A 57,671-nucleotide genomic window follows, 5' to 3' on the forward strand; every position below is an offset into this window, starting at 1 on the left:
CTCATGCATATCAAGCTGTAAATATAGTCTGGTAAACGTTTCGTCAACATCCACATCCGAAGCGGTGCGCACGCCGAACTCAAGCGCCGCATGAAGTTTGCCCGTGCTTTGCGCAAGAGGAACGGAGACCCCAAGCGAAAGCGCTGTCTCAATCACATCGCCGACCGCTCCTTCAGAATAGACCTGCCACGGCTGCAAGCGGTAAGCGGCACCCGCACGATAATCCCAGCGGTCGAATCCTTCATCAGTTATACGTGTACCGCCCTGTTTCTCAACACCAAACATGACAGCAAAACCGCTGCGCTCCTCGAGTCCCTTTTCTTCAAAAACGGGCCCGTAATGCTTTTCCTTCCACGATTGGGATCTCAGGTCGGCGTATGCAGACCAATCACGCCTCCATTTGTGTCCGATGCCAAATCCGAACTCTCCCGGTCGCGATCCATTTTCTTCAGAAAACCGGTATTCTCCGCCATGATTCACTCGCTGCTCAAACTCCCATGTCCCGTCCGCTTCTGATTTCCAGTATCCACCCAAAGTCCAAGCGGGGGAAAGTTTAGCGAGTGCCGACACGCCACCCCAGAAACCGTGAAATCGTTGAACATCGTGGTAGTGCACATCGCGTGCTCCTCCAGAATTTCCAGAAGTCGGAAAGTCCAATATGGAATTCACTTCAAGGTAGGTAGTCGTAAACGCTGCCGTCAGCCCGATGCTGAATTTGTCGGAAAGACCAAATGCGTGGTCCCAACGAATGTCCGTAGCGCTGCCTAGCCAAACATTTCGGCGCTCAAATCGCTCGACAACTGCGCCGGTGTCTGATTCATAGGTTAAACTGTCGTTGGCGAATGTCCGTAGGTCAGTCCGGGAAACAGGGTCTAATCCAAACGCCATTTTGTAACGCGGATGAATATTTAACATTAAACGAAAACTCTGCCAACCAAACTCACTGTCAAGATCTGATTTGTTTTGGTCAGAAGTGCCGTAAATGCTGCCATAGAGACCGGCGCGAAGCACCGACCCTGTCAACTGGGTCATTGCGGCAGCGTTTTCTCCATGGATACCAATGCTGTCAGTTGCCGCCAGACCCGCGCCGCTCAGCCCCATTGATCGCACGCCGCCATTCGGCAGAGGATCTCCCGTTGGCTGTGTGCCGAATATTGAACCTCCAGCCCATGCAGTCGCTGCAAGTATCAAGAGTGTCAAGATGTTTATCATGGCTCTACCCACCAGATCTCAAGTTGCGGCCGAAGTGAATCCACTTCGCTGTTATGGCCATGGAAATACTGCCGGGAGAGGATATCACTCTCAAGTGAAGCTTGAATTGAAAAGCCTCCGTTCGTGGATGGATTTCCGACCATTCCGACAAGACTGTTCGTCACTTCAAATGATATTTTTCTATTGTCAGATTGAAAGGCCGTGGAGTTTAGAGCAATGAAATTCTGCGTGGCACTGTCAGGTACCGCAAACCATGCGGTGTCTATCAAGGAAGCATCTTTGTACAGAAAGTTTGAACCTTGGTACACAAGGCTGTTCGGAGCATTCAGGTCGGCGTAAAAGTGCACCCAGGCCCTCACAACTGTCCGAAGAGGGTTAACCGTCATACTGTCTAACGGGAAATAAAGCAGCGCTCGTCTGTAACTTCCCTGGCTGACTCGCAATCGGCCGGATAAGGAATCGCTCAAGTCTGTCGCAAGATAGCCATCATCTGCAGGAAGCACGATTTGGGACCAAGGTGTTTCCGCAAAATTGGAATCTTCCGGAAACTGTGACCCGACAAGCTCAAGCTGAATACGATAGGCTTCGGCACCCTCCTCACTTTGGATGCCGACGATTACATTGGGATTCTCCGCTTCAAGCAATATTCCGTGATTCAGTGTATCCTCGGTAATCCATGCATTCAATATTGAATCCGGAACAGTCCAATAAACAGCAGGAGGAAGCGTGTCTCCTGCTCCCAGCGGAGCCGTCGTAAGCAGTATCGTATCAATGACTGAATACTCACTGCGATTGGGAAGGGTATCTTCCTTCAGCTGATCCTCCGTCCAATCTTCTGCCACACTTTTTATCAGCATTCGCAAGTCCGGCGCATTGCCCCGTCCGGGATAAACTTGATCCACCCGGAAGCGAATTCGCGCAGTGTCAATAACAAAGCTGTCAGGCAGAATCGCTGCAAGTTCAAATCTGACAGCCGAAACGACTTTGAAACCTTGCGCCTCCCCGACTTGGAGCACTGCGCCCCGGCCCGGAGACAGGTCAAGGTCCCATTCGGCAGAACGTGTTGCTCCGACAAATGTTTTTCCCTCGCTCTCATCCGGAGCAACAGGAATAGCATTTACTCCAACGTCGGTTTCGCGTTGAGCACACGCTGCCGCGAGAAAAAGTGCCGACAGCACAAGCAGAAGTTTGATTGATCGAGTTTGCAAGCTATTGAAAGGTTTGAGGTGTTTAATCGGAAGACGATGCGACTGACAAAAAGCTAAAGCGTAGATTCCTGCGTACCCGGACGCAAAGCAAAGCGAAGATTTCGGACGTAGATCACCATGGCAAGCAAGTAGCCGGCTATAAAGACCGGATCTTTACGGACAAAGGAATACAAGAGCAACACAAGTGCTCCCAATATTGAAAAGTACCAGAAAGATGTTGGCACGACAGTTCGCTTGGCACGTTCGGTAGCAATCCACTGTATAATGAATCGCATGAAGAACAAGACCTGACCCGCAAGTCCAACGATTGTCCAGATGTCAACTTTGAAGTCACCAACAAACGGAAGTGACATCGCTTAAGACTTCGTCATCAATTCGAAAAACTCAGCGTTTGAACGTGTATCCCGCATTTTGTCCAGAATGAATTTCATCGTTTCGACGGAATTATTGTGGTCGAGAACACTTCGCAGTGCGTACATTTTCTGGAGCACCATTGGAGTCAGAAGCTGTTCCTCGCGTCTGGTGCCGGATCGAAGCACATCAATGGCAGGGAAAATGCGGAACTCGGCGAGCCTGCGGTCAAGAACCAGTTCAAGATTGCCTGTTCCCTTGAACTCTTCGAAAATGACTTCGTCCGCTCTGGAGCCGGTTTCAATCAGCGCAGTTGCAAGTATCGTGAGGCTGCCGCCTTCTTCAATATTTCGTGCGGCGCCGAAGAATCGCTTTGGCTCGTACAATGCGCTGGCATCAATTCCTCCGGACAGCACACGTCCGGAATGAGGCATAACCGCATTGTGCGCTCGCGCCAATCTTGTAATCGAGTCGAGCAGGACAACGACATTCTTACCCATTTCAACCATGCGTTTGGCGCGCTCGAGCACCATATTGGCAACTTGAACATGACGTTCCGCCTTTTCGTCAAAAGTTGACGAAACAACTTCACCTTTCACAGAACGCTCCATGTCAGTGACTTCCTCTGGCCGTTCATCAATCAACAGAACGAGCAGTTCGACATCGGGATGATTTGTTGTGATTGCATTAGCAATCTTTTGCAGGATAATGGTCTTGCCTGTTCTTGGAGGAGCCACCACTAAACCGCGCTGTCCCATTCCGACAGGCGAGAAAATATCTACTACACGTAGAGTGAGGTCTTTGGCGTCCAACTCCATTTTGAACTTCTTGTTCGGATATATTGGAGTCAAATCGTCAAAATGAACAATCTCTTTTGCAACGTCCGGATTCGTTCCATTGACGTGGTGGACTTTCAATAGAGCGAAGAATCGCTCGCCCTCTTTCGGTGGACGGACCTGACCGGATATCAAGTGTCCGGTTCGCAACCCAAACCGCTTAATCTGGGACGGTGATACGTAGACATCGTCGGGGCTGGGCAAGTATGAAGCCTGCGCGCTGCGCAGAAAGCCATACCCGTCAGGCAAAATCTCCAGTACCCCACTTGCCGTCAGGATTTCATCCTTGGCAGATTGCCGGTTCAGAATCTTGAAAATTAGCTCATGCTTTGGCAGGCCGGACGTTTCTTGCACCTCGAGTTGCTTACCGAGGGTAATCAGATCGGGGACAGTCATCGCCTGAAGTGTTGAAATATCCATGGCTTGTAGGTGAAAAGGTAGGTTTGATTGCAGGTGGGAAAACTCAGAAATTCAACTGAGCAAATTCCATGTCAAACTTCTGTTGTGGGCTAGCTTTGCGGCAGGGCGACAAATTTTGAAAGGCTTTCGACCGAAACGGCGGACACTTCTACTTGGAAATTCAAAGGGAACAAAGACTCGACTACGCGATATAGGGCTTCTGTCACATCACTTGAAAACACTTTAACGCTGCCAGGTCCAGCTGTCTCAAGCGCGTTGTGCGACTCAAGCCATTGATCAAGTTCAGCTGCAGTAGCACGGGGCGTGTCAACAAGAATCACATCATCTCCCATTGCATGCTGAATATGATCACGAAAGTACTCGTAGTGAGTACATCCCAGAACAACTGTGTCCACTCGCGCCTCAATAAGCGAGCCCAGATAGTGTTCCACAATAGATCGCGGGATGTCGCCTTCGGTCCACCCTTCTTCTACCAAAGGAACAAGAAGGGGACATCCCTGTGACGTGACCTGCACACCAGGGACAAGTTCATTAAGAACGACCGAGTATGTGTTGCGTTTTACAGTGGCTGAAGTTGCAAGAACCCCAATCCTCTTGTTGCGTGTGGCTTGAGCAGCTGCCGCGGCAGTGGGATGCAAGACATTGATCACAGGGATGGAAAAGACTTTTTCCACCTCCCGCAGGGCGACAGCAGATACGGTATTGCACGCAATCACCGCCGCCTTTGGCTCATGAGAGCTTAGAAATCCGGCCGATTCACAGGCGTATCTGGTTATTAAGTTAGGGCTGAGCGACGCATAAGGAACGCGTGCTCTATCTGCAAAGAAAACGAAGTTCTCGTGCGGCATCATCCTATATAATGCTGCGACCACCGTCAGTCCCCCAAGACCCGAATCAAACACCGCGATCGGTTTCCTGCTCATCGAGCGGCCGCTTCCATTTCTGATTTCATTTTCACAATGGACATTGCGATCGCATCGGCGATTCTCTGCCTGCCACGCTCGGCTCCAAGCATTCGGGCATCGTCCGGGTTCGACAAATAGCCGCATTCCAGAAGAATCGCAGGCATGGATGCTCCCATCAGCACATAAAAACCCGCTTGGTCAACTCCTCGAACATTCATTCCGGCGGAGTTTTTCAGTTCATCAATGACAATTTCAGCCCATGTCTCACTGTCATGCAAGTACTGACTCGTCGCCATGGAAAGCAGAATATAGTTCTCTTCGGTCAGCGCATCGTACTGCTCTGCATCGCGTTCAAAATCGACAACTTGATTTTCCCGTGCCGCAACATCAATCGCGCGCTCGGTTCTGGCGGGCTTAAGGATGTAGCACTCCGCGCCGCCCACATCGGGATCTGTAAAATGATTACAGTGGAGTGATATGAACAAGTCGCCTGACTCTGCATTCGCCTGGCGTGTCCTTTCCCCTAAAGTCAGAAACTTGTCGTCCCGCCGTGTCATGACGACTGGAATTCCCTTTGACTTTAACGCTGTCTCAGTTCGTTTGGCAATGTCAAGTACGATGAATTTCTCTTCAAGTTCCAACAGACCTTTGCACCCCGGGTCCTTTCCGCCGTGTCCCGGGTCCAAGATGACCTTGCCGAAGGTCCATACCTGTTCCAGCGGTTTAGAGTGCTGAAGCGGTGTAACTACTCCCGAAGCAGAATCGACAATTCCAAGCAGCCTTATGTAGTCTTCTGAGTCGCCAAGTTCCACAGTTGTCGGAAACAACTCAGGCAGTTGCTGAAGCGGTATCCACAACGAACCATCCCACACTTCAACAGGTACCGGCAATTGAACGAAGGCGCCATTCACTTCCGCAAAACTGTTTTTTGGCGAAAGTGTCGTCTGACAGTCATATGATTCCACAAGGTACTTTCCACGATCAACGGATATCTCAAATCCGGCGAACTTTCCAAGCATGCTCAAAGGAATAATGCGCACGTCACCCCGATTCATAAAAGGCAAACCAGTGACCGGCGCACCGGCAAGATCAGTGACTTTGACGACGGGTGCGGATACTGAAGGCAACGCGATCAACACGAGTTGTGCAAGCACAACCCAGTACTGAATGATGAACTTTCGCGAAAAACTGAGTGATACCATTTCACTTTCGTCCGATCTTCGAAACAAGCGCGCTCAATGGGTCCAGAAACAGAAGATAAACGTAAGACATAAACTTAGCAGCCGGCGAAGATTTTAGTCTTGCGTGAAGCAATCCGAGACTTCTGAGCTTTCGCTTCTGCTTTCTGAGACTGCTATGCCCGCCGAGAGAAGATGAAACCTTGTGCCAAACCCGCGCAGTAGGCACATAAATCGTCTGTATACTGCTTTTTCCGGCACGCAAACAGTACTCGACATCTTCATAATAGAGTTTGAAATCCTCGTCGAGCCGACCAATCGTCTCGATAACTTTGCGTGGTATCCACAGCGCACAACCCGTTCCCCAGGACGTGGGCTCCTCCACATCATACTGTCCTTTGTCCCTGTCACGAATTCCACGATGAGCAATTCTGCCGTACTTCCAGATACCGCCTGCATACCACAGAGTCTCACGGTCGCTATAGTACAGGATCTTCGGGCATAAGAGACTCAATGGGTGTCTCATAGACGCTTCGCGCAGGTCATCTAGAGTGGACTTCTCGACGATCGTGTCATTGTTGAGCAGCAGGATTGCGTCACAACCTTTTTCCATCGCTGTCTGCACACCGGCATTGTTACCGCCCGCAAAAAGCAAATTAGTGCCTGTTTGAATGAGACAGATACTGTCTCCAAACTCCGACTTCAGTATCTGAACACTATCATCCGTTGAGCCGTTGTCAACAACAAACAGTTCAACCCACTGAGGCACAGGTAAAAGTGAATTCAGACATTCACGGGTGTCCTGATAGCCGTTCCAATTCAAGAGTATCACTCCCAGCTTCATGGAGGCTACCGGGAAATACTCATCGATACAGCAGTCTCAACGTCATCGGACGACACGGAGCTACTTGTCCAGGCAAGCTTGGTGCCAATGCTGATCGACTTCGTGACATAAGACATCCAAGCGATTAATCTTGTACCGTTGCCGAACAGCTGTTCAAATGGATACGCACCTGAAACATTTCTCTCATAAACCGAGAGTGGAAAATCCAATTCAGACAGATTGAACTCCGCGACACGAACTCCAGGTCTGAGCTTGCCGCGGTTCTTCATCACCTGCATGTGGATATAGCTCCCATTGCCGAACTCAGAGCCGTCATTAGTTTCGAATCTGCGATACTCAAGTCTAGCCGATACATTTATGGCTTCGCCCCAGACCGGGTCACAGCGAAACGTCAAACTTCGCCGGCCTCCGCTCTCTGAACTTCTCTCAGACAATCGCAAGCGCGACGTCAAACCAAAAACCTCATTGAAAGGTGCGTGCCACAGCAATGCGAAATTGTTCCGGCTATCTCCGGGCACGGTGTTGGATTCTTTTGAGCTGTTCAGGTCAAATGCAAATTCGTGGCGACTAACATAGGTACCGGCCTTGGCACCGACGACGGCAGTTCCCTCAAGTTCCTCGCCAAAATCGAAAGGTCCTTGACTTCGCGGTGCAAAGTAGCCGGCAGGCGCATATATCGAATATAACGCTCCCTGCCATTGCAGAGTTCCGTGGGTAAGAGTCGCCGCCCATGCCGTATTATCTGCGCTTCTTGCGATTTCGCTGATAGCGAATCCGCCTTCCCACCCAATTTTGAAATAGCCGGACTGCGAGTTTAATGTTGGTGCGTTCGTCGGTGACGGTTCGAAATTACTTTGTTGAGCCAAGACACCGGCATGGATAAGACTGTGACGAAGCCCTACAAAACCACCAAAACCTGACTCTGACACCTTGTCGCGTACGTCGGAACGAAAGTTCAGGGGCGAATACACCCCGGTAAGTGAAACTTGACCGGAATCGTTGACGGCATTCCAATCGCGCGAGTTTGCAAATACTCCGAGGTCTAAGCAACTAACTTGCTTTTCAATTGTTACTCCTCGCAGCCAAGCGGACTCACGGCTTGTGGTACGCGCAATTACTCCCCGACCTTCCTTTATTCTTGCGGATCGGACAACCGAAAGAGAACGCATGGCGCCGAAGGAGCCACTCGATAATACGCCCATCCCCCATTCGATCTGATACGTGCCAAGCACGTACTTTATGCCCAGAGAACTGTTGACGCCCGAAATAGACAGGTGCAGTTCATCAATAGTGCGGGGATCATGCGCCCTTCGTACCAGCAGCAAGTCTGCACTAAGAATGTCCCGCGTGTACACAGTCAGCCTTGTTCTCGCCCACGTACCTCTTAAGTCTTCGAGCGAACTCGAGTTATCCCATGAGGCTGAAGTCCAGAAACGGACGCGTTTCGTCAGTAATGGCAAGTCATCATGGGAACAGGAGTCACTGCCGGCCGAGTATAAGAACTGCGCTGCTGCCAGTTCGAGTGAGTCTGCAAGGGACGACTCCCCGTCGGCATTTGTAATCAGCTCTTCAATATCACCGTCAATCGCTTGTGCCGCCATTGTAATTGGCAAAAGGAACACAAACGCCAGCAGCAGCATCATCGGAAGAAAAGGTCGAAGCCAATCGTATGGCTAGCACCGAGTTCACCGTGCCACAGCAACGCATAGTGCAGGCTTGCCGCTCTATGTTTGACAGAGAAGCCCGCAGTGTATTCAGATGGATTGAAGCGTGCGCCGGCGCGAACCGTGAGCTGCTTCAAGACCTGATTGCTCACACCGACCCTGAGTTCCATCGGAAATCCCCGGGGCTGTTCCGCTTCGACACCAAGGCGTGTGGTTTCATCAACTTGAGCGAGTGCGCCGATTCCTAACGATGTGGGAAGCTCGTCTTGATAATTCGACAGGCTTGATCGAGTGAAGTTGTTCCATGCGAATCCAGCGGTAATGGACTCAGTAATTTCACCAATAGCACCAGCATTGAAGACCGCCGCACGTCCCGTTGGCAGGCCGGAAATCCTGACAATATTCGCTGCAGCCGAGAGTCCAATCATCACTCGATCTGACAGCGGTGTACACCCTGAAATCAAGGCTGACTGTTCTTGATAGATGTCATCACCCATACGGGAAAGTGATACCCCCAGGCCAATATTACGAACCGGAAGCGATGCGACAAGTCGTTCAGATTGAAGTTCCTTGAGACCGTAGGGCTGTTCCCACCAAACTCCCAAACTTGGTCCGTAACCTAAAGCCGGGTTCGAGAGAAATCCCCCGGACCTGCGGGTCAACATTCCAACTTGCCCCATTCCCATGGCCTGCGGGTCCGAAACCATCCTCTCGAAAGCCGGGTAAGCGATACTCGGCACCAAAAGAACAAAAAGAACAACGATTAGTGCGATGTCCTTGACAATCCCGTCACCAATCCTTATACTCTTCGGCATGAAGTACCCATTATTCTTATGGATTTCCCTGACCGTTACCCTTTGCGGCCATTCTGGACAGGCAGTCGCGCAGTTGCTTTATCCTGAAGTCACGGTTGATCTGCAAAGACTACCTGAGGAAGCCCAAGTCAAACTGCGGGGAATCGACTCCACTCTCACCCAGTATATCACAGAAAGCAGACATCCGTGGAATCGCGATGACGGTGGCTACGACGTGGATGTGCAAATCAGCATCTACTTCACAGAATACAGCCCGAACCCGACGGAAGACAAATTCAAAGCCAACTTAATCGTCACAAACAAGCAGGATTTCCGTTACGAAGACAAGCGCGTCGAATTCGGTTTTCGAACGCCGTATCAGCCCGGACAGGGTTCGTACGATTCGTTCTTTGCGGTAATCGAGTTTTATTTGTGGTTGATTATTGGAAATGAAGAAGACAAGTATGAGAAGCTGGGCGGGAATCGCTACTTCGACCGTGCCAGACAGGTTCAGCTGTCGAGCACGTCATCCATTTACTACAACGGATGGGATAAACGAGGCGATTTATTGAAGGATATTACAAGCGAGAGCAACAAGACCTTCAGAGAGTTTGAGTTCTTTTACCACACCGGCTTGTATTATGACGAGCAAATGCAATACGAAGACGCAAAGGCATATCTTCATTACGCCCTGCTTAAGCTGGACGCTCTGCCGCTGGACAAACGCAACGAGATACTTGAAAGCGAGCACAGGAACCTGGCTGTGGCCCTGAAGAACTGTAATTATGAAAAGGGTATTGAGGCCCTTCGGCAAATGGATTTCGTCAGAAAGAACGTCTACGATGAGATTTTCCGGACTCCTTAAGCCAATGGAATATAGACAAACCGCCTCGGTTTGTCAAGCCAGAATTGACTCTATATTAAGCAGAATCCGGCTCTTCGAGCCGGATTCGCTTTTTCGAAGTTTCCCCAAACTTCAGAACTTTCGCATCAGCCCGACGACCTTCCCCAAGATATGAAAACCGGGAGTCCCCTGCTCCACAATAATCGGCTTAAACCTGGAGTTGGCGGGTTCCAGGAGTATCCGACCAGCCACGGGCTTGTAGTACTTGACCGTTGCCTCTTCACCGATTAATGCCACTACGATATCCCCTGCATCCGCAGTTCTTTGCGGCCTGGCAAAGATAACGTCACCTTCACGAATTCCAGCGTCTATCATTGATTCACCACGGACTCGAAGAGCGAAGGTATCATCCGCAGGGGCAAACGACTTGTCTACCGACAGGCGACCTTCAATATTCTCAGTTGCAGTAACCGGCAAACCTGCCGCAATTCGCCCGATTATCGGCACTTCCCGAACCTCGGATTTCGGTGCAGCCTTGCCAGATCGGTCTGTCAGCTCTATTCCCCTCGATAACATAGGACTGCGCTCCAAATAGCCCTTCCGCACCAGAGCATCCAAAACATAACGGACCCCATTTGTGGAGGACACGCCGATTTGGCTTCCGATTTCGCGAAGAGTTGGAGGGCGTCCCCTGTCTGTGATTTCCGACTGTATAAATTGCAGCGCACGCTGCTGTTTTTCTGTAAGTTGCATTCCCATTGATTGTCCTTCTAACTTGACCTTGAACAAATATACAAAACATCTGTTCATAAGTCAAGGGGTCAGACAGGGTTTTTTCCGTTTAGTTATGCATTTTCTTCTCGATAACTAAAGTCACCGGGCCGTCATTTACAATAAAAACCTGCATTTTCGCGCCGAATACTCCAGTGGAAGTTGTAATGCCTCTGTTTCTCAGACCAGATACAAACCTCTCATAAAGTGGAACGGCGACTTCCGGAGCCGCAGCCTCAATGAAGCTTGGTCTCCTGCCTTTCTGGATGTCTCCGAACAAAGTGAATTGACTGACGACCAGTACCGCGCCCCCTACCTCTTCGAGACTACGGTTGAACTTCTCGGCAGAATCCGGGAAGATCCGCAGCTCGCAGATCTTGTTCACACCCCAGTCAATCTCGGATTCAGAATCCCCCTGTGCAATACCAAGCAATATGACCAGCCCGATCCCTATCTCCCCCACAGTTCGACCGTTCACCTCGACGCGTGCTTCCGAAACCCGTTGCAGTACAATCTTCACCCTTCACTCCAGAAACGACATACACTGCGGTATCGGCTGCACAAACAAAGTATCCTGGACTTCCGGAGGTGAGGTCTCAGGACTTACTCTGACGACCATACTCTGACGCGGGCAGACGACAAAAAATGCGCCGCTTGCTTGCGAATAACGCACTCTGACAGCGCTTGTACCACAACGCAAGTCGCTCGAACTTCCGTTAAACAGATCATAGATTCTGGCGTCACCGCGGGTCGAGTCAACTGCCATCAAGTATTGACCGTCCGTCGAGATTCCTAGATCAACCACAGAACCAAACATACCGAGTGAATCGAGAACTTCACCGTCCGCTGCATCTAGAATCATCAACTGATCTGACGAAGGCAACGCACAATAGACGAGAGCCCCGTCAGGCGAGAATTCAATGTCCGTGCAGGGTCCGTTGAAGCGGACACGGGACTCCTCAAAGAAGCCTTGTTCCTTTACAATCCGGACGGTGCTGTCTCCGGGGCAAGCGATCCACGTCCATTGGTCACCGGGGCGCATTTTCAATCGTCGGGGTTCTATCCCGGTTTCGACGGTATCCACTTGAATATTCGCAAATGAAATTCGGTAGTAGCGGGAGTTGTGAGTCAGAAGATGTGCTGTCAGTGAACTGCGCGCAACCCTGAGGTCCACGGGAGTGCCTGCGATGTCGACCTGTTCGAATCGATTGACTTCGGGCAAATAGAACAGAGAAAGTGCACCCACGTCATTGTCCGTCGCGACGAGAGTGACACCGGACGGAAGCAACTCACAAGCGGTCGCCCAGCCGGGCATAACAGCATGTCGAATGACATGAAGATCGACCAGGTCAAAAAAAGTCAGCTGTCCCTCAGTCGCACTGGCAATAACGCCATACGGAGGTGTCAGCTGACCGCAATCGTCGCAACCGTTGTCCTTTTCGCGGCAACTTGTCACTATCAACATGACAAGCCACAGGCAAAGCAATGTAGATTTCCTAAGCAGGAACCCCTCCCTACTTTAATTCAATCAAGTGACCGAGTTTGTCACGCTTAGCTGCCAGATATTTTCTGTTACTTTTTGTTGGTTCGCTTGATGCAGGCACGCGCTCGACTACGTCAATTCCAAATTTCTTGAGATCCGAAAGTTTTGCCGGATTATTGGTGATCAGCCGCACCTGACGGATTCCAAGCTGCTTCAGGATTTGCGCACAGTTCGCGTATCCTCGTTGGTCGGCCTTGAATCCAAGTTTGAGATTTGCCTCAACAGTGTCAAGACCGCTATCCTGAAGTTTGTAGGCCTGCAGCTTGGCTGCCAAGCCTATCCCGCGCCCTTCCTGCCGCAAGTAAACGAGCACACCTGATCCTTCTCTCTCCATACGAGACAATGCAGACTCAAGCTGTGCGCCGCAATCGCAACGAGAACTTCCAAAAACATCGCCCGTCAGACATTCCGAGTGAGCGCGAACGAGTACCGGCCTGGTCACCTCGAGCGGCTCTTTGACAATCGCAAGGTGATCCTCACCTTTTATGGTATCGACAAAATGGACGAGCTTGAACTCACCGAATTTCGTTGGAAACGGTACTCGAACACGTTCTTCCATGAAAGACTCGGTTTGTGCCCTGTGAATTGCAATCTGCTCAACCGAAATAATTTTCAGGCCGTGACGATTCGCATAGGCTCGCAGACCCTCACCCCTGAGCATCCTTCCATCGTCCCCCATGATTTCGCAGAGCACTCCTGAAGGATACAATCCTGCGAGCCGCGCAAGATCCACGGTGGCTTCGGTTTGGCCCGGCCGGCCTAAGACGCCACCTGGATGCGCGCGCAGTGGATGAATGTGACCCGGTCTTCCCAAATCTGCAGGGGACGTTTCAGGATCAATCATTGCGCGAATCGTTTTCGCCCGATCAAACGCCGAAATTCCGGTAGTTGTACCGTGCAGGTAATCGACAGATTCGGTAAACGCCGTGCCGAGTTTAGCGGTATTTTCGGTGACTTGCTGACGCAGATTCAGCTCCGCGCAGCGCTCGGAGGTCAGACAAATGCAGATCATCCCACGTCCGTAAGTGGCCATGAAATTCACGGCCTCAGGTGTGACAAATGAGCTTGCCATGACCAGATCACCTTCATTCTCGCGATCTTCATCGTCCACGACAATCACCATTTTACCGGCTGCTATGTCGCGCAAGCCTTCCTCAAACGTATCAAGGAGACCGTGCTTATGGTTATTGTTACTCATGCTACCTCAAAAAAATCACAGCGCTCGCAGCTTTTCCGGCAACAGCTTCTCAATGTACTTACCAACCATGTCAACCTCAATGTTGACCGGGTCACCGACCATGTAATTATGAAAAACGGTGTTCCGATATGTGTGCGGAATGATGCCAATAACGACAGATTGCTGCTTCACCTCCGCTGCCGTAAGCGAGACACCGTCCACGGCAATGGAGCCTGTGTGAACAACATACTTCATCAGCTCGGCAGGCAATTGGAATTCAAAGACACGATTGTCTCCATCCTCGACAATTGAAACTACTTTGCCGAGACCATCAACATGACCCTGCACGAGATGACCACCTAACTCGGCACCAAATTTCAAAGGCCTTTCAAGATTCACTTCGCTGCCAAGCACCAATTTACCCAGCGAGGTCTTTTCCAGGGTTATTCGCATCAATTCGCAGGTAAATCCTTCCGATTTGTCAGGTATCGACGTCGTGCAACAACCATTTATGGCAAGGCTTGAACCGACATTCAAGCTCTTAATCCAATCCGGACCGGTAATGCGGATTTTTCTGAATTCTATTCCGTCATGTATCTCCGCGACCTGACCTACGGTTTCAACAATTCCCGTAAACATTTCTCTCCAAATAGAACCAATAATCTTCTTCAAACTGCTCCGTCTTGTGTACTTTGAACCGCGGAGCATTTTCTAATAAAGTCAAATTAAGTTCACCAATTCCAGGGCGTCCCTCAGAACCGATAATGATTGGCGCTATTGCAACAATCAACTCATCCCACAGATTTTCCGACAGTAATGCTGCGTGAATCGTACCGCCGCCCTCGACAAGAATGGACGCGACGTTTAATTCAGCAAGCCGGCGCAAAGCATCATTGAAGTCCACCCTGCCATTCGGCGCGGCGGCACATACAATAACGGAGACTCCGGCCTTCTTGAGTCTGCCGATCTTTTTGTCATCAACACCGTCAGTTGTAAGAATCCATGTTCTCTTCTTGTCTTTATGTGCGAGAACTCGCGATGATTCTGGGATTCTAAGCCTGGAGTCTGCGATTACACGGATGGGATTTCGGCCTTTCGCAAGCCTTACGTTCAGTTCCGGATCATCGTCAATAATAGTTTGCACACCGACCAGAACGGCGTCAAGTCTTGTTCTGATTCTGTGCACTTCCGTTCTAGAGGATTCGCCCGTTATCCACCTTGATTGACCGTTTGCAAGTGCGATTCGACCGTCAATACTTTGAGCAACTTTCAGTAGAATCCACGGACGGCCAGCAGTGATGAAAGTATTAAACGGTGCGTTCAAACGGCGGGCTTCACTTTCGCAGACGCCGCACAATACATCAATACCTGCGTTTCTAAGCTGCTCCATGCCTTTGCCATTGACCAGAGGATTAGGGTCCTGCTGCGCGATAACTACGCGTTTGACACCAGCCGAAATCAGTGCCGACGTGCAGGGAGCGGTTTTCCCATGATGGCAGCATGGTTCAAGATTGACATAAATCGTTGCGCCATTTGCCTGTTGCGGCGCAAGCTTGCTAAGCAGGGAGGTCTCAGCATGCATATCGCCAAATCTTTTGTGATATGCCTTGGCAAGTACTTTCCCGTCCTTAACGGCGATGGCTCCGACCATCGGATTCGGGCTGACACAACCAGCACCCTTTACGGCCATCCGAAGGGCAAATTGCATGAACTTTTCGTCTTCGGCGAGCTTTCGCCGCTTCTCCGTCAAGAGATATTCTCCTCAACTCCACTCAATGCGCCGGAATCCGGACTGTCCGCCAAGCACACGCAATTATTTTCGCGATTAACTCTTTTTCGGTCAGTCCGAATGCCTTAGCGGACTTTGGCACAAGAGATGTTGCCGTCATACCCGGCAAAGAATTCAATTCGAGGCAGATAAAACCCGTCTCGTTGACCAAAAAGTCAACTCTGGCAAATCCTCGCGCGTCGAGTGCCCGAAAGACTGCTGCGGCCGCGGCATGCACCTTCTCGGTCATCTCATCAGACAACTCTGCCGGACAGAAATAGTCGGTGCGGCCCGCCGTGTACTTGTTTGTGTAGTCGTAGATTCCCTGTTTCGGTCGTATTTCAACAAGAGGAAATGCTTGGCCGTCGATGACGGTTGCAGCAATCTCACGACCTACAAACAGTTTTTCTATCAAGGCATTGTCATTTTGTTCACGGACAGCGGAAAGCGCCGGCAGAAGCTCTTCGGCGGAATTGACCACGGACAGCCCGACAGTTGAACCGCCGCTTTCGGGCTTTACAACAACCGGATACCCGAGTTCGGTTTCAATTCGCTCAGTAACTTGTTCATGATTCGTGTACTCATCGTATCGGACGCTGAAGCCTTTGGCTACAGGAACGCCCGCGTTTGCCATCAGTGCTTTCGCGGTCGGCTTGTGCATGGCCAGCGCACAGCTGCGCGGTCCACTACCTGTGTAAGGCATTCCCACCCATTCGAGCAGAGCTTGCAGCGTCCCATCTTCACCGTATCCGCCATGCAGAATCGGAAACACCAGATCAATATCTCTCGATGACAGCACGTCAATCAAACCCCGTACAATATTTGGCGAAAACGCGACGTCACCAACTGTCGAGGGGGCGTCAACTCCGATTGACGATGGTGCCATACGTGCTGTGGCCTCAACAACGCGCCCTGGTTTTTCCGGGTCGTATTTCCATACGTCATGACCGAGTTCCTTAATCCAGGTTGCGACCGCATCTCCGGAGGCCAGCGAAACAACACGTTCAGAAGTTCTACCGCCGCAAACGACTAGTATTCTCATTTTGACGGCTCTTGTGAGAGCTTGTGGGCGACAGCCGAGTGAAGCCTGTTCAATGTTCCCTCGCGACCCCACATTCCAATCAACTTGCCTAACTCAGCACCATGCTCTCTGCCGGTCATGGCAAGCCTCAAGGTCATCCAAACCGCCTTGCCCTTCATGCCGTGCTTTTCGGCCGCCACGTTTGCAGATCTCTTGAATTCATGAACTAACTCTTCAAAGTCATTCCATTTTGCCGCAGGCAGAACTGACAGGGCGTCCGCGACATCTCCGATAAAGAGAAGCTGGGTTTCATCGAAAGCGGCATCACTTGAATCCGGGGCAGCGAACACTTCACAAACTTTGGACGCAAGATCTTGAAAGCTCTCAGCACCCGGGCGAAGCGAAACAACGGCATAACGAACACGGCTCGCTGACTCGACAAGAAGTTCTGAGGGAAGCAAAGGCGCCACGCCGTCCCAAATCGCATCATGACTTAATCGCGCAAGATATTCTGTATTCATCCAACGCAGCTTCGCATGATCAAAGACCGCGCCGGCCTTGTTAACGCGTTCAAGGGAGAATTCGTTGACAAGTTCATCCAAACTGAAGAACTCCCGTTCATCCTGCGGATGCCAGCCCAACAGCGCAACGAAGTTCAGCAGGGCTTCCGGCAGGATTCCCTTCTCACGGTAGGCTTCAACGGCAACATCGCCCGAGCGCTTGGACATTTTCGAACGATCGGGATTCAGCAGCAGAGGGAGATGTGCAAATTGAGGGACATCCCATCCAAAAAAGCGATACAATAGTACGTGCTTTGGAGTAGACGGCAGCCACTCTTCGCCGCGGATAACGTGCGAAATTTGCATCGCATGGTCATCAACTACGTTGGCAAGGTGATAGGTGGGAAAGCCATCACTTTTCACAAGTACCTGATCATCAATCGTCGCCGCTTCGAAACTTACATCTCCTCGAACGACATCGTGAACTTCAATACTTCCACTATCTGGAACCGCCATTCGCCAAACGTGCGGTTCACCCGCAGCCACCCGTGTCATTGCGTCATCGCGTGAGATCTTTCTGCAGCAGCGATCATACATAGGCGGCAGCCCCCGGGATTGCTGCTCTGCGCGAACCTGTTCAAGGCGTTCCGGCGTGCAAAAACACGCGTACGCATGGCCAGCATTTGCAAGCGTTGAAATCGCCTCTTGATACAGGTTTAGACGTTCCGATTGCACATAAGGCGCGTGTGGGCCACCGACTTTCGGACCTTCGTCGAAACGGATACCGAGCCAGTCAAAGATTTCGAGAAAGTTTTCAACAGCACCTTCCACCAGACGAGTTCTGTCGGTATCCTCAACGCGCAAAAGGAGTTTACCTCCCATTTTGCGGGCAAAAAGGTAGTTGTAGAGTGCAGTCCTTAGGCCTCCGACATGGAGATATCCCGTCGGACTGGGAGCGTATCGAGTTCTGACTTCTTTGTGCATTCCTATTTGTATAGCAGCACTGTTGCCAATGCAGCAATTCCTTCTTTACGGCCGGTAAATCCCATCTGCTCCAACGTCGTGCCTTTAATAGATACGTACGCAGATTCGATGCCTAACGCGGTTGCCACTTCGTCACGCATTTCCTCGCGATAAGGTCCAATCTTCGGTTCTTCGCACATAACACTGACATCAACATTGCCAATGCAGTAACCGGACTCCATTACAGCCTTCATCGCAACATGAAGCAATTCGATCGATCTTACGTCTTTGTATTGGGGGTCGGTTGGAGGAAATAGCCGCCCCTTGTCGCCAATCGCTGCGGCACCCAGGAGCGCGTCGAGTATAGCATGGGTGAGCACATCCCCGTCAGAGTGTGCTTCCAGTCCTAAATGAAACGGAATTACGACGCCGCCAAGCACAAGCGGCCTTCCACTCGCGAACTTGTGAGCATCAATTCCGACCCCGATGCGATACGGACAACTCATAGTGCAGACAATAGAAGAAAACGGGCTTACAGATTAAGTCCTGCAAACCCGAAAGATGTGTTATCTAATTTGAGGGAATGTCACGCAAAAATGTTTCGACGCGGGGAAGATCGTGCGGAAGCGTAAGCTTGATGTTTTGCGGATCGCCAAAAACAACTTTGACGGATCCAAGCTGAAAATACTCAATCAGCGCAGCGTCGTCAGTGCATTGAATCTGATGTTCCTTGGCCATCCGGTGAGCACGCTGGAATTCGCGCAACCTTATCCCCTGCGGCGTTTGCACAGCAAACAACACCTCACGATTCAATGTCTCACGCACCGTCAAGTTCTTGTCGACTCTCTTAACGGTGTCTGTCACCGGCAGCCCCGGAACGACAGCAACGTTATGGTCAAGACCTTCCACAACCCTGTCAATCACGTCTCTTGATATTGCAGGTCTGGCAGCATCATGCACAAGTACGTTATCCGCACCGGACTTCAGATTGAAGAGCGCTTGGCCAACTGAATCCTGGCGGGTCAATCCACCACTGATCACCGAGATTCGTACAATCTCAACAAAGTCTCCCACTGACTCTGCAATTGCCGAAATATACTCATCCGGCGCTGCGATTGAGACCTCCTCTAATCTCGAATCCTGAACGAAGCATTTTAGCGACCACCAAATTAGAGGCTTTCCGTTTACCGGCGTTAATGCTTTTGGCAGTTCGCCGCCGAATCGCTCCCCTTTCCCGGCAGCCGGAATCAACAGTGCGTAACTCAAATGATGAGCATGCAGTCGCCGTAACTGTAAAAGCGATACTTCTCCTTCACGGCATGGCGATATGCCTTCATAATGAACTCACGGTCACTGAAAGCCGAGACAAGCATCAGAAGCGTTGAACCTGGCAGGTGAAAATTGGTCAACAGCCTGTCAACGACCTTGAAATGATAGGGCGGATAGATAAACTTGTCCGTCCAGCCGCTTTGCGCCTTAATACCGCCGCTGAAGTTGGCGACAGTTTCCAGTGTTCTGGTAACAGAAGTTCCGATGGCAATGATTCGATTTCCGCGCTCTATAGCCCCGTTCACTGTGTCCACTGCGTTTTGCGTGACTTCATAGTATTCAGAATCCATCCTGTGGCGCGATAGATCTTCGACTTGAACCGGCCTGAAAGTTCCTAATCCGACGTGCAGGACGATTGGAACGAATTCAACGCCCTTCTTCTTCAACTTGGCAACCATTTCCTTCGTGAAATGCAGTCCGGCCGTTGGTGCGGCAACAGCGCCAGATTCTTCAGCAAAAATCGTCTGGTAGCGCTCTTTGTCATCTGGAGTGGGTTCGCGGCGAATATACGGAGGCAGCGGCGGCTTGCCGTATTTTTCAACGAGCGCGGCAAAGTCTCCCTCATAATGAAACCGGACCACTCTTCCACCGCTCGTCGTATTGTCGATTACTTCGCAGACAACTTCATCGCCGATGATAATGTTATTCCCGGTTCGGACTTTTCTTGCCGGTTTGACCAGAACTTCCCACAGTTCTTCTGTAAGCTTTCGCAACAGAAAGACCTCAATTTCGGCCTCCGTCTTTTCCTTGTAGCCGAACAGACGTGCCGGAAAAACACGAGTGGAATTGACGACAACGACATCGCCCTTATTCAGGTAGTTTCCGATGTCGGCAAAAGACTCATCACGAAACTCCTTTGTTTCGCGATCAACAACAAGCATGCGGGACATATCGCGACGCTCTAACGGAGTCTGCGCAATCAGCTTCTCGGGCAGATTGTACTTGAAGTCCGAAAGACGCGGGATTGTCTGCACACCACGCGGTTCATAGACAGCGGAAGTAACGGGCATTGGTAATCCTTAGTTCAATTGTTGCTCGCGCAATGCAGGCGATTCATATTAAAGCAGGCGTGTCTGATCCGCAGTACTGCGGCGCACACCAAAGTGTTCAAATGCGCGGATGGTGGCTTGACGTCCGCGGGAAGTCCGTTCCAAGAAACCCTGCCGGATCAGATAGGGTTCGCACAACTCTTCGAGAGTTCCTTCATCTTCCCCGACCGTTACAGCAAGCGTTCCGAGGCCGACAGGTCCCCCTCTAAATTTCTCAAGAAGGGCAAGCATCAGCCGTTTGTCCAAATCGTCCAGTCCAAAGTCATCGATCTCAAGAAGTCGCAGGGCCTCTTTCGCAAGTGCGGGCGTAACCGTGCTGACTCCTCCAACCTGCGCCACGTCACGGACTCGTCTCAAAAGGCGATTGGCCACTCGCGGAGTGCCCCGTGATCTGGAAGCGATCTCAAATAGACCCTCTTCTGTGCACGTAACACCTATCAGCAGCGCCGTCCGCCGCAGGATCTCCACAAGCTCTTCAGCAGAGTAATAGTCAAGCCGCAGCGTCACTCCAAACCTTGAGCGGAGTGGAGAAGAAAGCAGCCCGGCGCGAGTCGTGGCACCAACAAGGGTAAACCTGTTCAAGTTGAGCTGCAGAGTCCGAGCCGCAGCACCCTTGTCAATGAGAATGTCCAGCCTGTAATCTTCCATTGCCGGATACAAGTACTCTTCGACCGTAGAACTCAAACGGTGTATCTCGTCAACAAAAAGGACGTCACCGTGCTGAAGATTCGTCAGTAATCCTGCAAGGTCAGCCGGACGCTCGAGAACAGGTCCGGTCGTGACTCGGACCTGGGTTCCCATTTCCTTCGCGATAATATGAGAAAGCGTCGTCTTTCCGAGTCCAGGCGGTCCATAAAACAGGCAATGATCAAGTGCTTCACCGCGCTCCCTTGCCGCTCGTAGAAAGACTGAAAGCTGCTCTTTGACCCGTTGTTGCCCCACAAACTCCCCGAAGCTTGATGGCCTCAGACTCTGTTCAACGACAACTTCGTCTTCCTGTAAGACGGGTTCAATAAGTCGGGGCATTTAGCTCTTACGCAACGCGAATTTAATGATATCCTCTACAATTTCAATATCTTGTGTCCGCGCCGCGTCAAGACTCTTCTCAATCTCTGCAGGTGACAAACCCAGTGATTGCAGAGCTTGGCGCGCCTGCAGAATCGCATCCGATCCGGAAGGCTGAGTCCCCCCCGTCCAATCAATCGGACCTCCCGCAAACTTCTTCCCAAGTTCAAGAACGATGCGATCTGCTATCTTAGCACCAATACCCTTTACCGCCTTTAGACGGGCGGCATCCCCCGTTGCAATGGCAGTCCGGACTTCTGTGGATTGCATGCCGGAGAGCAATGTTAGCGCGAGCTTTGGCCCCACGCCGCTGATCGAGATCAGTTCCTCAAAAACCCAGCGTTCATCGCGAGATGCAAAACCGTACAACTCAGGATTCTCATCCCGAATGAAGAGCTTCACCCATATCTGAGTATCAGTGCCGAGCGAAGGTAACTTATCGTACGCTGAAAGTGAGATTCTCGCTGCGAACGCCACACCGTTCACTTCGACAACAGCTTCAGACGGTGACTTTCCGACAAGCCGGCCGCGGACATAGTCTATCATGCTGTAGCAGAAAGCTGTTTTGGGCTGCGAAGAGAGCAGGCAGCAATCGCAACGGCCAGAGCATCGGAAACATCCTCTTCTCCATCGTCAAACTCAATTCCAAGCATCTTGCCAACCATGTAGCTCACCTGATGCTTGGAACTTGCTCCGCTGCCGGTCACCGCCATCTTGACCTCACGAGGAGGAATGTCCGTCACGACTCCCGCCTGTTCGTGAATCGCGAGAACAGCACATGCGCGGGCCTGCCCAAGTTTTAACGCAGACATTGCGCCTGTGCCCACATACCCCGCCTCTACAGCACCGCGCGTCACTTGATGGGCTCGGCAAATCTGTGAAATCTCACTGAACAAGTAGCTCAGCCTCGCGGCCATGGGCTCAGCGGATCTGGTCCTGAGTTTGCCGCTGTCAACGTATATCAATCTGGAACCGCTTTTCCTGACGACTCCCCATCCGGTGCAGGTCAAACCCGGGTCAATGCCCAGAATGACTTCATCCGCGCGATTCACATGCATTATGCGAGACTTTCTATCAACTCGTCGTCCATCTCATAGTTCGAGTAGACATTCTGAGCGTCATCAATCTCTTCCAGTAACTCGATCAATGTCAGAACAGTTTTTGCAGCTCCGGCGTCCTCAATTTTCACCGTATTCTTTGGAATGAAACTCAATTCAGCGGACTCTACCTTCTTGCCCTTAGCTTCCAACGCAGCTTTGACCGCATAGAGATCGCTAGTACTGCAGAATACCTCCCAGACATCGCCATCGGACTTCACATCCGACGCGCCGGCTTCGAGAGCAATCTCCATCATCTCATCTTCAGACCCCTGGTTGACATCGAGAGTCAAATACCCAAGCCGGTCAAACATCCAAGACACAGCACCTGCTTCCGCCATTGAACCGCCGCGCTTATTGAAGATCGCGCGAATTTCTCCGACAGTCCGGTTTCGGTTGTCCGTCGCACATTCAATCAAGATCGCGACACCGGCCGGGCCATAACCTTCGTAGACAACTTCTTCCAGAACTTGTCCGTCCAGTTCTCCGGCACCTTTCTTAATCGCTCGTTCGAGGTTTGCCGCAGGCATGTTGGCAGCCTTGGCGGCGTCAATCGCTGTGCGAAGACGAGGATTCGAATTCGGATCTGATCCTCCCATACGCGAGGAGATCTGGATTTCTCGAATCAGTTTGGTGAATACCTTGCCGCGCGCGGCGTCAATCTTCTCTTTCTTGCGACGGATTGTCGCCCATTTACTGTGACCGGACATGCTGAGTTATCTTATTGTTGAGAATGAGCAGTTCTTATGCGGCCCGATGCTGGCTAACCCATTGGCGTATGTACTCGATTGGCTCCGTTGTTGGCGTACCAGGGCCAAACAGCTTTCCGACACCTTGTTTTTCAAGAACTTCCATGTCGGACTTCGGAATAATTCCACCACCGGTCAGCAAAACATCGCCAATACCTTGTTTTTTCATTAGTTCCAAAACCGCAGGAAAAAAGGTCATATGTGCGCCTGAGAGAATAGACAAGGCAACCACATCCACGTCCTCCTGAACAGCGGCGTTCACGATCATCTCCGGGGTTTGACGGAGGCCTGTGTAAATGACTTCCATGCCGGCATCACGGAGTGCGGCGGCCATGACCTTGGCTCCGCGGTCGTGCCCATCCAGCCCTGGCTTCGCGACTAATACTCTGATTTTTCTATCCATAGGGAAGCAAGAAATCAACTTAAGAAATTGCTGGAAACAGGATTCGCAAATTGCACGTTTTCATCCAGCTAAGCATTCAATATACAAAAAAAACGGCCGGAAATCAACGACTTCCGGCCAAAACTCGACCAATGCTGACTCAGACGATTTCAGGGTGTTCAACACGATTGGTGACAGCTAATGAGATTTCTCCGTTGACAGCCGCAGCCTCCACCCTGCTTCCCGACAACACAGCTCCAGACAGGATAGCTTCTGCCAGAGGGTTTAGCAACAGAGTCTGTATTGCCCGCTTCATAGGTCTGGCACCGAAAACCGGGTCATAACCATTGGCAAGGATTAGGTCTTTGGCCTCCTGGGTCAGCTTCAGCTCAATATTCTGTTTCAAGAGTCGCTTGGCGGCGTGCTCAATCTGGATGTCGAGAATGCGGGTCAGGTCGTCTTTGGTAAGCGGACCGAATACCAGAATTTCGTCAATACGGTTCAGGAATTCCGGTCGAATAGATCGCTTCAGGAGTTCCAATACGTCTTTGCGCACGTCTTCATATCCGCTTTCACTTTCGAGACTCTCTGCTCGAGCGCTGATCATGTCAGAACCGATGTTCGAGGTCATGATGACTATGCTGTTCTTGAAATCCACCGTGCGGCCTTTTGAATCGGTCAAGCGGCCGTCGTCGAGAACTTGCAGCAGAATGTTCCATACGTCCGGATGGGCTTTCTCAATCTCGTCAAGGAGCAGCACGCTGTAAGGTCTGCGGCGAATCGCTTCGGTGAGTTGTCCACCCTCTTCGTGACCGACGTAGCCCGGGGGCGCGCCGATCAAGCGTGAGACGGTGTGGCGCTCTTGATACTCTGACATGTCAATGCGAATCATCGCGTGCTCATCGTTGAAAAGGAATTCACTTAGCGCGCGCGCAAGCTCGGTCTTGCCCACTCCGGTCGGACCTAAGAACAGGAAGCTGCCAATCGGTTTGCTTTCCTCAGAGAGTCCTGAGCGACCTCGCCTGATTGCCGACGCGACCGCGCTTACGGCAACTTCTTGTCCGACTACTCGCTCATGCAAACGCTCCTCGATGTGGAGGAGTTTCTCACGCTCACCTTCGAGCATTCTGGAAACCGGAATCCCTGTCCACTTTGAGACGACTTCGGCGATGTCATCTTCGGTTACTTCTTCTTTTAGGAGCGATTGCTCAGACTGAAGTTTGTTCATGTCGGCTTGCGCGACCTTAAGTTTGCGTTCGAGTTCACGCAGCACACCATAGCGAATTTCCGAGACCTTGCCCAAGTCGCCCATGCGCTCGGCTTTTTGTTCCTCAAGCTTGGCGGCTTCAATCTGCTCTTTAATCTGACGGATATTCTGAATGACCTTCTTCTCCTGCTCCCATTGCAGGCGCAGAGCCTTCTCTTCGGTCTTCAGATTACTAAGTTCTTCGTCAATCGTTTCGAGCCGCTCTTTGGAGGCTGCGTCTTTTTCACGCGCGACAGCGACCTTCTCGATTTCGAGCTGGCGGATTTTGCGCACGAGCGTGTCAATCTCATCGGGCATCGAGTCGATTTCCAAGCGCAACTTCGACGCGGCTTCATCAATCAGGTCAATGGCCTTATCGGGCATGAAGCGGTCGGAGATGTAGCGGTCGGCAAGCTGTGCGGCGGCAATCAACGCGCCGTCGGTAATGCGCACGCCGTGATGCACTTCGTACTTCTCTTTTAGGCCGCGCAGAATCGAGATCATGTCCTCGACCGAAGGCTCCAAGACCATGATGGGTTGGAAGCGGCGTTCGAGTGCGGCGTCCTTCTCGATGTGTTTGCGGTATTCGTCAATCGTGGTGGCGCCGACTGCGTGAAGTTCACCGCGAGCGAGTGCGGGCTTCAGCAGGTTTGACGCATCCATCGCACCGTCGGTTTTGCCTGCGCCGACCAACTGGTGCATTTCGTCAATGAAGAGGATGATGGCACCTTCCGCGCTCGTCACCTCTTTCAAGACGGCCTTCAGGCGCTCTTCAAATTCACCGCGATACTTCGCGCCCGCGACGAGGCTGCCCAAGTCGAGCGCGACGACGCGCTTGTTTTTGAGATTCTCGGGCACGTCACCGGCGACGATGCGCTGCGCGAGTCCTTCGGCAATGGCGGTCTTCCCCACTCCGGGTTCGCCGATCAGCACGGGGTTGTTTTTCGTGCGGCGCGTCAGGACTTGCAGGACGCGGCGGATTTCGTCGTCGCGGCCAATGACGGGATCGAGTTTGCCTCGGCGCGCGAGGTCGGTCAGATCGCGACCGTACTTGTCGAGTGCGCGGTATTTGTCTTCGGGCGATTGGTCCTTGACACGCTGGCCGCCGCGCAGGTCTTTCATCGCTTTCAGAATGTCGGCGTGCTTGATGCGCGACTCGCGTAAGAGTTTCGCGGCGGAGTCGTCGCCTTTGGTCATGGCGAGCAGCAGATGCTCGACGGAGAGAAACTCATCGCCGAGATCGCTCATCTCTTTTAGCGCATCTTCAAATAAGCGCGAGGTCTCCGGCGCGAGATAGGTTGAACCTACCGAGCCTGTGACTTTCGGTTGTTTGGCAATCTCGATATCCACGAAACGGCGCACGTCTTCGGGATGCGCGTCAAGCTTCTTGAGAATTTCGAAAGCGATGCCTTCGGAATCGCGGAGGATGCCGCCGAGCAGATGCAACGGCGTGAGCGCTTGATGGCTCGCGTCGCGGGCGATTGCCTGCGCGGCTTGCAGGGCTTCCTGCGCCTTAAGTGTCCATTGATCTATGTTCATGTGTTGTCCCCCAAGGTGCTGTTTTTGCGTTCAATCTTAATAATTGGCGGAACGGGAGTAGTTGGTTTTAATGATGTTCGTTTTTGGGGTTGTGAAATGGGGTGCGAGATACTTGCACGCCGAGCCGGGTTAAGTCTGCGCAACCCGGCCGGAATCTGCTTACCTGCGCGTAAGCGTTACAATCGAGTGAGTGTCCATTTCAAGCAGGTACCGCAAGCTCGACCACTTGTATTCGGTCGCTTCGGCGACTAATCCCCGTTCCACTGGGTTTCCATGCATGTACCTCATTCGGCGACTGATTGCATCCGAACCGGGCAAAGCGATATCATCGTATCGGTCTCGCCAAAGTGTGGCGTCTGGATAACCCAGTATGTCCCGTTGTTTTGAAGCTTCGCGCTTGAACGAGTTCATCAATTGCGAAACCAGAGGGCCATCTGTCTCTTGAAAAAGCAAGGCGTGTAGGTGGTCTGGCATCAACACGTAGCCGAAGCAGACGAGACGGTATCTTTCACGGTATTTCTCGAACAGCAGCAGAAGTTTTGTGCACGTCTCATCATTTACAAACCAGTCGCCGCGAACGCGCGTGACTGCAGTGACAAAGTGAGTCGTGGCTTCCAAGTCATAGCGTTGATGTCTGCGGCGCATGGTTCTCCAGATTCCGGCCGGGTTGCGGCGGCCTTAACCCGGCTCGGCGAGATTGGCGGCGAATTTCTTGACCTACAATTGGAAATCGCTTCAATTTCTCCAGATTCTGGCCGGGTTGCGGCGGCCTTAACCCGGCTTGGCGATGAAAGGCACCCCCAGCGGGCGTTCACCCGCTGGGGAGCTATTCACTTACTTCTTCTTATCCTCATCCACGACTTCGTAGTCGGCGGATTCGGTGCCGGGTTCTGATGCTGTCGAACCGTCTCCCGCCGAGCCGGTTGGTTGACCTTGAGCGGCATCCTGATAGAGCGACGGCGCGATTTGGCTCCAGACGCTGGTCAGGTCTTCAGTCGCGCTCTTGATTTCGGAAACGCTTGAGCCTTTCAGTGCTTCCTTCACGCGATTGACGGCGGCTTCGAGCTTGGACTTGTTGTCGCCAACGAGTTTGGCTTCAAGTTCTTTCATCTGGCGCTCGGTTTGGAAGACCAGAGCATCCGCGCCGTTGCGAATATCCACTTCCTCACGGCGCTTGCGGTCTTCGTCCGCGTGAGCTTTGGCATCGGTTTTCATGCGCTCGATTTCTTCCTTGGAAAGACCGCTCGAATGCGTGATCTTGATGGATTGCTCCTTGTTCGTGGCCTTGTCTTTTGCGCTCACGGACAAGATGCCGTTGGCGTCAATGTCGAAGGTCACTTCAATCTGCGGGACACCGCGCGGCGCGGGCGGAATTCCGTCAAGCGTGAAGCGTCCGATGGTCTTGTTGTCCATCGCCATTGGGCGCTCGCCTTGCAAAACGTGAATCTCGACCGACGGTTGGCTGTCACTGGCCGTGGAGAAAATCTCCGTGCGACGCGTAGGAATCGTGGTATTCGACTCGATGAGTTTCGTCATCACGCCACCCATGGTCTCGATGCCAAGCGAAAGCGGAGTTACGTCGAGCAGGAGCACGTCTTTGACATCGCCCGCGAGAATGCCACCTTGAATTGCGGCGCCGACAGCCACGACTTCATCGGGATTGACGCCACGATGCGGATCTTTGCCGAAGAATTCCTTGACGACTTCGATAATGCGCGGCATGCGGGTCGAACCACCGACCAGAATGACTTCGTCAATATCGGAGGGCTTCAAGCCTGCATCCTGCAGAGCCTTACGAGTCGGCGTAATTGAACGCTGCACGAGGTCTTCAGTTAGTTCCTGGAACTTCGCACGCGTGACGACGATGTCCAAGTGCTTTGGACCATCAGCAGTCGCGGTGATGAACGGCAGATTGACTTGCGTTTGCGACGAGCCGGAGAGTTCGATCTTGGCTTTCTCGGCGGCCTCTTTCAAACGCTGAAGCGCCATCGGGTCTTTGCGAAGGTCAATTCCTTCGCTCTTTTTGAATTCATCAGCGAGGTAATCAATCAGCCGCTGGTCCCAATCATCGCCGCCCAAATGCGTGTCGCCGTTGGTGGATTTCACTTCAAAGACGCCATCACCAAGTTCCAAAATGGAGATATCGAACGTTCCGCCACCGAGGTCATACACGGCAATCTTCTCGTCCTTGTGATCCTTATCGAGACCGTAGGCAAGCGCGGCGGCTGTGGGCTCGTTAATGATGCGCACGACTTCGAGACCTGCTACATCGCCGGCATCCTTGGTGGCCTGGCGCTGCGCATCGTTAAAGTACGCAGGCACGGTGATGACGGCCTTGTGGACCTTCTCTCCCAAGTAATCTTCGGCGGTCTGCTTCATCTTCTGCAGGATCATCGCAGAAATTTCGGCGGGAGTATACTCTTTGTCCTCAATTTTCACACGCGCCAGTCCATTTCCACCGACAAGCTCATAGGGCACAAGCTTCATTTCGTGCTCAACTTCATCACGACGGCGGCCCATGAAGCGCTTGATCGAGTAGATGGTCTTCTTGGGGTTCGTGACGGCCTGACGCTTGGCAGCGGCTCCGACGAGACGTTCGCCGGTTTTGGAGAACGCGACAACCGAGGGGGTTGTGCGCGCTCCTTCGCTGTTCGGAATCACAACCGGTTCGCCGCCTTCGATGACCGCAACGCAAGAGTTGGTGGTTCCGAGGTCAATTCCAATGATTTTCGACATGGTACTTTCCTTCTATGTTTAAGTTAAACAATCCATTTAATCTCTATTGTATGTGGCAAGGGTCATACCAGATTCCTAAGTTTAGTAATAACAAAAAGAAAACGGCAGTCACTTTCAAGTGTCTGCCGCACAGAGCTGCCATAATGACAGCCTCTACTTGTCAATTCGGCGCCACATCTGCCATGCAGGCCGAACCGCATCGGATGACGAAACCAATTCAGCTACCTTCAGAGATAACTCGACTTGAAGTGCCGTCGCACCAAGGTTTAAAGCACCTTTTAGATGAGAGAAAAGCTGACGCGGAAAACCCAGAACTGAAAGCACCGCCACCTCGAGCAATTCCCGCCAGTAAGCCGGAATACCGGGACGAGACATGACCAAACCATACCCGATCCACACGGTCCAGCGGGACAGCTCTGGGCTGACGTGCTCAAGGTTCACACGCAACTTTTCAACATTGCCCCTGTAAACCTCGGACTGCAACGCCCATCCGCGCTCAAATGTGGATATTGGCGGCAGGTCAATGAGCTCTTCGGGGTGCGGAGGAAGACCGTTCCCATAAACATCCTGAATCATGAAAGCCGCTTCCAGCGAAGACTGGAAACCAGCCAGTAGAAACAACTGAAGCGCTGCCTCGCGGAGCGACTCAATTGAGTATTCGCGCTCCTTGTAACGAGCAAGACAGTCCTTGGCCAAAGGCTCCTGCGGTTTTAGCCACAAAACTGAGAGAGCGCAAAGCAGGAGTAGCTGCTCCTGCTCGTTGTGTTCATCAAGGAAGTTCCAAAGGGGGTGAATCGTCATCAAGATGCTGGTGCCAGCTCTCCTTACAAGACTTCAACAGCCGATTGAACTTCGCGAAGCAGGTCACCGGATCGCACTAACTCGAGAGATTCTGCAATGTCGTCGGCAAGATAGCGGTCGCGTTCGAGTGGACGGATATGTTTGCGGATCTTAGCCCACGCGGCTTCACTGCCGACTCCAAACTTCAGGTTTGGCGACTGTTTCCTGCGAACATCCAGCGCCTGAGCACCACATAGCAGTTCAATGGCCACAATTTTCTGAACATTATTGAGAATCTCGGCGGCCTGTCGCGCACCATGTGTTCCCATGGAAACGATATCTTCTTGATTCTCAGAAGTAGGAATCGAATCCACAGAAGCCGGATGAGCGAGCACTTTGTTCTCACTGGCGAGAGCGGCCGCAGTGTAGCTTGCCATCATCAAACCAGATTCAATACCGGGCTTGGCAGCGAGGTAAGGCGGTAAACCAAAGTTCAAGTGCCTGTCCATCAACCTTGAAATTCGACGCTCCGAGATATTGCCAAGTTCAGCGAGCAGCACTTTCATGTAATCCACTCTTAGTCCCACCGGATCACCATGAAAGTTTCCGCCGGATAATACCTGATTATCGTGGGCAAAGACCAGCGGATTATCCGTAACCGAGTTAATTTCAACTTCGAGGCCGGCGCGCACATGCTGCAAACCATCGCGTACGGCTCCCGCAATCTGTGGTGCGCAGCGCAAGGAATAGGCATCCTGAATTCGAGCAGGATCGCTATCAACACTTGTACTTCCGGCAAGAAGGCGGAGAACATTCTGCGCGACTCTCTGGTGTCCGGCATACTTTCGCAGACCGGCAATTCGCGAATCGAACGCTGTGCGAACACCGCACACTGAATCAAGATGCATTGCCAAGGCGATGTCATGCAGCAAGGTCAATCGCTCCGCATCCAGTAACGTCAACGCTGAAACTGCGGACATAAACTGCACGCCGTTGTTCAGCGCCAAGCCCTCTTTTGCTTCGAGTATCAGGCGTGGAATACCTGCTTTGCGCATCGCAGCCGCTCCTGAAAGTTTCTCACCATTGAACCAAGCGGCGCCACTTGACTCATCACCATCAGAGTTCGGGTCTCGTGACAAGACTGCCGCAAGATGCGATAAGGGAGCCAAATCGCCTGAGGCGCCGAGGGAGCCCTGAGATGGGACTACAGGAACAACATTGCGATTCAGCATCTCCAGCAGTGTTTCAATTACAATCGGCCTGACACCGCTTCGCCCTTGAGCGAGTGCATTCGCCCTCAAAAGAGTAGCGGCACGGACTACTCTTTCGCCGAAAGGTTCTCCTGTGCCGCTGCAATGGGAAATGATAAGATTTCGTGAAACCCGGCGAGCATCGCTAACAGAAAACTGCTCGCTTTTCAGGCTACCGAATCCGGTGTTTATTCCGTAAACTTTTGGCGCGTTTGCGCCTGCCTGTTCCAGCCGCGCTATCCAAGCGCGGGAGGCTTCAATCTGCGGAACAGCAGTCGAAGCCAGTTTTACATGAGCACCATTGCTGACCTGCTCGACGAGTTCCAGAGTCAGCGAATGGCCGTCAACCGATATTACCACGAGATTACCGCGTCACCCTCTTCTTTGAGACCATGAGCGGTTGCCAGCCTTGCGCAGTTTTTACAACGTTTGAAGTCGCCGCCAATCCCGCAGGCTCAACGGCGGGCAGATTCTCAACCTGCGGATGCGTAATGACGCCGACGAGCGGAATCTTACGCGGATTAGCACCGCCTGTTTGCGGAACCTTCTCATTCAACTGAGCTTGACGACGCTGTCGGGCGGTGGCACGTTCCCGCGCACCAACCGGATCGATACCGTGCGTCTGACGAAGCTTGTCAAGTTTGGCGCTGATTGCTTTCCTGGTCACGCCAAAACGGTCGGCGAGTTCCGCCATCGGAACTTTTCCATAATTTTCCAGCAAGTACTTCTCTTCAGAAGGGGTCCACTTCTTAGCCATTTCAGTCCGTTTCCTATATTGAGTTAGTTTTTTGGCAATAGCGATCAACGCATCAGCAACATGCGTCGGGTTTGAACAAATTCAGGCGCCGTCAATCTGTAGAAGTAAATTCCGCTGGGGACAGATATGCCGGCATTACTCTTTCCGTTCCAGTGCACAACATGACGACCGGCCTGTCTGACTCCTGTAGCAAGTGTCGCCACATTTCGACCGAGGATGTCAAAAACTTCCAGTCGAATGTTTGCGGGCGAAACAAGAGAGTACTCAATACTCGTTTCAGGATTGAACGGATTCGGATAGTTCTGGTAGAGCGCGGAACTCGAGGGCAACGTTGGCGACGGGGGCGCATCCAGAATGACAGGTGGAGCTGTAGTCAGGCGGATCGCACGGCCATTCTCAAACGGTGCAGACGTCACCGGAGCAGAGCCATTGAAGTAATACGTCGCTCCATTCAGTTCGTCCATAGTTTCATACCCCACGGTCGCGCCCTCTGCCGCGGTTTCATGAGGAAACAGATCCTGATACAGCATGAGCCACTCCGCATCGCCAGTTGGCGTGGGATAGGTCGCAGGATTCAAGAGTTGCAGCTGGAACGTGCTGGGTCGATTGCTGTTGCCCCAGGTTGACACTTCGTGCCACTCTACTATGAATCTGTCGCTCACTGAATCATAATGATAAGAAACATCTCCGAAATCGCCAAAGTACCACCACAGATCATTCCACATGACCGCAATCATGCCCGAGACAAAATCCGTTTCATAGGGCAGAGCATGGTTGTCGTAGTTCGTCGCCTCCGTAACACCGGGAACAACAAATCCGTCGGTTGAAATCGACAAACTGTTGTACGGCACGCCGAAGTAACTGTACGCAAACGGGACGACGACGGCAAAAGTCTGATGACTTTGCACAAAGGGCAATTCGATTCCGGGGCCCCCCTCTTCAGGAGAAATCTCAATCCAATCATAGACGGCCGCATGATCATAGTCCACATCGGTGTCATCGTACATGTAATACATTCCATCGCTGCCGGCCATTGGGTCATTTTGCCCCACTTGACCAAGAATGAGCGGCAAGGAGAAGCTGCGCTCAAATGTATACGACACCAAATCTGCCGTGATTTCCACGTCAACCAGCGCCTGAGTCCCTGATGGAGTGTTCCACGCCGCGGCAACACGCAGCGCATTCGGCGGCAGTACATACTGCTGATTCGGGTTCAAGTCCGGAAGATCAAATGTGCCATCCAAGACATTCAGATACGAGTTGTTTGTAGAGATTTGGATTGACGCGGACGACAATATTTCGTTACCCGTATTCGTAATTGTGAAAACGAATCCGCCTTCCTCATTTCGATTGAGTATACCGTCGTTGCCATCATTGATTGTCAATCCGCTCGCAGCCAATTCCGGTGAATACACGGTGACGAAGAATGGCTCGGAACGCGGATCCGTTTCAATGGCGTCATATACCACTTCAAAGGCAAGACTTGTACCGCGAAAACCGGACAGCACGGTAAACGTGAATGGAGGCTCACTATGCCCGGCTTCCTGCGCGTCAACAGAGCCGTAACCGGATTCGTTAACGCCAAACTCCACATTCTCTTCGCCCGTGCCTAAAAATCCGATAACTCCTGTTGCCGGTTCCGAACCGACGTTGCGTACAGTATCGGTCAGCGCGATTAGTTCGCCGGGCTGAATTCTGCCATCACCGTTTCCTTCAGCGTCCGAAATCGAATAGCCCTGATGAATCAGGTATGCACCTGTAGGTGCGACTGTAATATGATGTTGCTGTGTCAGGACATTATGTCCGCTGATCGTCGCTACGATTGTGTCACCGAAAGCGAAGTCCACAGGCACTATCCATGTTCCCGGTTCAGCCGGAATCACGTGCATCTCTGTGTTCTGAGATTGCGTTCTGAAGCCAACGGTCAGGCTATCGGCCTCGGTTGTAAACCCGGCCGATAGAGTAATGGGCAATGCAAAGGGACCTGCAGGAATCGCAGTTGGGAGAGTGACCGGCAGTCGGTCTGGTGTGTCTGTGAACAGCATCAAACTCGGATCCGACAACGTAAGATACTGACGCATCATCATGGTTGCAACCTGATTGACTCCGTCTTCATCAACAAAATCCGCGAACATCGCCCAAGAAAACATCTTGCCCGCAGCAAGTGCGGGAGAGAGCTCATCAATATTGTAATCAAGAATCGCTTTGTAGAGACACGTATCCAACACGTCGTTATAGACGGTGTGAGTGTTCCAACAGGGCCCGACAAAACCGACCGCACCCTGAGGATTTGTCACAGAACCATGCAGCATCCATCGTTCACCAAAGCACTCGTTGTCCACTGCATCGAACTTTGCCACGCCACAACCGATTCCAGTTACAACACAAAGTTTGCCCGCGTTCGAAATCTGCGGAACAGTCCCATTATAGAAGTTGATTCCGGCCCATCCCTGATTCCAACCTGAGCCGCGATGATTCACAAACGTGACACCCTCATCGACGGCATTGAGCATTTGCTGTGGATTGGGCGTGTATAATGAATACACAGTGTCCACTTCCTGGAATCCCGCATTTAACAGCATTTCACGGGAATACGCGATGGTCAGCCTTTGTGTTTCCACACTGTGGTCGGCAGACACGACACAGCGTTCGAACCTTGATGAATCGCTTTGAAACGTGTTTCGCTCGTGCATGACTGTGCGATTCACGATTGAGCGAACTTCACTTTGGCTATTGACCGGCCAGCGTCCAAGAAAGATATCCGGAAAGGGGTCATTTCCCTCGAGCTCAGTAAAATGGGCCTCGTTTGTGAAATTGCCCGGGAAAGAAACATCGGAAAATCGAGAGACAGGATCTTGTGTGTACAGAATATTCGTGGGCAGAACTGTTTCATCGCCTACGAGTACCACATAGTCTATTCGCGGTGAAAGCTGCGCCAGATCCGAAATTAAACGAGCCCTGAGCTGATTCCCGGAATTGTCGTCATCTATCTGACTCGCGGGAATCAACGTTACCGTCATGCCCAACTGCTGCTTCCACTTCACATATTCCTCAAGTGCCGAAAAGTAAGTGTCGGGCGCAATGATCAAGACATGAGACGGCTCTGAGGAATACAGGTTGGGAATATCGTCCGAATTCATGACGACTGCTTCAAGGACAGCGCGCCATGCTTCGGAATAGTGTGATCGCACTGATGCCAGCGGATTGACACCTTGGGAATCGTCAATGTCAATGCGGATAGTTGCTTCGTCAAGAATCTGGCAGGAATTAGAGTTGTTCGTGTACGTGACGGGCTTGACGGTGACCGGAACAAGCCTCACACCCCCGAATATGCCAACTGGACCAAGAGACACTCGCGGAACATTTGAGTTATTCTCCGGTATGTTCCTTGGTGTTGCCGGCCTTGTCACAGTTGTCCAAGATTCCACGGTGACAGAGGGGTTTCCTGTCGGCGGCAATGCCAGATAGAAGGTAAACCTCGGCATCAGCGATCCCGTGCTGTTCATTTCGCCCCATGTTCCAGGCAGCTCCTGGGTCAAGTCAATTTGACCAGTTGGCTGCAACCTCGCCATGTCCAGTCCGAAACGTATCAAATCGCTACTGGACTCAAGGAGTTCGAAATCAGGAGAAAATTCGGCCTCTCCGTAGAGTCCAAACGGTACTATCTGTGCCTCCGCAAATCGAAGAAAAGCGAAAGCAACTAAAAATAAAGCACTTATGGCACGCAACCGAAGCATTTGACACCTTGGGATTGAACGCGAGACTGTAGTAAATATGTTTGTACCTTAAATATGCGAGACCCAACTGTCGAAATACTCAGAAGATACTTCTTGACGTACCCTTAAGAACTATGTACTTTGTAAAGAATCGGCCTATAAACAAGGTTCGAGAGCCACTACACCTTGATTCCCATTTTATCTTTGAAGATAGCGGTTTGGAGAGGCCGAGTCAAGAGAGGCATTGGTGGAATCGAAAATACAATTGAGATGGAGCGTGATTTGCCATAAAGTTAGCAGAATCATCACCTCGTCCAGACAGGCCGATTTGCACTTGTTTAAATTTTGTTTTATAAAGACTTAAGTTTAGGGCACACAAAGTCGTTCTGCGCGAGGACAGATTTCTACCCTCAACTGGGCAATAACCTGACATTACGTGAACTTTGATAGAACTCAGGAATTCGAAAGATGAACAGATTCTTTACGATTCTCATATTAGGCCTGTTTCAGATCAGCATCGCATATGGCCAACAAAGCCAGTCGATTCAGACTCCGGAGTCACAGGAGCTTTGGCGGATTTTTCAGCAGATCGCTGATTTAAAGACTTCTGAGCAGGACGTTCCGTCCAGCTTATACGAACAATACTACGAGCTGGATCGAGTGGTAAATCCCGAACTCTATGGCAGAGAAGAAGGTTCCCAATTGGACCAGTTCCAGGATCTATGTCCAGGTGGTGTTGTGACAGGTCCGGATTCAGGCCAAACGTATCTTTTCGCAACGAACGGTTCAAGCCAGACTGCTACAAACAATTGCAGCTTCCCGTCGTGCAGAATAGGACGAGACTTGTTCCTGACGCTGGACGTCATGTACAAAGACAGTATTACGATCACGACATGTGGCTCCGGATTTGACACTTACTTGTGTATATTCCAGGGCGCGTGCTGCGGTCAACCCGGGTCGGTCTTGTTTGCCTCGAACGATAACGCTCCAGAAGTGTGCGGCGTGGCAACTACCTTACAGGCAGGAGTATCTCGCTGTTTTGATCCGGGGCGTTACTACATTTGCCTTGACGGATACGGTGCCGGCGCATTTGGCAACTATTCATTTAGGATTCAATTCCACGGCAATTCCTGCATTCCGCCGATAACCGAACCAGAGTGTCCGGCGGACTTTGAAATTCACGAGGAAACATTCCCTGAAGGCTGTGACGCGTTCGCCAACACAGTAAACTGTAATCAAGGTTTTTGCGGGCAAATTGACCAGTCAGGTGATTTGGATGTATATGCGTTAACCGTTACGGAATGCGCCCGGCTTGTTACGGTCAGTGTATGGGCAGATGATACGCCGGGGCGCACAGGCTTCGAAGGCGGACTGAATTCTCATTTGAGACTTTGGCCAGTTACCTGTGAGGCTCCTCTTGCGGTAAATAACGACTTCAACGGAGGCGAAGGAAGTCCGGTCGGTACAGACAGCCAATTGCAGATTATTCTTGAACCCGGCACATATTTCTTCGAAATTTCCGGTGCAGAGTCCACAACGGGTCCTTATGAGATTTTTGTCGGCTGTTCTCCGTGTGAGCAATAGAGCGTTTCGCCAAACAACTTTGCACGTCTTTGCCGATGATAATTCTCATTGTCGAAGGTGTTGAAAGAAATAAGAAACCCCGCATCGACAGCGGGGTTTCTTCATTACCAGACTCCGACAATGACTAGAGGTCAAATGAGACAGGCAGCACTGTTTGCAAGAACTCAAACCTATTGTAAAATCCCTTCAGTTTCTCTTTGACCGCTTCAGTTGAATATAAAGTGTCTAACTGGTTGGCGACATTGAGCATCAGATTCACACTACTCAAGAACCGGTCCACGATATAATTGAACACGTCACGTTCCCGCGGGTAATACCTCACATCGTATTCATCATCGACCAAGTTTGCCTGCGTCGCTGCCAATTTGACGGCAAGATCAAGCCCTCCAAGCGTGTCTGCAAGTCCCCGGGCAACGGCCTGATTTCCCGTCCAGACCCGCCCTTCAGCAACAGTGTCCACAATTGACATCTCAAGCTTTCGGCCCGTGGACACATCCTCTCTAAACTCGGCATAAACCGAATCCATCAAACTACCTAGTACTGCCTTCTGCTCAGAACCGAGATCCTTATCAATTCTGAAGAAGTTTGCCCAACGCCCGATGGAAATCGTCTCCTCGCGAGCACCAATTTTCCGGTAGAGCTCTTCGGCAGTGGGAAACATTGAGACAACACCGATGGAACCAGTAATTGTATTGGGCTGCACAACAATTTTGTCAGCGGCCATTGAAATATAGTAACCACCCGACGCCGCAATTCTCCCCATTGAGACGATGAGTGGTTTCTTAGCCTTAAGCCTTCGCGCTGATTCAAGGATTTGCTTTGATGCAAGCGCCGAACCACCCGGAGAATTTACCCGCAACACTACGGCCTTCACTTCGTCATTTTCAGCAAGGTTATCGAGCTGCTTGATCAATCCAGAAGCGGTAATCTCGTCACTTTGCATCACATCGGAATCGTCTCCGAACTCAATAGGACCCTGAGCATAGAGAACTGCAACCTCATCACTGTGAACCTGCAGTTTCGAAGCGTGCGTCGTATTCAGATAGCGATGTGCAGTAATGGACTCAAACTCCTCTGAACCGCCTTGCAGGCGTTTCTTAAGTACCGGCCAGTCGTTTAGTCCATCAACGTAACCGCGGTTAAGACACGATTGAGCGCTGACTATGAACTCCTCCCCTTCCATGATTTCACGATTAAGTGACTCGAAACTGACACTGGATCGGGAAGACGCAGTTTCCTCGACATATGTCTTGTATATGTCATTAAATAGGTATGTCAAGCTTTCACGGACTTCCGCAGACATGCTGTCGCGTGCGAAGTCTTCATATGCGCCCTTGTAGCGGCCGGCATGAAACACATGGAATTTAATACCCAGTTTCTCGAACGTGGACTTCACGTACGTATTGCTGAGGCCAATCCCGCCAAAGTTTATTCCACTCAAACGACCGGGCATCAAGAAGATGCTGTCGCAGACGCTGGCAAGATAATAGTCACGATCAGTCGCAACATCAAGATGTGCGTACACGGGCTTATCCGATTGTCGAAACTCGAGTATTGCGTTGCGAAGCTCCCGCAGGCTTGCCATTCCGGTCACCCCCTGAGGCCTCACGACAACTCCCGCAATGTTCGGATCATTCCCTGCCAGCTTGAGGGCTCTTGTCATTTCGTTCAAAGTCGAACCTCCCGGGCCTCCGCCAAGAATGCCGAGATTTGGCTCGGAACTGTAATCGGCAATGCTGCCTGAAGGATTCAAATACAGCCATGTGTTTGGCTCGATTTCGAACTGCGGCTCGAATTTCGCCTGAAATCCCCCGGAAATCGCATTGGAGATTCCCCAGCCGATTATCAGAGCCATGAGGACAAATCCGCCCGCCAGAATCCCGAGAATCCAACAGCAGGCTTTGTTTGACGACATTATTTCTCACTCCTGTATTATAGTGCCCCAATCAGGGCTTGTTTTCGGGTTGAAACTTCTTAATTTACGATATTCCAAGATTAGATAAAATGGACAACCTGCAAAGCCGAGCCGGGGCACAATCCTTGCTTTGTTATCTGCATAAAAAAGAAAGATTTAAAGTTTGAATATAGATAGAGCACTCATGGTCGCGCTGGCTGGCGGCGTAGCCCTCCTTTACACGGCCATCGTCTTCGCCTTTTTCGACGGGACAGATCCGGAGAACCGCCTGCTCTATCTTGCCGCTATAGGAATACCATTGGCGATCGGTTTTTTTGCCGCGCCAAGGTTTTCCTTATATATTCTCGGAATCCTCGTCTATTCAATCGATTGGCTCTCGGAATACTGGCAACTGATTCCTCGAGAAGCTACGTGGCTGGTCGACCTGTTTATAGTTTTGTTTGCGCTTCGCTACGGCCTTACCTTCTTCTCGGCAAAGCACAAGATCTTCGCGGTCGAAAAGTTAATCCTTCTTGCCCTCGTGTTTGCCGTTCTATCGGCCTTGATAAACGGGGAGGCAACATCCACGTTACTTGTGGGACTTAGGGTAGGCTTTCGCTATTTATTGCTTTTCCTTGCAGCAACTGGACTCCATCCGCGCGAAGACGCAGCCGCGAAATTCGTGCGTTTTCTGTTTCTCATTGGACTGCTCCAGACACCGGTCGTATTGTGGCAGTGGCAATTCACCAATTGGATATCAGAAGACGAGTTGAACGGCACTTTTGGGCGCAACCAGACCCCGGGCATCGCTTTGTTTATGTTAGTGCTCTACTGCTACCTTATTGCAAAGATGATCGAGCAAAAACATATTAAGGCGGGGTATCTGCTTGCAATGCTCTGGATGCTGGTCTGTCCCATCCTCGGTGAAGCGAAATTCTTTTTCCTGTTGTTGCCTTTGTTCGTACTATTCATGGTGCGGGCGGAATTCATAAAGAGACCTGCGGTCGCCATCGCCCTGAGTCTCGTAGGAATTGTCATGATTGTGGCGGTTGACTACGTCATCGTTGAAACAGGTTTCTGGCGCGAAGGTCGAAATCCTTTGACCTACATCAGGCGATTGCCCGAAGTGTTTCAGACGGAACTGGAGCGGCCCCAAGAACAGAATTTCGAGCGTTCGTACAGGTTTGTCAGCGCTTTGGTACTCGCGTCCCGCGATGCCAAGTCATTCTGGTTTGGCAACGGTCCCGGTTCGATAACATTGTCTTATGTCTCGGGCAGACACTCGAAAACCGCAGATTATTATGCCGGATTCGGTTTAACTTCCAGCGCACCGACAGTTCCTTGGATGCTTATTGAATACGGCTATCTTGGCACTATTCTGATGTTTCTGATTCTGTTTGCGATTTATCGGAGAGGCAAGATACTAAGAGCGTCAGAACGCGAAGAACACAGAGTTTATGGGCGGATGTTGGAGGGCATGACCTTTCTTTATGTCGCATGGCTCTTCTACCAATCCGCATGGCAGTCAGATTCAATGAATTTCATCTACTGGCCGCTCGCAGGCATATTTGTTCGGCTAAGTTATCAGGAACAAGAAGTGCGAAAATATGCTTCAGCCGTTGCCCGTGCTAATGATCAGAAAGGAATGAGCTCCCGGCCAGTTCTTGCCGGTTGACAAGATTGACTATGACCTTTGAGTTTGACAAGTTTGACGCCGAACTCTCCGGCTGGATGGAGAAGTGGGGCATGCGATTGCTTAGGTATTCGCTGGCTGTTGTATTCATTTGGTTTGGACTGTTGAAACCTCTTGGGGTCAGCCCAGCCGCGGAATTGGTGGAAAGAACAGTATATTGGTTTCCTCCGGACGTGTTCATACCAATACTTGGCTGGTGGGAGGTGTTGATCGGCATATGCATGTTATGGCGACCATTGATACGAGTTTCCATCTTTCTCTTGTTGTTGCAGATGCCGGGCACAATGCTGCCACTTGTACTGCTTCCCGATGTCTGTTTTACCCATATTCCATGGGGCCTCACAATCGAAGGACAATATATCATCAAGAATCTCGCATTGGTCAGCGCTGCCATTGTTGTAGGCGGAACTGTACGGAAGAAAGACGACCCCAGGCACTTATTATGAGTGTGGAATTGGGCAAAAGGTTTATAAGAAAAGCCCTCACCGTAGTGAGGGCTTATTTGTGACCCCAGGGAGGATCGAACTCCCATTGCGAGAATGAAAATCTCGAGTCCTAACCATTAGACGATGGGGCCACGAGGCAAAACCAAATCGTGGGTGGCTGAGGGGATTCGAACCCCCGACCCTTGGAACCACAATCCAATGCTCTAACCAGCTGAGCTACAACCACCAAACAGGTCTTCAAGGTGGCAACCAGCCCCCAAAGGCCATAAGAACACTTATTTTAAGTATTTCGCGTAAAAAAGTCAAGCCCGGCGAGTTGCCGGGCTTTTATGTAAAATATTAATAATATAAGGATTAACTCATTTCAATGCTGAACAAGCGAGTCATGCCTCATTGGGCCAAGTGGTCTAGAACTTCACGAACAGAACCAAGTAATTCGGAAGGCCGATACGGCTTTTGAATAAAGGCCACGGAGCCAAGGCTGATTCTTCGCCGTTCCGCTGAAGCATCCGGGAGTCCACTGGAGAGGATGATTGGCGTGCTTTCCTTTTCCTCAAGGATTAGTGCAACGGCCTCGTCACCACTTATAACAGGCAGAGAAATGTCCATAATCACGAGATCGATCTGGTTCTTGTTCTCACAAAAGATGGACACGGCTTCCCTGCCATCTGTGGCCACGATAACAGAGTAGCCCGCTGACTCCAGTACCTCTTTGCCGAGGTCGATAATGACAGGCTCGTCATCAACGAGCAGAATTGTCTCATTACCGCCCCTGACGTTGCCAAATGCTCTTTCAACCGGTGGCGAGGCAGCGGGGGAAGCGCTGCGAGGCAACAAAATCTTGAATACGCTGCCTTTACCTTCGGCCGAACTCACCTGAATCTCACCACCGAGGTCCTCTACAAGTTCCGCAACTATGGACAGACCCAGACCGGTACCGCGATGTTCAGACTTTGTTGTAAAGAATGCATCAAAGATCCTTTTCTGAACTTGCGGCGTCATGCCACAGCCGTTATCAATCACGGAAATCATGACACAGTCGCGAGTAACCCGTTTGCCTTCAGCAAGCCTGAGAAGATGAGCGGTGACATTTTCAGTTCGAATGCGAATGAAGGGCAGTTCATCAGCCATGCTGCTTGAGCCAAGTTTTTCAACGATAGCATCGGCCGCATTCACACCTAAATTCATCAGAATTTGTTCAAGCTGATTGACATTCGCGGCGATCGGCCAAATATTCGGGTTGCCTTCATCTATCACTGAGATTCTCCGGTCTACCGTCCTCGATAACATCCGGACAACATTTGAACAGATTAGATTAGGATCAAGAGCGATCGGCTGGTCAGTGGACTTACGGCTATAACTTAGCAGCTGCTTGACCAGGTTGGAAGCACGTTCAGCAGCGCGGGCGGCCTCACGTGCAAAGTCTCTTCCGCCGTCAGTTGTACATGATGACTGTTCAAGCAGCTCGAGGTTTCCGATTATACCCGTTAGGAGATTGTTAAAGTCGTGGGCAATTCCACCAGCCAATCTGCCGACCGCTTCGAGCTTTTGTGCGTGTCTCAGTTTGTCCTGCAGTTGCCTTAACTCCGTCATATCCCGGACTTCGAGCAAATAAAGGTTGTCGGAGATCGCCGTGTACGTCCATATCAATGACCGGCTGTTAACTTGTGATTCAGCGACTTGCTGTACTTGAAGGTCTTGCCGTAACGACATGAAGCTTGCGAACAATTCCGGATCAATTAGCTGACGGACATGGTCCTGCCCATGTTCAATCAACATGCGTTTGGCTGCCGCGCTGGATGCTATCACTGCGCCAGATCCATCCAATAACCAAACGGGAAAAGTCATCCCTTCCGATAGCATCTGCAGTTGCTGCAACTGTTGCTTTTCACCATTGCTGAGCGTTCCTGCTTCGCGGGGAACCACAGATCCGTAAATTCCGATCTGGCCGCTCGCAGACTTGCAATAGATCCATTGTACAGAAGTGCTGCCTAACTGCCGGTGTCTCTCCTCACTGTTTGACTCACCTTTGACAATATCCGCTACAATATCCATGTGATCTTCGGGCAAGACATCTGCGATGTGCTCGCAACAGCTTCGCTTCATGAGAGCCTCTGCAGCCGCATTCATATAATGAACCGTGCCGTCGGAAGAGCAGGCAAGCACTGGGAACGGATTGTCAGTCGGGAGCAATCGCAGGAGACGCTGCTCTTGTTCCCATAATTTCGTATCGGTGATATCCTGACCGAAACCGACAATGTACTCAATCTGACCGCTCAGATTGGTAACGGGACTGACCGCCTTAAGATAGTATCTTTCACGGTCGTAAATATCTCTGGCTGTTTCTTCAAAACTCACTTGACCGCCCTCTGCAAGCACTCGTGAAAGGGCGGCGGCTCTGTTGCGACCGATTTCGGGGTCCATGTTAAGTCGATGCGCCAGTTCTTCATCGTTACGGCCAATCAGCCAGTCACGAATTGCGGGATCCGGAACATTTGCGCGGTTTGTGTAGCGGTAGTTGCCGTGTTGATCATAAACCGCGATTTGGGCAGGTAAGTTGTCAAGCAGGTTTTCAAAAAACTGCTTCAGGTCAAGGATTTCCTCTTCAGCGCGCTGTCTGTCGATAGCTTGCGCAAGGTAGTTCGCAATTACATTAAGCGGGATGATCTGCTGGTTCAGCTCTTCAAGAGCCTGATCAATTGACGTTACGAATTGAGAATCACCCAACCAAAGCACACCGATGACTGTGTCGCGAACCCGGAGAGGAACACAAACAACTTTCTGGAGGCCCATGCGCCGAAGGTCTGCATGTGCATAGTCCGGTCTTCGGCTTGCCTGTGCGTCAGTAACCGGTTCACCACTTCGAATGACCGTGCCTGAAATTGTCAAGTTTGCGGGCACTCGAAACCCGAGCGGAAGTCCGCTATTAGTTTCGCCTACGAGAATACACTCGTCAGTAACAGGGTCATACAATTCAATTGCCGCGATTTCGAAAGGAAATCTTGTGATAAGGATCTTCGGAAGCTGGGAGTAAACAAGATCCATTGATCGAGCAGACAGAAACAGCTGCGATGAAATGGCCGTGGTTTCCTTATCATGCGCCATTCTCTTTCGTTCCGAGACGTCACGCACAATGGCCATGATCATGGAACGCCCGCTGACTTCAATACTCGCGAGCGAAACTTCACAGTTTAGGAGTGCACCGTCCTTACGGACATGAAGCCACTCAAAGTTCTGCGGAATTCCGGCGCGTGCGCGACTGATGTATTCCGCAGCGAGCTTATCGGATCTTTGGCCGTCTGGCTGGAACTTAGGAGAGAATTCCGAAGGAGCGTGGCCGATAATGTCATCATGTTCACATCCAAATAGCCTGAGGGCTGCATCGTTGCACTCTCTGAAGAGGTCATCCATCAAGAAAAAGCCGTCGGCGGATCGATCGAAAATCGTTCGGTACTTTTTTTCGCTCTCGCGGAGTTGCGATTCGATTTCCGCCTGCCTGTTCAGCAGTTGTACGGTTTCGATCTTTCTGGCGGCTAAATCAGCAAATATTTCGAGATACTGGAAGACCTCGGCAGTCGGGCGCTTTCCGTTTACGGGGTCATCACAGTTGATGGTGCCCAGCACTTTTCCTGTACTGGAGTACATCGGGACATAGACAAGGTCCATTGGATCCCAGTCATCTCCCGGAAGAGATTCACGTCGACCCGGTACAACATATCTGCTGTGAATGACTTCATGCAGCCTCTGAGCCGGGACAAAGTATGAGCGACTGACTTTGAAATCATCAAACTCCGGGGAGAACATCCGCGCACGCTCATCTGCCGGACGGCGGTTTTTTTCCAGTTCTGCTATATCTTCATCGCAGACTCCGAAGTACGCGGATTCAATGACTTCAAAGTTGTCAAACAGATACACAACAGCCGATGCCCATCCGGCTGCACCTATTGCGTTGGCCGCAGTCTGCAAGATTGCATGGGTCGTCCGCACTTCCTCGATCGCAACACCAGCCTGCAGCAATCTCGCGAGCTTGTCGCGGCTCTCCTCAAGTTGCTGGGCATACTCATCAAGAACGTTGAGAGAATCAAACCTCTCCTGCTCTTCAGTTATCCGCTGGACTTCAAGATCTTCGAGTTCGGCAAGGCGTTCTCGTACGACGGCGAGCTCGGCAATCAATTCCTCGCAATTCAGGTGGGCAATACTCAGGTTCTGGCCATCGTTTGTGTTATCCATCATACCGTCAGAGATTCGGTTAGAATCGGTCAATTTTGATGAGTTTTCCATTTGCTTCCTGAAACGCGGTCGGTTTGGAGCTAGACTTGAAAAGTCAGAGCAAATCTGGTTCCTACAAAGCAAGCGCCACTTGAATAACGAGTTCGCGACTCAGTTTGAACGTTCTAACAATCACAAAATAGGTGTAATTGACCATTTTTGTGCTCATTTTTTTCACGGGCAGTGCGAAAAAACTTGCGCTATCGTCTCTGGCAGACTATATTTAGAGATTATACTGGAATCGGCGGAACCAGTGAAGATTGTGTTGAATTTTCGAAGCAAGGAGTTACGTATGTTTTTACGGCAATTGATTTTGCAATGCTTAGTTTGGTTCGTGGCATTTGAGGCTTCTGCGGCCACTATAGGTGACCCAAGTCCTCAAACGACCGCTTTGCCGTCCATCCCAAGTCGATTCAGCGGCCCGTACGAAGTTGAATCAGCAACCGTAGGCGTGATCGGAAATGACTTGCAGAATATCCAAATTCAGTTTGACATTCCAAATATCACAGTGAGTGAAATCCTTTTGGAGGGTCAGTCCTACAGCCAATTCAGGCTTAATGGTGAATCTGTCAGGGAGATTGAGGGGGCACCGGAGGTACCTGCAATCACTCGTTTATTCATGATTGAAAACACCGGAGAATACTCAGCCAATCTGGATTACTCCGAATATGAGACACTTATGACGAGCACGCCCCCAGCTCCGTTTGTGCCTCTTGCCGAAGGAGAAAGAGCTCTTGACGGTTCTGATGTTGTACTTCTTCCCGAGTATTACGAAACAGATGAGTGGTATCCAAGGGATGTTGTTACGATTTCGGATCCTGCAACGATAAGAGACGTCAGGTTCGTGGTTGTAACAATTCATCCTGTTCAGATAAATCCAGTCACAAATCGGGTTAGAATCTACTCCCGGATTGATGTCAGCGTCAGGAATGAGGGCGGAATCGGTGTAAATGAGATCACACACCGTCCGGAGTTTATCTCGCCGGCCTTCAAGGCCCTTTACAGAACGATTCCTAATTTTGAAGGCAGTCATCTTGATGAGTTGCCGGTACTACCGGGAAGTCACCTTTATATTTGTGATCCGAACGCCACTGTAGTTGCCGCGGTACAGAACCTGGTAAATTGGCGTCGCAAGCGAGGGATTGATGCATATATTGCCACAACAACTGTGACCGGAACAACTTCAACTTCTATTAAGAACTACATTTCGAATCAGTATATATCATCCAACGGCGCATTGGAGTATGTTACTCTTGTTGGCGACCCTGACGCATCTGCGCCGTATCAGATTGCTACAGGATCAGGCCTTGACAACTATTACGCGACGATGACCGGAGGCAATCCGGATCCTGTTCCTGATCTGGCGGTTGGGCGAATTCCTGCAAACACGTCGACGAACTTGAATCTGATGATCAACAATATCATCGATTATGAGTCGGACCCATACATGGTGGAGACAGATTGGTATGAGCGTGCCTGGTGTGCAGCCCACACGAATTTCGTACCATCAAATCCATCTACAAAGCAGTACATGCGGCAGATTATGCTGCAACACGGCATTCCGACGGTTGATTTCGATGTGTTTGAAGGCGGCATGTTGACTTCAACTTTGGAAGCGCGATTGGAAGCGGGTGTAACGGTCTTTAACGACCGCATGTCGTGGATTGGTGAATTTTCGTCCTCACAGTTGTTGGGATTGAATGTTGGTGAGCAATGGCCGTATGTTTGGGTTGTAACCTGCGCAACCGGCACATTTTCTGGCGGTCCTTCACTAAATGAAGAATTTGTCCGCGGAAATTACTCAATTGGCTGTGTAGGAATGTCCGGTGCTGGCACGCACTCGCGATTCAACAACATTCTCGACGGCGGCGGTATGCAAACGATGTTTGCGTACGATGTGCGCGAAACCGGAATGGCGGTAGTCGGAGCCAAATTGGAATTGTATCGCAACTACAACAGCGTCTTTCCGGGCGATGTCTCGAATTTCTCCGGCTGGTGCAATCTTCAAGGCGACCCCGGTGTACCGGTCTATTTGGGCATTCCACAAACCCTTTCAGTTAACCATCCGGTCTCTATCACACGTGGCACAAACCATGTGTTGGTAACTGTTACTAGCGGCGGTAATCCGGTTGCCAATGCACTCGTCGGTCTCACAAAGGGGACCGAAACTTTTGCGCGCGGATATACCGATGAGAACGGCGAGATAGACTTGGGCGTAAGCACTCCAACGACAGGCACAATGGATATTGCTGTCACAGGTAAAGATCTAAAAGCATACGTCGGCACAATAAGTGTAATCAATGTAGGCGCGTCCTTGAGCTTTAGCAGCGTGTCGATTGACGATGACAACACGGGAGGCACTGTTGGTGATAACAACGACGTGCTGAATCCGGGAGAAACGATTGATTTGAACATCGTTTTGCAAAACACCGGAACTTCTTCCACCGTTTCCGGAATTGTCGGAACACTGACGAGTGCGTCACCAGGTATAGCGGTTATCAACGGAGTTCAGAACTATCCCAATATTGCAGTTGGAGCAACATCTTCCCCTATCACTCCTTTCCGTATTTCAGTAGGTGCGGTTTTCAACAACGAACCTTCAACGCTGTATTTAGCATTGAATTCATCAGCAGGTTCACAAAGTGTCAGGATAGACTTGACCCCGCAAGCCGCAAGTGTAGCTTTTGTATCAAGTTCGTTTCCCGACGGAAATAATCGACTTGATCCCGGTGATGCAGGCAACTTAACTATTACGATAGAAAATGACGGGTCACGAGCCCTTTCCGGTGCCAGCGCAGTACTTCGATCACTTAACCAGCATGTGTCTGTTTCCGACTCGCTCGGCTCCTATGGAAACATTAACTCCGGCGGTTCATCCAGTAATGCGGGAAATCCGTTTGCAGTTTCCGCCAGCACAAACACGCCAGGCGGATTTCAAGCTGCAATGCAGCTGGTTGTCACCGACGTCAATGGAGTACGGGATTCTACAAACTTATTGTTGACAGTTGGTATCGCCGCGTCCACCAGTCCAACCGGTCCAGACACTTACGGCTACTTTGCGTATGAGAATACCGATACACAACCGTCAGGTGCAAATCCCACGTACGAGTGGATTGAGATTGCTCCGGGGTTGGGCGGATCAGGACAGTCGTTAGGTTTTACTGACGGGGGTGAAGATCAGGATGACGTAGCAATCCGTGCTTTACCGTTCCCATTCCAATTTTACGGCCAGTCATTTGACACAATAACGGTATGCTCGAACGGCTGGATCGCGTTCGGTTCCACAAACCAGATCGACTATCGTAACTTCCATATGGGATCGCCGCTTGGGCCGCCGAATATGATTGCCGCGTATTGGGACGATTTGATCATCACAGGCGTATCCAACGGCGGCGTGTACGTAAAAGACGACGCTGCCAATGGAAGATACATTGTTGAATGGATTACCCAATGCCTATGGGCCGGAGGCGCAGCACCGCAGAAGTTCCAGGTCATCCTGTATGATCCGGCAATGACACCTTCGCCGACTGGCGACGGCAAGATATTGATTCAGTATCAGGATGTAAACCCTCATCCGAATTCGGCATCGTTTGACAATGATTATGCAACAGTCGGCATTCAGAACATGAATCACACGGCGGGACTTGAAATTTGTTATTGGAATTTCTACACGCCGGGATCAACGACGCTTGCCGATGGACGGGCTATAATGATTACGACCGACAATACTGGAACGATTAATCCTCACTTTGCGCTTTTGTCCCCCAACGGCGGTGAGCTGTGGCTATCCGATTCTACTGTATCAATCGCATGGGCGCCCGGACTGGTCAATGGGAATGTCAACATAGAATTGTCACGCAATGGAATTACCGGCCCGTGGTCGAGTATTGCATCAAACACCGCAAATGACGGGCAACATTCTTATGTAGTTGCTGGAGCTACCTCATCGTCCTGCCGCGTCCGAATCACGTCTGTCCTGACTCCGGATTCTACGGACATCAGTGCTGGTGATTTCTCGATCGCCTCTGTGGTTTCAGTGCTTTCTGAGGATTTTGATGGCGGTGCTCCGGGCTGGACTCACTTGGCTTTGCCAGGCTGGTCAGACCAGTGGCACGTAAGTAGTGAACAGGCGCAGAGCGGACCAAACTCCTACAAGTGCGGGGATTCCAGCACAGGTACGCATGCGAGCCTGCTTGACGCCACACTTGTGTCGCCTGTAATCAATAATTTGCCTGCCGACGCGGTGCTTGTTTTCTATCATATTATTGACAGCGAGTTGTCAAACGCATATCCAGATTCGGCTTATGACGGTGGCGTTGTTGAAGTATCGGTGAACGGCGGCCAATTCGTCTTAGTCAATCCAACGGAAGGCTATCCCAAGACGTTTAGAACGACTGCTGGAGGGTCAAATCCATATACGGGTCCCATGCCGGGAGTCACGTGTTACGCTGGGACAATCACTACTTGGACCCAAGAGGTAATTGACCTATCAGCTTACGCCGACTCCTCGATTCAGTTGCGATGGAGGTTTGCCTCAGACGCGGGAACGAATCGCGAAGGATGGTACATTGATGACATCAACATTTATGGCATCGGTACCATTGCAGACGCACTTGTGCCACTCAGTTTGACCATTGCAATATCCGGAAGTGACGTCATTTTACGCTGGGCAGACGACGATAACTTCGGATATCGAATATACAGCAGCACGACACCGAATCCTCCCTACCTCACATTGGAAGGCGAAACTCTGACAAACTCGTTTACAATTACCGGCGGAGCTGGGGCAGCCAACCAGATGTATTACTACGTTGTAGGTTGGAACGGACAGTAGTTTGATCTGCGATTCGCTTCGGGAAGGGCTGGCAGAGTGTTCTGCCAGCCCTTTTTAGAAATGTATCGTCTAACAGACCCTCCAGGATTGAGGATGTGAAATCTATTTCACACATATGAACAAAAGAATAGCGCGCAAATATTTGTTTAATATACTCTTATAATAATAAGCCTAATTTTTTTCGAGGGCAGATTTTATTGATTAACGGTCGGGATTTGCTTAAATTATGTGCTTAGTCAAACTATGTGCTAACTTAGAGAAAGAGAAGTCCGATGCTCACGAAAGTTCGCCTGATTTCTGCCTTGATGCTCCCCATAATCTGTGCGGCAATGTATTCAATCAGCTTCGCCGCAAATTCGCTATCAGGCCATTCCGTTGCGCTGAACATCCCCCCCACCCCTTCAAATTTCTGGGAGTTTGCAGGTCCTCAGGATGTTCATCCAATTCCATTTGAAGTGGTGGATCCCGACCCACAATCTGTGCACGTTCGTTTCTTCGATCCACAAGTTCGATACGAGGAAACCGTACTGGACGGACGCACGTTCACTGCCGTGAAGATTCCAGGTGAAGGAACTACTGTTCGTCAAGGCGAACCCGACTTGCCGCGCTCCACAAAGCTGATTATGATCGGGTCAACAGGTAATGTTGCCGCAGTGGTTACATCGTCATCATATACGATAGTATCCAACATTGACGTGTCTCCGAAACAGCCGTATGAAGGCGAGGAATTGGAGAATCGTCTCGACGGTCAGAACTACGCAATGGATGCTGAAATATATTCCGCGGACGCATGGTATCCCGAAAGCATCGCGGTTATCTCCACACCAGCGACGCTTCGGGATGTACGATTCGTATCGCTCGCAGTGGCACCAATTCAGTACAATCCGGCTCGTCGCGAACTTCGTGTATACGACAATATTGAAGTTGTCATTGAGAATGTGGGTGGGATTGGTGAAAACGAAATTCAAGTTTCACCTGAGTTCATTTCACCGGGGTTCAAGAAGCTGTACACTCGATTTGAGAATTTCGCAGGCAGCGCGCTTGATGAACTTCCGGTTCTGCCTGGCAAGTACTTAATAATTTGCCCGGACAATGCCATAAATACGACTGAGGCACAGCGTTTGGTTGACTGGCATCGTCGCAAGGGGCTCGATGCGTCGTATGTAACATTAACACAGACCGGCAATACCGCACTTTCCGTGAGGAACTATATTTCAAATCTTTACACGTCTTCCGGCGGAGCCTTGGAGTTTGTCTGCATGTTCGGAGACCCGGGCGCGTCTGCAACTTATTCGACACCGTCGGGTGACGGATCCACGGGATACGACAATTACCTGGGTGTCTTAAGTCCATCAGGCGGAGACAATCCTGATCCGGTTCCGGATATTGCAGTTGGCCGCTATCCATCGGAGAGCCAAAGCATGTTGCAGGCGTTGGTGACCAAGAGCATCAACTACGAGTCAAATCCGTATACCGGCGATCCGACTTGGTACACCAGTACTTACTGTGCTGCCCACACGAATTTTATCAACTCCAATCCTTCAACAAAAGAATATACCCGACAGATAATGCTTCAGGCCGGCATGTCATGCCCCCCGGTTCAAGTCTTCACAGGCGGCATTTCTGAGGCACAAACCAACGGAATCTTGGATGATCTGATTAGTGTATTCAATCATCGAATGTCGTGGATAGGAGAGATGGATCCAGCCGATCTCGCGACGGCTCCGGCTGTTGGCGGATCAGGTACGGTGGGAGGAGCACTTCCCTTTGTGTACTCAATGACTTGCGGTACAGGGACATTTAACAGCGCAGGCCAAACCCTGTCGGAGGAATGGCTTGTTCCGCCGACTCAGACTCCAACATCGCCGCGCGGCGCAATTGGATGCGTTGGTTTGTGGGGTTCCGGAACTCATGTGCCTTACAACAATATCGTAGACGCAGGCGCGATGTACGGAATCTATGCACTCGGCATTCAGGAAATGGGAATTATCAACATTTCCGGAAAACTCGAACTTTACAAGAATTATCAGAACTTTGTGCCAAGTGCAGTCACAAACTTTTGCTACTGGTCAAATCTGATGGGTGATCCTGGCACAAAGATCTGGACAAAAAATCCCTATGGAACCACGGCAAGTCATGCGGCCACAATAAACCGCGGAGCGAACAACGTCACGGTGACCGTAACCAATCCTCTTGCACAGAATGTCGAAGGCGCACTTGTATGCTTGCTCAAGGGTACGGAGACCTTCGCACGAGGTTACACTGGCGCAAATGGACAAGTCAATCTCCCTGTTGCCACACCCACGACAGGCACAATGCTCGTCACGGTAACAAAGGACGACCAATTCCCGTACCTTGGCAGCATCACGGTAAACACAGTTTCCGCAAATCTCGCGTTTAACACGATTAGCATTGACGATGACAACTTGAGCGGTACAGTCGGAAACAATGACGATGTTCTCAATCCGGGCGAAACGATTGACCTGTCCATTAATCTGACCAATACCGGAAGTTCCACAACAGTAACGGGAATCAACGGAACACTGAGCAGCGCGTCCGCCGGCATTTCGATTATAAACGGTAGCCGCAGCTATTCCAACATAGCACCCGGCGCGAGTGCCAATCCAACAGCTCCCTTCAGAATCGGCGTTACTTCTGTATTCAACGGTGAACCGATTACGCTCTATCTTAACCTGACCACGGACCAAGGCCCATTCACTGTTAGGATCGACTTGACGCCGTCTGCTCCTGATGTATTGTACTCAAGTTTCACGTTTGGCGGACCAGGCGGCAACTTGAATCCCGGTGAATCAGGTACTTTCACACCGACCATCACAAACTCTGGAGCTAGACAAATTCTCGGCGGAGACGGGATTCTCCGTTCACTGGATCCAAGAGTGAGTGTGACAGACTCTGTTGGTGTTTTCGGCAACATAAACGCAGGATCGACAGGCAACAGCGGCGGGAATACGTTCGCGATTTCAATCAGCAACGCAATGTTTAACGGCCACCAAACTGACATGCAGTTGGTGGTTTACGATGACAATGGGTTTCGCGACAGTACAAACTTCAGTTTGACAATCGGCACGTTTACGTCCACGAGTCCTTCAGGGCCGGACGCATACGGTTATTACGCATATGATAACACGGAAAGTCAACCGGCTGGAGCGGCTTCCGTCTATGAATGGATTGAAATTGCTCCTGGATTCGGCGGTTCGGGAACAAATCTGAACATGAGTGATATTGCCGAGGATGATGATGATACCCAGGTTAGAGCGCTTCCATTTGACTTCACTTTTTACGGTAACACCTTTGACAGTATCACCATTTGTTCAAATGGATGGATTGCGTTTGGGAATTATCCTTCAATCACTGACTTCCGGAATTACCGTATGGGAACGCCCATCGGTCCGCCAAATCAGGTTGCTGCATACTGGGATGATCTGCGTGTTTCTGGCGCCAATGAGAACGTCTATGTCTATTACAACAGTACGGAGGACTACTACGTCATTGAATGGAGAGCGAGAACACTGTGGACGAATGTCGTCGAGACTTTCCAGATAATACTTTATGACCCGGCATTCTATCCTTCTGCAACCGGTGACGGCAAGATCAAGGTGCAGTACAATACTGTAAACTTAAGCCCGAACAGCGCTTCGAACGACAATGACTATGCGTCCGTCGGAATTCAGAATCAGGACCATTCGATCGGAGTTGATTACTATTTCTGGAACTCGTATGGACCGGGGGCAGCCTCACTTGTGGCAGGTCGCTCGATTATGTACACGACAGACTCGAACGGTCAACTAAATCCCGTGCTGACGATGTCTTCTCCCAATGGCGGAGAAAGCTACTACCTGGGCCAGTCTTACAACGTACTTTGGACCAGCGCAGCGATTTCTGGCAACGTCAATGTACAATTGAATCGCAACTATCCAGCCGGGGCGTGGGAAAATCTCTTCATGAACACGCCAAACGACGGAGTTCAGGCGTGGAATCCAACCGGCGCAGCGACAAACGCGGCGCGTTTAAGAGTTACCGCCGTGGATTTCCCGACTGTTGGCGATACATCTGACGCCAATTTCACTCTAATTACTCCTACCGTGACGGTCATTCAGCCAAACGGTGGAGAAGTCTGGGCACCAGGAAACATTGGCGAGATTGTATGGACATCAACCGGTCTTGGTACCGCGCGTGTTGAATTGAACAGGAACTATCCTGGCGGCGCATGGGAGCAGTTGGTTGCTTCAGCAGCCGATGGATACTCTTGGCTTATAACCGGACCCTCTACGGCCAATGCGAGGATAAGAGTTACTGGATTGGCATATCCATCAGTTGATGAATCCAACGCAAACTTCACCATTGGCCAAACACCGGTGATCAGCCACAAACAGAAGGAAGATCAATCTGCAGGATCGGTTACATTCCTTGCAACATTGATTGATGACAATCCCCTTACAAACGCTTTCCGAGTGTACTATCGCTTGATTGGTGCGGGTGCATATGACTCGGCAAGCTTTACACCAACTGGCAATCAAGACGAGTTTTCTGCCACCGTCCCAGGGCTGCTTGACGGAAATTACGAGTACTATCTGCGTGCCGTTGATACGGAGAATTTGGCAGACAGAGAACCCGACAACGGTCACTTGACATTTGAGGTTGGAGACATTTGCGTTCCATGGATATCTCACGACGACGGTACTGCTGAGAACTACAATTGGGTAGACGGACCTGATTTCGAATGGGCAGTGAGATTCGATCCGGGCAATTATCCCTTCAACCTTTGCGCCGCGCAGTATGCCATTAATCCGACTGCACCGACATTGTACAAGGCACCTGTCATTGTCACAGTGTACTTGGCCGACGGTCCAAGCGGCACACCCGGTACCGTCGTGGTGCGAGATACTACGGGTTCATCAAATGCTGCGGGCGGACTTCCAGCAGGAGCAGCATGGTCGGACGTGGTTTTCGGAAGTGTCCCGGTTACTTCTGCTTTCTATGTCAGTGTCAAGAATGTAGAACCAAGAGATTGCCCTGTTGCATTTGGTCTTGACTCCAATTCGCCGAGCGGTAATTCTTATTACTACGATGCATGCGATTTGACCTGGCATTCTGAAAGTTCAGGTCTGGAGAACGCCAGAAACGGAAATCGAATGATACGGGTGAGTGGATTCAACTTTGACCCGCCGCAAATCACAATTCAATCAAGCGGAAATGACGTGATTTTGAGGTGGGCGTCAACCGGTGCTCCTTATTACCGCGTGTATTCATCCACGAATCCGTCCGGTCCGTTTAACACGTTCGTTGGCTCAACAGCTGCGTTGAGCTACACGCATACTGGAATTGTCGGGGCACAACCGCAGAATTTCTACATTGTAGTTTCGTCCGCGACTCCGTAAATAGCTCGTCTTACAAATTGAAGCGGCACGGTTTTATGACCGTGCCGCTTTTTCTTGTGACCAAAAACAAAAGAGTCGCCTTGTTTCGGCGACTCTCCTCTTGTAGCGGGGGTTGGATTCGAACCAACGACCTTTGGGTTATGAGCCCAACGAGCTACCAGGCTGCTCCACCCCGCAATAAGACTTCAAATATATGAGCTATTAGCCGGATTGTCAAGAACTTCCTTGATCAGGACTCTTCGCGAAAATCGTCAGGAATTCTCACAAGACAACTCTCAACTCTTCTTGTTGTCGCACTCAGGATTCTTATCGTAACTCCTTTTATATCAATCTGTTCTCCCGGTTTCCCGATGTGACCAAGATACTCGGCCAGCAGTCCGGACAACGTCGCATAGTCTCCATCAGGAGGCCTCCAGCCAGTCGCTTCAGCAATATCAGAGAGGTCAGCCAGAGCTGAAATCAGGAATTTTCCTTCCGCAAGTCTCTTAATTGTCCCGGATTTTGAGGATTCTTCAGTCTCACGGATAGGTCCCACAAGTTCACGAAATAGATCCTTAATGGTGACAATTCCATCTGTACCGCCATGCTCGTCAACGACGATTGCGGCTGATAGACGCTGAGTCTTGAACTGCTCAAGTAGTTCGACCAGCAATTTGGATTCAGGCACAAAAGCCGCAGGCCGGAGATAACTTCTGAGGGAGTCCCTGGGTTCAAGAAAGTCCTTTGAATGAAGAAATCCTATGATGTTATCGATAGACTCATCATAGACCGGCAATACGCCATGTTTCCGCTCTGCAAATAGACTTAATGCTTCCTGCAGTGATCCTGTGGCAGGTAATGCAATAAGTGCGGGGCGTGGTGTCATGATGTCTCGGGCACGTACCTCGCGCGCATGCAGGTAGCGGTCGAGAATCTCCGACTCCTTATCCGTGACAGTGCCTTCTCTGCTCGCACGAGACAAGACTGAGTCGATTTCTCGTCGAAACAGGACGTCGTACGCGTGTTCCGCACGTTCAGCAGATCCGGATCGACTTCGCAGCAGCTTTTCCAACGGAAGAATCAATACCCTGACGGGGAGAAAAAGCCAATAGAATAGGAACAGTGGCAAGGACAGGTACCTTACGAACGGATTCGCGAACGCAAGTCCCAGTGTTTTCGGTATAACTTCTCCAAAAACCAAGACCACAAACGGCGAGACTGCGACTATCCAGACTTCAGAAACTCCCTCACGCTCTGACCAGATCACAAGCAGCGACGAATAGGCCACCATGACCGCGTTATTACCAACGAGTGAAGTAAAGAGGTAACGTTCCGGTACCCTTGATAGAAACTCTGAGAATCGAACACCGAATTTACGTGCCTTCTTCCAACTCCCTATGATAATCGCATCGAATGTCGTGAATGCAATCTCGATGGCCGAAAAATAGGCGCTCAAACCAAGTGACAAGAGAACAAGTATCAGGAGATCCACGAGGAGCCTGCCCGGCCTATCAACTTCCCTGAAGATTGCTCATGCAAGACGGAAATGAACTCATCAGCCTGTTTCCTTCGCAGTCTGACTCGAAGCTTCTTTCCATTTCCGTCCGGGTCATGTTCGACGAACGCAAAGAATTTCATAGCAAGCTGATAGACGAGTTTCTGTAATTCATAATCAGCTTCGACTTCAACAGAAATACCCGTTTTCTTCAGCACACGCGGTGCCGCATCAAGCGCGAGCGAAGCGCACTCACTATAGGCTCTTACCAGGCCACCGGTGCCAAGCTTCGTTCCTCCAAACCACCTAGTCACAATCACGCCACAGTTTTCGAGGTTGTGTCGTCGGATTTCAAGAAGTATTGGCTGACCGGCGGTACCTTTA

At 50.9% G+C, this 57,671-nt stretch carries 42 protein-coding genes and 3 tRNA genes (2 of these 45 only partly in view); 6 read left to right on the top strand and 39 right to left on the bottom strand.

What is annotated here, in order from left to right; genetic code table 11:
* The 9 genes from HUU59_02580 to HUU59_02620 form a co-directional block, all read right to left on the bottom strand.
* Window positions 1-1,212 carry the 5' portion of a hypothetical protein gene (locus HUU59_02580; protein ID NUO18316.1) on the bottom strand. 39 nt of this gene lie to the left of the window's left edge, so the window shows 1,212 of its 1,251 coding nt (coding positions 1-1,212); it begins with the start codon at window positions 1,210-1,212; its stop codon lies off the left edge, out of view.
* A complete protein-coding gene (locus tag HUU59_02585; GenBank protein NUO18317.1) occupies window positions 1,209-2,420 on the bottom strand; it encodes a hypothetical protein in 1,212 nt (403 codons plus the stop codon). Before HUU59_02585 ends, HUU59_02580 begins: the two co-directional genes overlap by 4 nt.
* 53 nt (window positions 2,421-2,473) lie before the next feature.
* On the bottom strand, window positions 2,474-2,773 hold the full coding sequence (locus tag HUU59_02590; protein NUO18318.1) for a lipid-A-disaccharide synthase N-terminal domain-containing protein: 300 nt from the start codon (window positions 2,771-2,773) through the stop codon (window positions 2,474-2,476).
* A gap of 3 nt (window positions 2,774-2,776) precedes the next feature.
* The gene (gene rho / locus HUU59_02595; GenBank protein NUO18319.1) at window positions 2,777-4,027 is read right to left on the bottom strand and encodes a transcription termination factor Rho; all 1,251 of its coding nucleotides are present in this window, start codon (window positions 4,025-4,027) and stop codon (window positions 2,777-2,779) included.
* Between the two features lie 89 nt (window positions 4,028-4,116).
* The gene (locus HUU59_02600) at window positions 4,117-4,950 is read right to left on the bottom strand and encodes a glutamate racemase (GenBank protein ID NUO18320.1); all 834 of its coding nucleotides are present in this window, start codon (window positions 4,948-4,950) and stop codon (window positions 4,117-4,119) included.
* Window positions 4,947-6,134, bottom strand: coding sequence for an N-acetylmuramoyl-L-alanine amidase (locus HUU59_02605; GenBank protein NUO18321.1), 1,188 nt, complete (start codon window positions 6,132-6,134; stop codon window positions 4,947-4,949). Before HUU59_02605 ends, HUU59_02600 begins: the two co-directional genes overlap by 4 nt.
* A gap of 1 nt (window position 6,135) precedes the next feature.
* Complete coding sequence (locus HUU59_02610; GenBank protein ID NUO18322.1) at window positions 6,136-6,954, bottom strand: glycosyltransferase family 2 protein; 819 nt, start codon at window positions 6,952-6,954, stop codon at window positions 6,136-6,138.
* A gap of 5 nt (window positions 6,955-6,959) precedes the next feature.
* Window positions 6,960-8,594 (bottom strand): hypothetical protein, encoded by a 1,635-nt coding sequence (locus tag HUU59_02615; protein ID NUO18323.1) that lies wholly within the window; start codon window positions 8,592-8,594, stop codon window positions 6,960-6,962.
* Entirely contained in the window at window positions 8,594-9,433 is an 840-nt protein-coding gene (locus tag HUU59_02620; protein ID NUO18324.1) for a hypothetical protein, read from the bottom strand. The genes HUU59_02615 and HUU59_02620 overlap by 1 nt, the downstream gene beginning before the upstream one ends.
* Between HUU59_02620 and HUU59_02625 the strand changes: the two genes are divergently transcribed.
* Entirely contained in the window at window positions 9,432-10,277 is an 846-nt protein-coding gene (locus HUU59_02625; protein ID NUO18325.1) for a DUF4835 family protein, read from the top strand. The two genes, HUU59_02620 and HUU59_02625, sit on opposite strands and share 2 nt — an antisense overlap.
* 111 nt (window positions 10,278-10,388) lie before the next feature.
* Here the strand turns inward: HUU59_02625 and lexA are convergent, their stop codons facing one another.
* The 23 genes from lexA to HUU59_02740 all read right to left on the bottom strand — a co-directional run bounded on the left by lexA (window position 10,389) and on the right by HUU59_02740 (window position 35,550).
* Window positions 10,389-11,015, bottom strand: coding sequence for a transcriptional repressor LexA (gene lexA, locus HUU59_02630; GenBank protein ID NUO18326.1), 627 nt, complete (start codon window positions 11,013-11,015; stop codon window positions 10,389-10,391).
* 82 nt (window positions 11,016-11,097) lie between these two features.
* Window positions 11,098-11,547, bottom strand: a complete 450-nt coding sequence (locus HUU59_02635) for a D-tyrosyl-tRNA(Tyr) deacylase (GenBank protein NUO18327.1) — start codon at window positions 11,545-11,547, stop codon at window positions 11,098-11,100.
* Window positions 11,548-11,550: 3 nt separating this feature from the next.
* Window positions 11,551-12,513, bottom strand: coding sequence for a WD40 repeat domain-containing protein (locus HUU59_02640; protein NUO18328.1), 963 nt, complete (start codon window positions 12,511-12,513; stop codon window positions 11,551-11,553).
* A 28-nt stretch (window positions 12,514-12,541) separates the two neighbouring features.
* On the bottom strand, window positions 12,542-13,768 hold the full coding sequence (gene ribA / locus HUU59_02645; GenBank protein NUO18329.1) for a GTP cyclohydrolase II: 1,227 nt from the start codon (window positions 13,766-13,768) through the stop codon (window positions 12,542-12,544).
* Between the two features lie 15 nt (window positions 13,769-13,783).
* A complete protein-coding gene (locus tag HUU59_02650) occupies window positions 13,784-14,386 on the bottom strand; it encodes a riboflavin synthase (GenBank protein ID NUO18330.1) in 603 nt (200 codons plus the stop codon).
* Window positions 14,367-15,497, bottom strand: a complete 1,131-nt coding sequence (gene ribD, locus HUU59_02655) for a bifunctional diaminohydroxyphosphoribosylaminopyrimidine deaminase/5-amino-6-(5-phosphoribosylamino)uracil reductase RibD (GenBank protein ID NUO18331.1) — start codon at window positions 15,495-15,497, stop codon at window positions 14,367-14,369. Before ribD ends, HUU59_02650 begins: the two co-directional genes overlap by 20 nt.
* Window positions 15,498-15,519: 22 nt before the next feature.
* Window positions 15,520-16,557, bottom strand: a complete 1,038-nt coding sequence (locus tag HUU59_02660; protein NUO18332.1) for a D-alanine--D-alanine ligase — start codon at window positions 16,555-16,557, stop codon at window positions 15,520-15,522.
* Window positions 16,554-18,020 (bottom strand): glutamate--tRNA ligase, encoded by a 1,467-nt coding sequence (locus HUU59_02665; protein ID NUO18333.1) that lies wholly within the window; start codon window positions 18,018-18,020, stop codon window positions 16,554-16,556. The genes HUU59_02660 and HUU59_02665 overlap by 4 nt, the downstream gene beginning before the upstream one ends.
* A gap of 2 nt (window positions 18,021-18,022) precedes the next feature.
* A complete protein-coding gene (locus tag HUU59_02670) occupies window positions 18,023-18,505 on the bottom strand; it encodes a 2-C-methyl-D-erythritol 2,4-cyclodiphosphate synthase (protein ID NUO18334.1) in 483 nt (160 codons plus the stop codon).
* A gap of 64 nt (window positions 18,506-18,569) precedes the next feature.
* The gene (gene ispD, locus HUU59_02675; GenBank protein ID NUO18335.1) at window positions 18,570-19,265 is read right to left on the bottom strand and encodes a 2-C-methyl-D-erythritol 4-phosphate cytidylyltransferase; all 696 of its coding nucleotides are present in this window, start codon (window positions 19,263-19,265) and stop codon (window positions 18,570-18,572) included.
* Window positions 19,262-20,338 (bottom strand): tRNA preQ1(34) S-adenosylmethionine ribosyltransferase-isomerase QueA, encoded by a 1,077-nt coding sequence (gene queA, locus HUU59_02680; GenBank protein ID NUO18336.1) that lies wholly within the window; start codon window positions 20,336-20,338, stop codon window positions 19,262-19,264. The genes ispD and queA overlap by 4 nt, the downstream gene beginning before the upstream one ends.
* Window positions 20,339-20,386: 48 nt before the next feature.
* Window positions 20,387-21,403, bottom strand: coding sequence for a Holliday junction branch migration DNA helicase RuvB (ruvB, locus tag HUU59_02685; protein NUO18337.1), 1,017 nt, complete (start codon window positions 21,401-21,403; stop codon window positions 20,387-20,389).
* Complete coding sequence (ruvA, locus tag HUU59_02690; GenBank protein ID NUO18338.1) at window positions 21,404-21,988, bottom strand: Holliday junction branch migration protein RuvA; 585 nt, start codon at window positions 21,986-21,988, stop codon at window positions 21,404-21,406.
* Window positions 21,985-22,500, bottom strand: coding sequence for a crossover junction endodeoxyribonuclease RuvC (gene ruvC, locus HUU59_02695; protein NUO18339.1), 516 nt, complete (start codon window positions 22,498-22,500; stop codon window positions 21,985-21,987). Before ruvC ends, ruvA begins: the two co-directional genes overlap by 4 nt.
* Entirely contained in the window at window positions 22,500-23,249 is a 750-nt protein-coding gene (locus HUU59_02700) for a YebC/PmpR family DNA-binding transcriptional regulator (GenBank protein ID NUO18340.1), read from the bottom strand. Before HUU59_02700 ends, ruvC begins: the two co-directional genes overlap by 1 nt.
* 34 nt (window positions 23,250-23,283) lie before the next feature.
* Window positions 23,284-23,691, bottom strand: coding sequence for a cobalamin B12-binding domain-containing protein (locus HUU59_02705; GenBank protein ID NUO18341.1), 408 nt, complete (start codon window positions 23,689-23,691; stop codon window positions 23,284-23,286).
* A 139-nt stretch (window positions 23,692-23,830) separates the two neighbouring features.
* Window positions 23,831-26,455, bottom strand: coding sequence for an ATP-dependent chaperone ClpB (gene clpB, locus HUU59_02710; GenBank protein ID NUO18342.1), 2,625 nt, complete (start codon window positions 26,453-26,455; stop codon window positions 23,831-23,833).
* Window positions 26,456-26,614: 159 nt separating this feature from the next.
* Window positions 26,615-27,100, bottom strand: a complete 486-nt coding sequence (locus HUU59_02715) for a transposase (protein ID NUO18343.1) — start codon at window positions 27,098-27,100, stop codon at window positions 26,615-26,617.
* A 189-nt stretch (window positions 27,101-27,289) separates the two neighbouring features.
* Window positions 27,290-29,191, bottom strand: coding sequence for a molecular chaperone DnaK (dnaK, locus tag HUU59_02720; protein ID NUO18344.1), 1,902 nt, complete (start codon window positions 29,189-29,191; stop codon window positions 27,290-27,292).
* Between the two features lie 153 nt (window positions 29,192-29,344).
* Window positions 29,345-29,995 carry a carboxymuconolactone decarboxylase family protein gene (locus tag HUU59_02725; GenBank protein NUO18345.1) on the bottom strand — a complete coding sequence of 217 codons (651 nt, stop codon included), beginning with the start codon at window positions 29,993-29,995 and terminating at the stop codon, window positions 29,345-29,347.
* A 20-nt stretch (window positions 29,996-30,015) separates the two neighbouring features.
* Complete coding sequence (gene hutH / locus HUU59_02730; protein ID NUO18346.1) at window positions 30,016-31,581, bottom strand: histidine ammonia-lyase; 1,566 nt, start codon at window positions 31,579-31,581, stop codon at window positions 30,016-30,018.
* Window positions 31,582-31,585: 4 nt separating this feature from the next.
* On the bottom strand, window positions 31,586-31,978 hold the full coding sequence (locus HUU59_02735; protein NUO18347.1) for an HTH domain-containing protein: 393 nt from the start codon (window positions 31,976-31,978) through the stop codon (window positions 31,586-31,588).
* A 44-nt stretch (window positions 31,979-32,022) separates the two neighbouring features.
* Complete coding sequence (locus HUU59_02740; protein ID NUO18348.1) at window positions 32,023-35,550, bottom strand: T9SS type A sorting domain-containing protein; 3,528 nt, start codon at window positions 35,548-35,550, stop codon at window positions 32,023-32,025.
* A 612-nt stretch (window positions 35,551-36,162) separates the two neighbouring features.
* Here HUU59_02740 and HUU59_02745 point away from each other — a divergent pair.
* Complete coding sequence (locus tag HUU59_02745) at window positions 36,163-37,278, top strand: hypothetical protein (protein ID NUO18349.1); 1,116 nt, start codon at window positions 36,163-36,165, stop codon at window positions 37,276-37,278.
* Window positions 37,279-37,402: 124 nt separating this feature from the next.
* On the opposite strand, the gene sppA is transcribed toward HUU59_02745, so the two are convergent.
* The gene (gene sppA, locus HUU59_02750; protein ID NUO18350.1) at window positions 37,403-39,193 is read right to left on the bottom strand and encodes a signal peptide peptidase SppA; all 1,791 of its coding nucleotides are present in this window, start codon (window positions 39,191-39,193) and stop codon (window positions 37,403-37,405) included.
* A 163-nt stretch (window positions 39,194-39,356) separates the two neighbouring features.
* Here sppA and HUU59_02755 point away from each other — a divergent pair, with 163 nt between their 5' ends.
* A complete protein-coding gene (locus HUU59_02755) occupies window positions 39,357-40,847 on the top strand; it encodes a hypothetical protein (GenBank protein ID NUO18351.1) in 1,491 nt (496 codons plus the stop codon).
* An 11-nt stretch (window positions 40,848-40,858) separates the two neighbouring features.
* Window positions 40,859-41,311, top strand: a complete 453-nt coding sequence (locus HUU59_02760) for a hypothetical protein (protein ID NUO18352.1) — start codon at window positions 40,859-40,861, stop codon at window positions 41,309-41,311.
* Window positions 41,312-41,370: 59 nt separating this feature from the next.
* On the opposite strand, the gene HUU59_02765 is transcribed toward HUU59_02760, so the two are convergent.
* The 3 genes from HUU59_02765 to HUU59_02775 form a co-directional block, all read right to left on the bottom strand.
* Window positions 41,371-41,442, bottom strand: a tRNA-Glu gene (locus tag HUU59_02765).
* 21 nt (window positions 41,443-41,463) lie between these two features.
* Window positions 41,464-41,537, bottom strand: a tRNA-His gene (locus HUU59_02770).
* Between the two features lie 164 nt (window positions 41,538-41,701).
* Entirely contained in the window at window positions 41,702-45,592 is a 3,891-nt protein-coding gene (locus HUU59_02775) for a PAS domain S-box protein (protein ID NUO18353.1), read from the bottom strand.
* Window positions 45,593-45,872: 280 nt separating this feature from the next.
* Between HUU59_02775 and HUU59_02780 the strand changes: the two genes are divergently transcribed.
* Entirely contained in the window at window positions 45,873-50,414 is a 4,542-nt protein-coding gene (locus tag HUU59_02780; protein ID NUO18354.1) for a hypothetical protein, read from the top strand.
* Window positions 50,415-50,686: 272 nt separating this feature from the next.
* A complete protein-coding gene (locus HUU59_02785; GenBank protein NUO18355.1) occupies window positions 50,687-55,813 on the top strand; it encodes a hypothetical protein in 5,127 nt (1,708 codons plus the stop codon).
* A gap of 103 nt (window positions 55,814-55,916) precedes the next feature.
* Here the strand turns inward: HUU59_02785 and HUU59_02790 are convergent.
* The 3 genes from HUU59_02790 to HUU59_02800 form a co-directional block, all read right to left on the bottom strand.
* A tRNA-Met gene (locus HUU59_02790) sits at window positions 55,917-55,990 on the bottom strand.
* A 52-nt stretch (window positions 55,991-56,042) separates the two neighbouring features.
* Window positions 56,043-57,284 carry an HlyC/CorC family transporter gene (locus tag HUU59_02795; GenBank protein ID NUO18356.1) on the bottom strand — a complete coding sequence of 414 codons (1,242 nt, stop codon included), beginning with the start codon at window positions 57,282-57,284 and terminating at the stop codon, window positions 56,043-56,045.
* On the bottom strand, window positions 57,272-57,671 hold the 3' portion of the coding sequence (locus tag HUU59_02800) for a YigZ family protein (GenBank protein ID NUO18357.1). Its footprint extends 227 nt past the window's final position; 400 of the gene's 627 nt are visible here — the last part of the coding sequence; its start codon lies beyond the right edge, outside the window; it ends in the stop codon at window positions 57,272-57,274. Before HUU59_02800 ends, HUU59_02795 begins: the two co-directional genes overlap by 13 nt.

This window comes from bacterium, assembly GCA_013360195.1.
Taxonomy (GTDB): domain Bacteria; phylum Electryoneota; class RPQS01; order RPQS01; family RPQS01; genus JABWCQ01.

Coding starts and splice junctions, on each gene's coding strand:
- HUU59_02620 (NUO18324.1), bottom strand. CDS start 9,433: ATGCCGAAGAGTATAAGGATTGGTGACGGGATTGTCAAGGACATCGCA.
- HUU59_02785 (NUO18355.1), top strand. CDS start 50,687: ATGCTCACGAAAGTTCGCCTGATTTCTGCCTTGATGCTCCCCATAATC.
- rho (NUO18319.1), bottom strand. CDS start 4,027: ATGGATATTTCAACACTTCAGGCGATGACTGTCCCCGATCTGATTACC.
- HUU59_02760 (NUO18352.1), top strand. CDS start 40,859: ATGACCTTTGAGTTTGACAAGTTTGACGCCGAACTCTCCGGCTGGATG.
- ruvA (NUO18338.1), bottom strand. CDS start 21,988: ATGATAGACTATGTCCGCGGCCGGCTTGTCGGAAAGTCACCGTCTGAA.
- HUU59_02605 (NUO18321.1), bottom strand. CDS start 6,134: ATGGTATCACTCAGTTTTTCGCGAAAGTTCATCATTCAGTACTGGGTT.
- HUU59_02665 (NUO18333.1), bottom strand. CDS start 18,020: ATGCACAAAGAAGTCAGAACTCGATACGCTCCCAGTCCGACGGGATAT.
- clpB (NUO18342.1), bottom strand. CDS start 26,455: ATGAACATAGATCAATGGACACTTAAGGCGCAGGAAGCCCTGCAAGCC.
- HUU59_02625 (NUO18325.1), top strand. CDS start 9,432: ATGAAGTACCCATTATTCTTATGGATTTCCCTGACCGTTACCCTTTGC.
- HUU59_02740 (NUO18348.1), bottom strand. CDS start 35,550: ATGGCGAGGTTGCAGCCAACTGGTCAAATTGACTTGACCCAGGAGCTG.
- HUU59_02705 (NUO18341.1), bottom strand. CDS start 23,691: ATGGATAGAAAAATCAGAGTATTAGTCGCGAAGCCAGGGCTGGATGGG.
- HUU59_02650 (NUO18330.1), bottom strand. CDS start 14,386: ATGTTTACGGGAATTGTTGAAACCGTAGGTCAGGTCGCGGAGATACAT.
- HUU59_02600 (NUO18320.1), bottom strand. CDS start 4,950: ATGAGCAGGAAACCGATCGCGGTGTTTGATTCGGGTCTTGGGGGACTG.
- HUU59_02610 (NUO18322.1), bottom strand. CDS start 6,954: ATGAAGCTGGGAGTGATACTCTTGAATTGGAACGGCTATCAGGACACC.
- ruvC (NUO18339.1), bottom strand. CDS start 22,500: ATGCATGTGAATCGCGCGGATGAAGTCATTCTGGGCATTGACCCGGGT.
- dnaK (NUO18344.1), bottom strand. CDS start 29,191: ATGTCGAAAATCATTGGAATTGACCTCGGAACCACCAACTCTTGCGTT.
- HUU59_02615 (NUO18323.1), bottom strand. CDS start 8,594: ATGCTGCTGCTGGCGTTTGTGTTCCTTTTGCCAATTACAATGGCGGCA.
- HUU59_02700 (NUO18340.1), bottom strand. CDS start 23,249: ATGTCCGGTCACAGTAAATGGGCGACAATCCGTCGCAAGAAAGAGAAG.
- HUU59_02660 (NUO18332.1), bottom strand. CDS start 16,557: ATGAGAATACTAGTCGTTTGCGGCGGTAGAACTTCTGAACGTGTTGTT.
- HUU59_02735 (NUO18347.1), bottom strand. CDS start 31,978: ATGGCTAAGAAGTGGACCCCTTCTGAAGAGAAGTACTTGCTGGAAAAT.
- queA (NUO18336.1), bottom strand. CDS start 20,338: ATGCCCGTTACTTCCGCTGTCTATGAACCGCGTGGTGTGCAGACAATC.
- HUU59_02590 (NUO18318.1), bottom strand. CDS start 2,773: ATGTCACTTCCGTTTGTTGGTGACTTCAAAGTTGACATCTGGACAATC.
- ribA (NUO18329.1), bottom strand. CDS start 13,768: ATGAGTAACAATAACCATAAGCACGGTCTCCTTGATACGTTTGAGGAA.
- HUU59_02775 (NUO18353.1), bottom strand. CDS start 45,592: ATGGAAAACTCATCAAAATTGACCGATTCTAACCGAATCTCTGACGGT.
- sppA (NUO18350.1), bottom strand. CDS start 39,193: ATGTCGTCAAACAAAGCCTGCTGTTGGATTCTCGGGATTCTGGCGGGC.
- HUU59_02715 (NUO18343.1), bottom strand. CDS start 27,100: ATGCGCCGCAGACATCAACGCTATGACTTGGAAGCCACGACTCACTTT.
- ruvB (NUO18337.1), bottom strand. CDS start 21,403: ATGCCCCGACTTATTGAACCCGTCTTACAGGAAGACGAAGTTGTCGTT.
- HUU59_02780 (NUO18354.1), top strand. CDS start 45,873: ATGTTTTTACGGCAATTGATTTTGCAATGCTTAGTTTGGTTCGTGGCA.
- HUU59_02745 (NUO18349.1), top strand. CDS start 36,163: ATGAACAGATTCTTTACGATTCTCATATTAGGCCTGTTTCAGATCAGC.
- HUU59_02670 (NUO18334.1), bottom strand. CDS start 18,505: ATGAGTTGTCCGTATCGCATCGGGGTCGGAATTGATGCTCACAAGTTC.
- lexA (NUO18326.1), bottom strand. CDS start 11,015: ATGGGAATGCAACTTACAGAAAAACAGCAGCGTGCGCTGCAATTTATA.